The following is a 56,741-nucleotide window of genomic DNA, read 5'->3' on the forward strand; positions in this document are numbered from 1 at the left end:
CACAAGCCTCGCCAACGTTCGGGGCCGACGTGAGGTGGATTGCAAGATCGGGGTGAGAGGCGCAAAAAGGCGTCCGCCCTGTTGCACACAAGTCTAAAGAGGACTGTTCAACGCCTGACCTCTCTGCGAAACTATCAACACACAAGGAATGTGGGGAGAGTCCAATGCTAGAAATCAGTACCGGGAAAGTCGTCAGAGTGATCATGCTCGCGCGTGAATATGGCCCCGACAGCGTGAGCCTCTCCGATTTCATCTCTGGCCTCAACGACGATGAAAAGGCCAACCTCGTGGCGGTGATGTGGATCGGACGCGGCAGCTTCGAAGCCGAAGAGCTTGAGTACGCCAAGGAGGAAGCGCGCCGCGAGGCCTCTGCGCCAACAGAAAATTACCTGTCCGGCATACCCAGCCTGCCCGAGCATCTTGAAAGCGGACTGGAGGCGCTGGGGATTGATGTGACCGAAGCTGAGGATGACCTCTGAGCACACCGCTGCAACATTTCCAACACAGAGGTGAATTGCACCTTTGCGTGTTGCATGGTTCATGGGTCCACCTGAACTGACCCCGAAGGCCCGCCACATGTCCGACACCATCCGCGCCGCCGATGCCCTTGCCCGACGTTTGTACGCTGCCGGATGCCGCACCGCATTCGGGATGCCGGGAGGCGAAGTGCTGACGCTGATCGATGCGCTGGAGGCTGCGGGCATCCGCTTTATCCTCGCCAAACATGAAAACGCAGCCGGTTTTATGGCCGAAGGGGTGCATCATCGCGATGGCGCGCCGGGTATTCTGGTGGGCACCATCGGCCCCGGCACTCTGAACGGGGTGAACACGGTGGCCAACGCCCTACAGGATCAGGTCCCGCTTGTTGTGCTATCGGGGTGTATGGACGCGGATGAGGCGCAGACCTACACCCATCAGGTTGTCGATCAGGGCGCTGTTTTCCGTCCGATCACCAAGGCGACATTCACCCTCGATGCCAAAGCGGCGCATATCATTGCGGACAAGGCTGTGGCCATTGCCACCGAAGGCCGGATGGGTCCCGTACATATTGATGTCCCGATCACAGTGGCGAACACCCAGATCGCAGCGGCGGCCCCTGCCCCGCGCGCACCAGCATCTGCGGCGGCACCGTCAGGCGCGGATCTTGAGACCGCGCGAGGCTGGCTCGCTAAGGCGCGCAAACCGGTGATCATCGCCGGCGTCGATGCGCTGAACGAAGGCGCGGGGGATGCGCTCACCCGTTTTGCCGAACACCACCACATTCCGGTTATCACCAGCTACAAGGCCAAGGGCCTGCTGGCCGAGGACCATGCGCTGTCGCTGGGCGGTGCAGGGCTGTCCCCGCTGGCCGACACCCATCTTGTTCCTTTTGTGCAAGACGCCGATCTGATCCTCTGTGTGGGCTATGACCCGATTGAGATGCGCCCGGGCTGGCGCAATATCTGGGATCCGGCCCGCCAGAACGTCGTTGACATCTCCGCCGTGCCCAACCTGCACTACATGCACCAGGGTACGCTGAACTTTGTCACCTCCTGCACGGCGACCTTACAGGCGCTCAGCGACGGGCTGACGCCACAGGACACCTGGGAAGATGGTGAGATCTACCGCCTCAAATCCGCGCTGGCCAAATCCTTCCCCCGCGATGACGACTGGGGGCCGGCCGCCATCATCGACACCTGCCGCAACGTGCTGCCGCGCGAGACGCTGGCCAGCGCTGACAGCGGCGCGCACCGCATCCTGCTCAGCCAGATGTGGGAGTGTTATGCGCCGCGTGACCTGATGCAGTCCTCCGCGCTGTGCACCATGGGCTGTGCGGTGCCGATGGCGATTGGCGCCAAACTCGCGGCGCCCGAACGGCCGGTGGTGTCTTTCTCCGGCGATGCGGGGTTTCTGATGGTGGCGGGCGAATTGGCCACAGCGATTGAGCTGAACGTCGCACCGATCTTTGTGGTCTTTGTCGATGCCTCGCTGGCACTGATTGAAAAGAAACAGCGCGAGCGGCAACTTGCCAACGTCGGCGTAGATTTCGCCCAGCACAACTTTGCCGCCATGGGAGTCGCCTTTGGCGGCGCGGGCGTGACCGTTCGGGACCGTGCCGGGTTGGAAAACGCCCTGAAGGATGCCGTGGCGGCGGACACGTTCACCGTCATCGCTGCCGTGATCGACCGGGAGGCTTATGATGGCCGTATCTAAAGGCGCGCTCGACGGGCTGTTCGTTCTGGATCTGAGCCGTATCCTCGCCGGTCCCACCTGCACCCAACTGCTGGGCGATCTGGGTGCCACGGTCATCAAGGTCGAGAACCCGCAAACCAATGGCGACGACACGCGCGGTTGGGGCCCGCATTATGCGACAGATGCCAATGGCGAGAAAACCGATCTGTCCGCCTATTTCATGGCCGCGAACCGCAACAAACGCTCCATCGCGGTGGATATCGCAACCGAGGAAGGCCAGCGCACCCTGCGCCATCTGGCCGCCCGCGCCGATGTGGTGATCGAGAATTTCAAACCCGATGGATTGAAGAGATACGGTCTTGACCATGCTACCCTGCTGGGTGCGCATCCCGGCCTTGTCTATTGCTCCATCTCCGGTTTCGGGCAGACGGGGCCAAACCGGAGCCAGCCGGGGTATGACCTGATGGCACAGGGCTTTGGCGGGATCATGTCGATCACCGGCGACCCGGACGGCGCGCCGACCAAAGTGGGTGTCGGGATCGCGGATGTGATGTGCGGGATGTATGCCACCATCGGCATCCTTGCCGCCCTCAGACACCGCGACGCGACAGGCGAAGGCCAGCACATTGATCTGGCGCTGGTGGATGCCTCGATGGCGTGGCTGGTGAACGAAGGGGTGAACACGCTGATCTCAGGACAGGACCCGGTGCGGCGCGGGAATGCCCATCCCAACATCGTGCCCTACGATGCCTTTGCCGCCGCCGATGGGCATATCCTGCTGGCTGTGGGCAATGACGCGCAATTTGCACGTTTTTGCGACGCGCTTGAGATCCCCGGCGTTGCGCAAGACCCGCGCTTTGTCACCAACCTTGGCCGGATTGAAAACCGCGAAGCCCTGATGCCGCTGATCTCTCCTGCCATGGCCGCACTGCCGAAAGCAGCGCTGCTGGACAGGCTGCACAACGTGAACGTCCCCTGCGGCCCGATCCATACGATTGGGGAGGCACTTTCCTCCCCGCAGGCGCAGGCGCGCGGCGCGGTGGTTACCCTTGACCTGCCCGATCCGGACGCGCCGCCGGTTCAGCTCCTCGGCAATCCGCTCAAATTCTCTGCCACGCCGGTCAGGTATGACCGCGCCCCACCCCGATTTAGGCAGGACACCGATGAGGTGCTTGAAACATGGGGACCCAAATCAGACGCCCCGCGCTGAAAATTCCCCGCCAAACCCTTCGAATTGCGCGGCAAACCGCCTCCCTTCGTCATAAACGCTCACGAAAGATGCGGTGCGCTTCACGTTGACGTGTGAGCAGACCCTCCGCCGTTCGAAACACAGGCCTTTGCGGCTATCTTCCCTCCACACACCGCGATGACCTTGAAAGGCCGATCCATGACAACAGACGTTTGCGCATCACCCGTCAGCTTCTCCTCCGCTGACAGTCTTGCCCATTGGAACAACATGATCCGCGCCTTTCTGGCCCACGGTCCCAGCACCCCGCAGCACCTTGGCGCCCTGCTGGAGGCCGAACCGGATTTCGCCATGGGCCATGCCGCACGGGGTCTGTTTTCGCTGATGATGGGCCGGGCAGAGATGTGGCAGGTGGCCGAAGATGCCCGGACCGCGGCACACCACGCCCGCAGTGCAGGTCCTGTCAGTGCCCGTGAACAAGGCTGGATCAATGCTTTGGACGCCTGGCTTGCCGACAGCCCGACCGGCGCGATTGCCGCCTTGGAAACGGCCCTGATCAAACACCCCTCCGACACGCTTTCAGCAAAGGCCAGTCAGGCCATCCGGTTTATCCTTGGCGATGCGCCGGGGATGCGCCGATCAGTTGAGCGGGTGCTGCACGCCCACGGCCCCGACCACCCGCTGCGTGGCTACCTGATGGGATGCCACGCCTTTTCCCTCGAAGAAACAGGTGACTACGCAGGTGCGGAACGCGCGGGTCTCGAAGGGTTGATCCATGCCCCCGACGACGCCTGGGGTCTGCACGCGGTGGCCCACGTGCATGACATGCGCGCCGAACCGGACGCAGGCATCGCCCTGATCGAAGGCAACACCGCCGCCTGGGAAGGCTCCAACAACTTTCGCTACCACGTCTGGTGGCACAAGGCGCTGCTGCACATGGACCGGGGCGAACGCGACATCGCCCTCGCCCTTTATGACAGCCAAATCCGCGCGGACAAAACCGACGATTACCGCGACATCGCCAATGCCACATCCCTGCTGATGCGGCTGGAGCTGGAGGGGATGGAGGTCGGCAACCGCTGGGATGAGCTGGGCGCACTTGCGGAAAATCGCATTGACGACGGCTGCGTAGTCTTTGCCGATTTGCACTATCAACTCGCCCTTGCCGGTGCCGCCAAGGGGGACGCCGCGCGCGCCATGTCCGCGCGGTTCGCCCGTGATGCCCGTCAGACCGGCGACATGGCCGAACGTGTGGCCGACCCCGGCCTCAGCGCCCTTGCAGGGCTCAACGCCTTTGCCGAAGGCCGCTACGGTGACGCCTTTGTTCAGCTCAGCACCGCACGCCCCAAAATGCCAACCATCGGCGGCAGCCACGCCCAGCGCGACGTGTTTGAGCGGATGACCATTGACGCGGGCCTGCGTGCAGGTCATTTCGACGCAACGGAACAGATCCTCTTGGCCCGCCTGAAACTGCGCGCCGGTCACGAGGACCGCTTTGCCGCCACCCGGTTTGAGCAGCTGTCCCGCGCAAGGCGTATCCCCGCCCAGTAAGGCCTGAAAGACTGCACTGCCATGACCCTCGCCGATCCTGCTCAGGTTCCCTCCCGTCCCGTGACTGCCCTTGGTGCGCAGTCCACGGCGCGTGTGCGCGACATCCGGCTCGACTTCTTCCGGGGCATAGCGATGTTCATCATCCTGATCGCCCATACACCCGGCAATTTCCTGACCTCCTGGATTCCCGCGCGCTGGGGGTTTTCGGATGCGACAGAGATCTTCGTCTTTTGCTCCGGCATGGCCTCCGCCATCGCCTTCGGCGGCGCGTTTCAGCGCGCGGGCTGGGTGCTGGGCACGGCGCGGGTCCTGTTCCGCGTCTGGCAAGTGTACTGGGCGCATGTGGGGCTGTTCTTTGCCACGCTGGCGCTGACCGTCTACCTGACGGAACTCGATATCACGGGCCGCAACTACTGGGGCCAGCTGAACCTGTGGATGATGTTTGTCGAGAGCGACAAATGGGACAATTCCAACATCCTGCTCAGCTTCATGACCCTGCGCTATGTGCCGAACTATTTCGACATTCTGCCGATGTATATGATCGTCCTGCTGATCATGCCCATCATCATGCTCTTGGCCCGCGTGAACCTGTGGCTGGTCGCAGCCTTCGTGGGCTTCGTGTGGATCATGGGCCAAACCGCGTTGCTTCAATCCGTGGGCCTTGGCGCCTACCACTTCGAATTCCCGGCTGAGCCCTGGACGGATCGCACATGGTTCTTCAACCCCTTCGGCTGGCAGCTGATCTTCTTCACCGGCTTCGCCTTCATGCGCGGCTGGCTGCCCAAACCGCCCGTCACCTCCCTGCTGATCGGCATCGCGGCGTTCATCGTGATCGCCAACATCCCGCTGTCCAACATCGGCGTGCGAGAGTTCGGCTTTGACTGGGCCCGCGACTGGCGCGTGGCCTACAAACCGCTGATCGACAAATCCGATTTCGGCATCCTGCGCTATGTGCATTTCTTGGCCCTCGCCTACCTCGCATGGGTCTTTGCGGGTGACAAAGGCAGCCGCCTGATGGCCACGGGCACAGGTCTGCTCTCGCGCATCTGGACCCGCATCCTTGCCATCATCCTCAAGGTCGGCCAGCAAAGCCTCGCGGTTTTCGTGGTCTCCATGTTCACCGCCCGGCTGATGGGGTTTGGCATGGACGTGATGGGCCGCGACACAGGCACCACCCTTCTGATCAATGCCATGGGCGGCTCAGTGCTGATCGCCGTGGCCTATGCTGCCGGCTGGTTCAAATCCCAGCCCTGGCGCGCTAAGGCCCCCGCATGATCCGCCGCGATGTCCTCAAAACGCTGGCCGCCCTGGCGGCTGTGCCAACGGCCGCCTTGGCCGAAGAACCGGGGCTGCGCCTCGGCGATGAGGGCACGGCCTTTGACGCCACCACCGTGCGCACCCGCGCCCGCGCCATGGCAGCAGAGCCTTATAGACCGCGCCCCGAAATCCCAGAAAGCTGGCGCAATCTGACCTACGACCAGTATCGCAAAATCTGGTTCGATGCCCGAAATGCGCTGTGGGAAAACACCGACCGCCCCCAGCGCGTCGATGTCTTCCCGCCGGGTCTCTACTTTCCGCAGGCGGTCGAAGTGAACGTGGTCGAGGCCAACACCGCCCGTCCGCTGCGCTTTGACATGGGCGTGTTTGATACCACCGATAAATTCCCCGACGTCGAGATTGACGAGACCTTGGGGTATTCCGGCCTGCGCCTGCGCGCGGAGCTGGAAAAACCCGGCATCTTTCAGGAATATGCCGTCTTCCAAGGGGCAAGCTATTTCCGGGGCATCGGCACCGGCGAAATCTACGGGCTGTCCGCGCGCGGCCTCGCGCTCAAAACCGGCGATCCCTCGGGGGAGGAATTCCCCGACTTCACCGCCTTCTGGTTGGAGGCCCCCGCCCCCGGCGCGCGCACCCAAATCCTGCACGCGCTTCTCGACAGCCCCTCCTGCACCGGTGCCTTCCGGTTTGAGATCACCCACGGCACCGTGCTGCGCATGGCCGTTGAGGCCGAGATTTTCGCGCGTGAGGACATCACCCATCTGGGCATCGCGCCGCTGACGTCAATGTTTCTGTTCGACGACACCATGCGCCAACGCTTCTCCGACTTCCGCCCGGCGGTGCATGACAGCGACGGATTGCTGATCCACAACGGGGCGGGCGAAGTCATCTGGCGGCCCCTGTCCAACCCGCTGACCCTGCAGGTCAGCGCGTTTTCGGACAACAATCCACGCGGCTTCGGCCTGTGCCAGCGCAAGCGCGCCTTCTCCGACTTCAACGACCTCGAAGCGCTCTACCACAACCGCCCCGCCGTCTGGATCACACCGGGCGAAGGCTGGGGCGCGGGGTCGGTGACCCTCGTGGAAATCCCCGCCGATCTGGAAATCTACGACAACATCGTCTGCTATTGGCGGCCCTCCCAGCGTCTCAAGGCAGGCGAGGCGCATAAGCTGACCTACACCCTCGACTGGGGCGCAGACCCGGTGGCCCCGTCTGCCAGTGTCCCCGTCAAAGTGCTCAACACCGCGATGGGCGGCCGCCCCGAAGGCGGGCAGATCATCGCGATAGATTTTGCTGACAGCCCGGATGTGCCCGAAGACCTGTCCGAGATCGAGATCATTCTGCGCAGCAGCACCGGAGAGACCACCCCCGGCATCGTGCAAAGAAATCCCGAAACCAATGGCCCCCGCCTTGCTTTCACCTTTCAGCCGGGTGAGGCCACGCTGGCCGAATTCCGCGCGCAATTGCGCCTGAACGGGGAGCCGCTGAGCGAAGTCTGGCTCTACCGGTGGACCAGGGCATGAGCCATCTGCCCGCCTCCATGCCGCCCAAGGCCCCGCTGGAGATGCAGGCGCAGAACCTTGCCGTCTGCCCCCGCACGCCGCGCGCCCGTCAGACCACCCGCCGCAGCCCCTGGCGTTGGGCGGTGTTCCTGCCCGCGCTGATGATCACCGCATGGCTGGTCTGGGGCCTCTATGGCTGGCTGATGAGCGCGGGCATGACCGGGCTTGAATGGGCGTTGCTGGCCATGATCGGCGCGACCTTCGTCTGGGTCACGCTGTCGGTCTCCACCGTTGGTGTTGCCATCGCGGGCCTCTCCGCGCGGCAAACGGCTGACGACCGCGCCCCGCGCGACGTGGCGCCCATGAATGTTGCCCTGCTGGTCCCGATCTACAACGAGGTCCCCGCCGACGTTTTTGGCAACGCCACCGCCATGCTGCGTGATCTGGCACGCCGCCCGGTGCCGCACCGCTACACGCTGTTTATCCTGTCGGACACGCGGGATGAGGCCATCGCCACACAGGAGTGGCAGGCCTTCGAGCGCCTCCGCGCCGAGGCCCCCACAGGCATCGACGTCCACTACCGCCGCCGCGCGATGAACACCGACAAGAAGGTCGGCAACATCGTGGACTGGATCACCGGCTGGGGGGCGGCGCATGAGGCGATGCTGGTGCTGGATGCCGACAGCATCATGTCCGGCCGCGCCATCGAACGCCTGACGTCAGAACTCTCCGCTGACCCCGATGCGGGCCTGATCCAGACCTTCCCGGTCCTGATCGGGGCCGACACGCTCTTTGCCCGGTTGCAACAATTCTCCAACATCGCCTACGGCTGGCTGCTGGCCGAAGGCCTCGCCCTCTGGGCCCGCACCGAAGGCAACTATTGGGGCCACAACGCCATCATCCGCACCCGCGCCTTCGCCGACAGCGCGGGCCTGCCCCGCCTGAAACGGCTGGGGGGCAAGGACGACCTGATCCTCAGCCACGATTTTGTAGAGGCCGGATTGCTCCGCCGCGCAGGCTGGCGCGTGCGCTTCCTGCCCCGCGTCACTGGCAGCTTTGAGCAAACCCCCTGCACGTTGATCGACTACGCCCTGCGCGACCGCCGCTGGTGCCGGGGCAACCTGCAACACCTGCGCCTTCTGGGCACCGCCGGGCTGCACCCGGTCTCCCGCTTTCACCTGCTGCACGGCGCTGTCGCCTACCTTTTGTCGCCCGCATGGTTCGTCCTGCTGGTGATCTGGTCCCTGCTCGGCATCGACAGTGAGACCAACGTCATCCGCTACTTTAACGAGGCCAATCCACTTTTCCCCGATTGGCCCCCCGCCATGAGCCACATCGACAGCGCAGTCTTCCTTGTCATCATGTACGCGATGCTGCTGACCCCCAAGGTCACCGCCGCCGCCCTTATCGCCGCCCGCCCCCGCGCCACCCGCGCCTTTGGCGGCTATGCCACGTTCTTCACCGCCTTCATGGTCGAGGTTGCACTCTCCATCGCCTATGCGCCCGTCATGATGATCCAGCAGACCAAAGCGGTGCTGCGCGCGATCTTCACCCGGTCCGAGCCCTGGACCCCGCAACAGCGCAGCGCGCGGGGCTATCCGCTCTGGACGCTAGCAAAGTTCCACTGGGTTGAAACGCTGTTCGGCCTGCTGCTGCTTGCGGGGCTGATGGCGGGCCTTGTCTCCCTCTGGCTGCTGCCCATCATGGCGAGCCTTGTCCTGGCGGTACCGCTCTCTGCCCTTTCTGGTGTCGCGGTGGGCACACACCTTCCCGACGGCCTGCAAATGGCCAGCCCGCACACCCTGCGCGAGCCCGCGATCGTGGCACACGCACGGCAGGCGCGCCGCCAGATCAAGACACAACTGGACGCGCAGGAAGTTGCTGCGGAATAGCCCCGCTTGCCCCATGCACGCGGAGGTTCTATTGCCGCCACAGTGAAACAGGCAAAGATACCTTACCCAGATGTACGACCCCAAAGGAAACGCCAAGGACCGCGCCGTTGATGCCGTCGCGTTCTCAGAAGCCGAACCGCCCGCGTCGCTGCGCGGCGTGGTGCACCGGTTTCTTGAATTGAAAACCATCCATCCCCTGGCGGAGGACTACCGGTTTCATGCCCTGCCGGATGCCTGCACCTATATCGTGTTCGATCAAAGCGCGGTACAGGTAACCGGGGTGGCCAAGCTGCGCGCCTCCTCCGAAGAGCTTAACCTGGGTCGGGTGTTTCACTATGCCAACATCCGGCTGTTGCCCGGCGTCTGGCAAGGCGATCCGGGACAGGTTACGCAAGGAATGATTGATCGTCCGTATGAGGGTGATTTGCCGCTGGTGGGCATCAATCAACAATTGGGGCAGTTGGACTTCACGGCCCAGCAACCCGTGCTTGTTGCATGTGTCGAACATCTGATCGAACGCGGCCTTGTCGTCCCCAACCCGGTGACCGAGAAGATATTTGCGCAGATCGACACCATCCATTCGGTCGCCGACATGGCAGAGGCGGCCGCCCTCTCCCCACGGCAGTTGCAAAGGACGCTGAAACGCACCACCGGGTTCGCGCCGCATGATTTCCTGAAAGTCCTGCGCCTTCAGCAATCCTTGCTTGGTGAGCCGTCCCTGTCCTATGCGGACCAGTCGCACTTCATCCATTCGTTCCGCAAGGCAACCGGATACACGCCCGGCCAATATGCAAAAAAGTTTGATGTCTGAAATCTACAATACCGGGGGAACAGGGCTTGATACCTGATGTGTCATACACACCAAACAGGAGTTGGATATGACACAGATGAACGCAATCGGATGGTTTGACATCTACGTAGATGACCTTGATCGGGCGACTGCCTTTTACGAAAGCGTATTGGGACAAAAGCTCGAACCGATGGGAGACCCCACCGGCGAAAGCCAGATGATGAGCTTTCCTGCTGACATGGGCAGATATGGCGCTGCGGGGGCTTTGACCAAATCGGCGCACGCAGGTCCTGGCGTGGGCGGCACCATCGTGTACTTCGCATCGCAGGACTGCGCGGTAGAGGCAGGACGTGTCGCTGATGCAGGCGGGCAGATCGTGCGACCGAAGTTCTCCATCGGGGAATTCGGCTGGGTCGCGCTTTGTAAGGACACCGAAGGGAACATGTTCGGCCTGAACTCAATGACCTGAACACCACCTGCGGGCCGCGCAAACCGTGGCCCGCAGGTGCTTTGCATCATCACCGCGCAGCCGCGTTCAACAGTTGCGCTTCGCTTTCCTTCCAGAAACACACAGCCTGCGGCAGGCTGGGGCTTTGTTTTTCCAGTCCAAGCGCCTCAAAAGCCAGATCATTGTGCACCAGACCTTTTGAAGAAATCGCGGCCCCCTTCGAATACCCGGTGGCACAGAGGACCCCGTCCATGGTCAGAAATTCAAAAGACAGGTAGTTCCAATGGTCATCCCCCCCCACCCAGCGGTAGCGCAGACGGTATTTCTGGCCGAACTTCAGCTCCTTGCGAAACGTGATGATCGTCCCGCCGACCACGGGCTTCCATTTACGCTTGAGCAGCACATTCAGGAACCCTGTGCGCGCAAAGAACTCAATGATCATCAGGTCCGCAATGGTGGAATAGCGGCCATTGTTCATATGAAGATTGATGTCGATGTCATTGGGCAGCACACGAAATTCGCGTTCAATCGTCTCTTCAATACCAATCTTTGGCAGGCGCCACGCCCGGAACAACGTCCAGATCAATCTAAGATAGAGGTTCATGGTTCTCACCCTTTAAGTTCATTATTGAACTATATAGATCAAAATTGAACTTAAGCAAGCCTTCATGTAATAGGCCCACATGACTGATCAGAAACACCTGTCCGAACACAGTACCGCTGTCGCGACCGAAACATGGCTTGCCGTCGTCCGGTCCTATAACCAATGCACCATGACCTTGGCCCAGCGGCTGGACCCTTTGGGCATTACGCTACTCCAGCATGAAATCCTGATGAACCTGCTGCGCACCCCCGGCCTGACACAGCAACACCTGTCAGAGCGATGTTTCTCCGCAAAAAGCGGGGTGAGCATGCTGGTGGCGCGGTTCATGAAAGACGGGATGATCGAGCGCAAACGCGCGCCCAAGGATCATCGGGCATGGAACCTGTTTCTGACGTCACAGGGGCTGGAGCTCGCCCGGCAAGCTGAGATACGACAGCGTGACGTCGTGATGGAAATGGCCCGGAACACCTCCGAAGAGGAGTTGGGAATGGTCAAAAGGTTGATGGATCAATCATCAGAGCGCCTGAAAGAGATGCGCGAAAGGGATTAGGCGCATTTGCTGTGCCAGTCCAACGCGTCTTCAAGGCGATCATTCCCCCAAAACAACTCCCCGTCCGCGGTGCGCCACGTCGGTGCCCCAAAAACCCCATGCGCCTGCGCCCGTGCAGTGTTTTCTTTCAACGCATCTTTGTTGGATGGCGAAACGGCCTGTGCCATCATGCGACCAGCATCCTGCCCGCTGGAATGCAGTAGCGCCTCAAGAAGTGCGGGATCAGAGATGTCATGTCCCTGCGCAAACTGGCTGGTGTAGACAGCGCGGGTGAAAGCGCCGCGGGCCCTTTCATCGGGAAGCGCAAGGGCGATGCGCGCGGCCATCAGTCCGTTCTGCGGAAACACCGCCGGTCTGACGAAACCCAACCCCAATTGCGCGCAGGTCCGTTCAAGGTCCCGCCACATATAGGCACCCTTGGCCGGTTGCAGATTGAAGGGCGAGGTGGTCCACCCCAGCGACTGAAAGATCGGCCCCAACAGGAACGGCTTCCATCTGATGTCGATGCCACGGCCCTTTGCAATCGCTTCGACCCGCATCGCGGCTGGATAGGAATAGGTGCTCGCGAATTCGTACCAAACCTCAAGTGGCGCGTTCATCCGTTTGCCTCTGCTCTGCTCGTGCGCAGCGCCCTACCCGCGCAGCACCGGGAACCAGTCTTCACGCAGACGCTGACCGGCGACCATGTCATGCCCCGGAAACGGCGGCGAGGTTGGTCCCGGACGCTCCGCATACCGGGCATCATCCCCCACCAAACGCAGCGAGAACGCCCGGCGGCGTGCCGACGCCGTGTTCCCGCGCGCGCCATGTAAGGTGAGGTAGTTGAACGCCACCGCGTCACCGGGTGCCATCTCCCATTCGCGAATGTCCATCCCCTCGGCATCGGGGTCCGGCACCGGCATGTAGGGGGCCGGATCAAAGAAAGCGTCCCCTTTGGCCCAACGCGTGGGCAGCACGGGTTTCTCCCAAAGGTGCGATCCTGCAACACAGCGCAGGGTGGCATCTGTCACCGGATCAAGCGGCGACCAGAAGCTGACGGTCTGCTGGCCTTCGACGAAATAATAGGGGCCGTCCTGATGCCACGGCGTCGCCATGGACGTCCCCGGCTCTTTCACAAGCACATGATCATGGAACAGCTGTACACGGGTGCTTTGCATAAGGTCGGCAGCGACCTCAGCGGCAGGGGACGCCCTGATCACATCACCGAACTCGGGAATGTCCTGCCAGTTGCAATAATCATCGAAGAATCGCCCCGTCTCCCCCGCTTTGTCGTTGTTGGAGGCATAGGGACCGGGATGTTCCATGTTGCGCGCAATCCCTGCGCGCAGTGTATCAACATGATCGGCAAAAAGGCCTTTGATCAGCACAACGCCATCACGTTGATAGGCTTCAACGTCGGTCTGCGTTACCAGAGGGTGCATCTTGGATCAGCTCTTGCTGCGCAGGCGGATGACAACATCCACCGAAGCGATTTCCGCCCCTTCGGGCGCATCCGGCAAGCTGGAGATCACCAGATCATCAGAGGGCGCGTCCGTCAGGCGACCATCGTCTTCCCAGAAGAAATGCGGGTGATCATGTGTGTTGGTGTCAAAGTAGCTTTTTGAGCCATCGACGGTCACTTCCTGCAACAGTCCTGCGTCGCAAAAGGCGCGCAGCGTGTTGTAGACAGTGGCAAGCGATACGGCATCGCCCTGCCCCTTGGCCGCGTCAAAAAGGCTTTCGGCGGTGACGTGGCGGTTCTGGCCATCCCCCACCAGCAGGCTGGCCAGGGTCACACGCTGCCGCGTGGCGCGCACGCCACCGGTTTCCAGCCATGCTGTACCGCGTTCCTGGGCTTCGTTCAGGGCCTGGGTCTCGCTCATCGGACGCTCCGTCATCATTCTTCTTCTATATATGGCAGTTTGCGACTGATTTTCAATTGCTTTCGCGCAGAGCGGCCTGTGCTGTGATGCCGCGCCACAGACGGTTCTGCGCCCCACCCTTGCGGCCTGCCCAAAGCGGGTGCTAGACCCCTGCGACACGATCCCGACCAAGCAGGAGCACGACATGGCCGATTATCCCACATTTTTCGACAAGGACGCCCTGCTGGAATGCGCCGAAGGCAAGCTCTTTGGTCCCGGCAATGCCCAGTTGCCGGCCCCACCGATGCTGATGATGGACCGGATCACCGATGTCTCCGGCGATGGCGGCGCCCATGGCAAGGGGCACATCACGGCGGAGTTCGACATCACGCCGGATCTTTGGTTCTTCGACTGCCACTTTCCCGGCAACCCGATCATGCCCGGCTGTCTGGGTCTGGACGGTCTGTGGCAGTTGACCGGTTTCAACCTTGGCTGGCGCGGCTGGCAGGGGCGCGGGTATGCGCTGGGTGTGGGCGAAGTGAAGCTCAAGGGCATGGTGCGCCCGGACCGCAAGATGCTGACCTACAAGATTGATTTCACCAAAGCGATCCAGACACGGCGGCTGACCATGGGCGTGGCTGACGGGATCGTGGAGGCGGACGGTGAGGTGATCTACGAGGTGACTGGCATGAAGGTCGCTTTGTCGGGAAGTTGACGCCTCACCGTTGATGTTGCGGCCGAAGCGGCTGTTGCGCATGGATATTTTTGGCCAAAAAGAGCCAGCAGCGCGGTGGTTTTGCAGGCACGCTTGCATGTGATTTGACGTGGCAGGCATAGGTTGAGAAGGTGTGAGCACCACCCGGACCTTCGCAACATGATGAGATCCGGGCGTCGACGCAGATGCGATTTCCGCAGCACCCAAAGGACGAACCATGCAGTTGATCACCGCCAACGGCCGCCAGATCGCCTATTCCGACACAGGCGGGGACGGTGATACCATCGTTTTCTCCCACGGCTATCTGATGAACAGCCGGATGTTCGATCACCAGATTGCCGCCCTCAAAGACCGCTACCGCGTCATCGCCTTTGATCACCGCGGCCATGGGCAGAGCGCGCCCTGCCCTGATCCGTTTGGCATGTACGATCTGGTCGATGATGCCGAAGCACTGGTGCGCGCGCTGACGGACGGACCGGTGCATTTTGCTGGCATGTCCACGGGTGGCTTTGTGGGGTTGCGGATTGCCCTGCGCAGCCCCGACGTGATCCGGAGCCTGACGTTGATTGACACGGCTGCCGGTGCGGAAGATCCCGCCGCGCTGAAACAGTACAACCAACTCCTTTTTGCAGTGCGCTGGTTGGGTGTGCGCCCGCTGCTGGGAAAAGTGCTGCCCATCCTGATGGGGTCGGCTTTCCTGAAAGATCCGGACAGGCAGCAGGATGTCGCCTTTTGGCGGTCGGAAATGAAGACGCTCGACAAACGCTCCATCCACCGGTTCGGCAAGGCGATCTTTGGACGGGACGATGTGTTGGGGGATATGGCGGCACTGGACAGCCCGCCCCCCACACAGATCATCGTTGGTGCAGATGATGTGGCAACGCCCGTGGCAAAGTCGCAAGCCATGCACAAGGCGATCAAAGGGGCGACCCTGACCGTGGTGCCGGACGCCGGACACACCAGCCCGATTGAGCAGCCGCAGGCCCTGACCGACGCCATGACGCAATTTCTGGCTGGCCTGCGGGCGGGATGAGATCAGGCGCGCGGCAGCCTTGGCGCGTATCGCCGACAGTTGTTGCCCACATATTGGCTCGCTACGACGCGGGCCGATGACAGGCGCGCGGTGTAGGTACATTCATTCTCAATCACCCGCCGCCGATGCCCCGCAACCCGCGCCTGGCCGGTGCTGGTGTAGATGTAAATCGGCTCAAAAATGACGTCTCGCTCACGGTATTGCCAGACGGCCGTGGTTGAATTCTGAAGATCGGGCTGCCCAATCGCCGCAATGACCTGGGCCAGGGGTTTGCCGTTGAACTGCGTCTCGCGCGCGGCCCGTTCTTCCGGCGTTTCGCACGCCGCCAGCACAATGCAGGGCAAAAGGACGCAAAGACCGCGGAAAAATGAAATCATCACAAAAGGTCCTTCATGAAGATCTTATCAGCATTCCACGTCAGCATATAGCAATTCAAGCACTAAAAACAGCCATGTGCGGTGCGCTGATCCACGGCGACCCTGTTCTCCCACCGCGCCCGCGCTAACGGGTTGCGCCGTTGCATTGCACTGGCCTAAATAGACGTTGGTACATCAAAGGAGTGCGCCCATGCGCCGTGTCAAACCAAAGGTTTGCAGATTAGAAGGGTCACTGGAGGTTTGCAGATGAGAAGAGTGGTCGTCACAGGGTTGGGGATTGTCTCATCCATCGGGAACAACGCAGAAGAGGTCCTGGCCTCTCTCAAGGCCGGGGCCAGCGGGATTGAGGCAAGCGACGTCATGGCAGAGCATGGCTTTCGCAGCCAGATCGCGGGCACGCTGAAAATTGATCTGGCCGCGCATATCGACAAGCGCACCCTGCGGTTCATGGGACCCGGTGCAGGCTATGCCTATTTGGCGATGGGTCAGGCGATTGAAGATGCAGGTCTGGGTGAAGACCTTGTGTCCAACCCGCGTACCGGGCTGATTGCAGGATCCGGCGGGCCCTCCACGTCGGCTATGAAAGCAGCGCACGACACGGTCGACAAAACGGGGGCGACCAAGCGGATCGGCCCCTTTGCCGTGCCCAAGTGCATGTCTTCGACCGTCAGCGCGAACCTGTCGACCGCCTACAAGATCAAGGGCATCAACTATTCGATCACCTCAGCCTGTTCGACCTCGCTGCATTGCATCGGCTCTGCGGCGGAACAGATCATGCTGGGCAAACAGGATGTGATGTTCGCGGGCGGCGGCGAAGAGCTGGACTGGACGCTGTCGTGTCTGTTTGACGCCATGGGCGCGATGAGCAGCAAGTACAACGATGCGCCGACCACGGCGTCACGCGCCTTTGATGCCAACCGCGACGGATTTGTGATCACCGGCGGTGGTGGCATGGTTGTGCTGGAGGATCTGGAGCATGCGCTGGCACGCGGCGCGAAGATCTATGCCGAAGTGACCGGGTTTGCCGCCACATCCGACGGGCATGACATGGTGGCCCCCTCTGGCGAGGGCGGACAACGCGCGATGGAACTGGCGCTGGCCACCCTGCCCGAAGGCCGCAAGGTCAGCTATATCAACGCGCATGGCACATCGACCCCGGTCGGCGACGTGGGAGAGATCGAAGCCGTGCGCCGGGTGTTCGGCCAGGGCGCGACCCCCCTGGTGAGTTCGACCAAATCCATGACGGGCCATGGTCAGGGCGCGGCAGGCGCCATGGAAGCGATCTTCTGTCTGCTGATGCTGGACAATGACTTCATCACGCCGTCGATCAACGTGGAAACGCTGGACCCTGATCTGGACCCTTCCGAAATTGCCACCGAACTGGTGGAGAACGCCGGACTGGATTCCGTGATGACCAACTCGTTTGGATTTGGCGGCACGAACGGATCGATGATCCTGTCGAAATATCAAGGATAAGGACAGGACATGTCAGAACTACTCAAAGGAAAACGCGGGCTTGTCATGGGCGTTGCGAACGAACGCTCCATCGCGTGGGGCATTGCGCGGGCCATGGCGGGTGCGGGTGCGGAACTTGCCTTCACCTATCAGGGAGAGGCGTTCGGGTCGCGTTTGAAACCGCTGGCAGAGAGTGTCGGCAGTGATTTCATGGTCGATGTCGACGTCACCGATGATGCGTCACTGGACACCGCGTTTGAACAATTGGGCGCACGCTGGCCGACGATTGACTTTGTGGTCCATGCGATTGCGTTTTCGGACAAGTCCGAACTGACGGGGCGGTTCCTGAACACCTCCCGCGCGAACTTCAAACATTCGATGGACATCTCTGCCTACAGCTTCATTGAAGTCGCCCGTCGCGCCCATCCCTTGATGGTGGAGAACGGCGGTACGCTGATGACACTCACCTATCAGGGGTCCAACAAGGTTGTGCCCAACTACAACGTGATGGGTGTGGCCAAGGCGGCGCTGGAGAGTGCGACGCGCTATCTGGCGAACGATCTGGGGCCGGAGGGCATTCGGGTGAACGCAATTTCCCCCGGCCCGATGAAGACGCTTGCGGGGGCTGCGATTGGCGGCGCGCGCAAGACCTACAAGCATACCGATCAGAACGCGCCTTTGCGCAGCAATGCGACGCTGGATGCGGTTGGTGGGACGGCCGTGTATCTGGCGTCAGATGCGGGGGCCTGCACGACGGGGGAGATCATCCACGTCGATGGCGGGTATCATGTGCTGGGGATGCCTCAGGCAGAGCATTTGTAGGGTTCGGGGCGTTTGCAGCGAAGGGTGCGCATTCATTGCGCACCGATGCGGTTGAGGTGATGTGGTGCGGTGGGCAGTGAATGCGCACCCTACGGTCACCAACATGCGCCGGGCAGCCTTGATTCAGGGCTGGTTCGTCATCCTCACCGTAACACATCCGTCCGCCACAGCCACACCTTCATCCCGCCATGCGCAACAGGTGCGTCCTTGGGCAGCCACGGCAGGCCTGTCGCCTTCGCCAACCCCGGCTCTGACGTCACCATCCCCACACGCCAGCCTTTGAAGTGCGTCCGCATCACCGCGCCAAACTCGGCATAGATCGCATAAAGCAGTTTCTTGTTGCCGATCCGCGCACCGTAGGGCGGATTGACCATGACCAATCCCGGCGGGCCGTCGGGCGGGCGGGCGTCGGCGGCGGAGAGGTTGGTGAAACCTGTCACCTCCCCCACCCCGGCGCGCGCGGCATTCTCATTTGCCATGCGCACGGCACCTGCGTCGCGGTCGGAACCGAAGAACCGGACGGGGCCTGCGGCCTCCCCGGCCTCGCGTCGCAAAGCGCCATAGGCCTCCGCATCAAAACTGGCCAAATCCTCAAATGCAAAGGACCGGGAGCGGCCCGGTTGCAAACCGGCGGCGATCTCTGCCGCTTCGATCACGAAAGTGCCGGAGCCGCACATCGGATCCACCACCACCTGCGTGCCGTCAAAACCGCATTCGGCAAGAAACATCGCCGCCATGTTCTCCCGCAAAGGCGCTTTGCCAACGGCCTGTTTGTGACCGCGCTTGTGCAGCGGCTCTCCGGTGGCATCCAGACTGATCACCACCTGATTGTCGTCAATCCGCACCTTCACCACCAAAGCAGCATCGGCAGAGACCGTGATCCCGTGGCTCTCTCTCAAGGCGGTCTCGATGCGCTGGGTTGCGGCACCTGCGTGATAGATCTTCGATGCCTTGCAGGTCACCTGCACCTTCACAGGAACATCCGGGCGCAACACATCACCCCAAGGGAACTTGCGGGACCGCTTGTCCAGCTGCGCCAGATGGAATGCCATGAAGCCCCCGACCCGCACCAGCACGCGCACCGCCCCGCGCAGGTCCAGATGGGAGCGCCAGACCTCGGCCCAATTGCCGGTCACGGTCACCCCACCTGCGGCTGTGCCCGCAACGGCAAAGCCCTTGGCCAATGCCTCCGCCTTCAGCGGTGCTTCAAGGCCCGGTGGGCACACGAGGAATATCTCAAAGGGGCCTTCAGATGTCATGGCCCCTCCATACGCGCGCCTGCACGCCTGCGCGAGGGGTCATGCAATAAATGCACCAGATCTGCCATGATTTCGCCGCGATCCACCCCTAACCCATTCCCATGACACTTGCTGACACATACCGCGAACAGGTTGTTCAATCGCGGCAGGACCGCGCCCGGAAGGCGATCTTCATGTCGCGCATCGTGGGTCTGATGCTGATGTTGCTCATCGCCTTTGTGATGCGGGTCGAACCGAACCTGCGCAGTGCCTTTGCCGAAGCAGGCATGGAGCTGATGACCAACATGACGGGCCGTGACGCACCAACGCAGACGGCAAGTGCGGCGCCTGCACAATCCACCCTGCCCCGCGACCGGGTGAAGGTGAACCGCGGCACGGCGGCAAACGCCCAGTCGGCAAGCGCCAGTCGCGAGGACGCTCAAGCGCAGGCCGAGGCACTGGGCGCGCGCCTGAAAGCAGTCAAAGTCGGCGAATAGCGCCGCAGGCGCTACCCGATCGAAACAAGCTCGATATCGAACTGCAGATCTTTCCCCGCGAGCGGGTGATTGGCATCAAGGGTGACCGTCGCTTCATCCACTTCCACCACCATGACCGGCAAAGGCTGGCCATCGGGTGTTTGCATCTGCAATTGCGTGCCGATCTCCAGCGGAATATCTGCGGGGATGCCCTCACGCGGGATGCTCTGGCGCATTTCCGGGCGGATGGGGCCATAGGCCTCCGCGCAGGCGATCTTGACCACCTTCTTCTCACCCACTTCCATACCGGCCATGGCCACATCAAGGCCGGGGATGATCATCCCGGACCCCACTTCAAACTCCAGCGGATCGCGCCCTTCGGAGCTGTCAAAAGTGGTGCCGTCCAGCAGCGTACCGGTATAGTGAATGGCTACTTTATCGCCTGCCTTGACCTGCGTCATCGTCTCTCCAATCGGGGTATATCTGGGAAAATGGGCTGAGGCCGCGTATCTGCGCGGGTGCTCTAGAGTCTTGCGCACCCTTTCAAAGGCCGGGTGTGAAGTAAACCCCGGCAGCAAAAGTGGTACAATTCTGCTCTTTTCCCCTCTGGCGGCGCATGACACTCTGCCAGAAAAAGGAGCGCGCCCATGCCCATCACCACCTGCGTCTTTGACGCTTATGGCACTCTCTTCGACGTTGCCGCTGCTGCCCGGCAGGCGGCGGGTGAGCCGGATTGCAAAGCCATCAAGGACGACTGGCCACTGCTGGCCGAACATTGGCGGCTCAAGCAGCTGCAATACTCATGGCTGCGCGCCGTGGCCGATGCCCATACGGATTTCTGGGAAGTCACCCAGAACGGCCTGGACTGGGCGTTGGAGAAAACCGGCCATGACGGTGACCCGGTTCTGCGCGCGCGTTTGCTGGCGCTTTACTGGGAATTGCAGGCTTACGCAGAAGTGCCCGAAATGCTGGCAACCCTGAAGGCCGGTGGCTTGAACACGGCGATCCTGTCCAACGGGTCGCCTGACATGTTGTCGGGAGCCGTGAAATCGGCTGACATTGAGGACGTGCTGGATGTGTCACTGTCGGTGCAAAGCGTGGGTATCTTCAAGCCGGATGCGCGGGTCTATGATCTGGTCGGCGCGCATTTTGGCTGCACAAAGGATGAGGTCCTGTTCGTCTCTTCCAACGGCTGGGACGCGGCAGCAGCGACGGGATACGGCTTCACAACCGCCTGGGTCAACCGGGGCGGAGAGCCGATGGACAGACTGCCATGGGAACCTGCCCATGTGCTGCAGGATTTGACAGGCATTCCACAACTGGCGGGGCTTTGAGATGGCGACCTTTACCACTTCTGACGGTCTGGACCTCTACTACGAGGACGAAGGCGACGGGCTGCCGATCCTCTGTTTGCCGGGGCTGACCCGCACGACGGCGGATTTCGACTATGTCAGCCCTCATCTGGCAGGCAACCGGGTGATCAAGATGGACTATCGCGGGCGCGGCCAGTCGGCATTTGATCCGTCATGGGCCAACTACACCGTGCAGGTCGAAGGCCGCGATGTGATGGAACTGCTGGCGCATCTGGGGCTGCGACAGACGGCAATTCTTGGCACCTCACGCGGCGGGATGATCGCACTGGGACTGGCCGCAGTGGTCAAGAACGCCCTCCTGGGTGTGGCGCTCAATGACATCGGGCCGGCACTTGATCCAAAGGGCATTGATTTCATTATGGTCTATCTGGGCCGCAACCCGGCGGCAAAGACCCACGCCGAAGCCGCCGCGGCTTTGCAGCATGTGTTTTCCGATTTCAAGGATGTGCCGCCCGAACGCTGGCTGCGCGAAGCGGAAAAGAACTATACCCAGACGGCGGATGGTTTGCAGATTACCTATGATCCCAAGCTCCGCGACGCGGTGGAACTGGGCAAGGATCAGCCGCTGCCCGACCTGTGGCCCTTCTTCGATGCGATGGCCGACCTGCCGCTTGCCTGTATCCGGGGCGCCAATTCAGGCCTGTTCACCAAGGAGACATTGTCCGAGATGCAGAAACGCCGCCCCGACATGATCACCGCCGTGGTCCCCGACCGGGGCCATGTGCCGTTTCTGGATGAGCCGGAGGCCGTTGCCGCCTTGCACAAATGGGTGGAGGCCATGACATGAACATCGATATGATCCGCGCCGCGGCGTCCCGTCTGGACGGCCACGCCCGCCGCACGCCCTTGCTGAATTCCCCGTTTCTGGATGAGATGGCGGGACGCAGGCTCTGGATCAAGCCGGAGTGTTTGCAGCACACCGGCAGTTTCAAGTTTCGCGGTGGGTGGTCAGCGGTGTCGGCTTTGGAGCCCGAGACCCGCGCGCGCGGCGTGATCGCGTTTTCCTCGGGCAACCACGCGCAGGGCGTGGCTTTGGCCGCGCAGGCACATGGGGTGCCTGCGGTTATTGTGATGCCGTCGGACTGCCCGGCAATGAAGATTGACAATACGCGCGCGTATGGCGCTGAGGTGGTTTTGTATGATCGCGTCAGGGAATCGCGCGAAGAGATCGGCGCAACCCTGAGCGAGGAACGTGGGCTGACCTTGATCCGCCCTTACGACGAACCGCAGGTGATTGCGGGCCAGGGCACTTGCGGGTTGGAGATTGCCGAGGACGCCAACCGTCTGGGGATCAAGGACGCGGATGTCATCGTCTGTTGCGGCGGGGGCGGGCTAACCTCCGGCATCGCCCTGGCGTTTGAGGCGGACGCCCCTACCCTGCGCGTACGCCCTGCCGAACCTGAAGGGTTTGACGATGTGGCGCGCTCGCTCCGCTCCGGCGGGATTGAACGAAACAACCATCTCAGTGGGTCGATCTGCGATGCGATTGTGAGCCCGCAGCCGGGTGATATCACCTGGCCGATCCTGCACCGTCTTGCAGGCCCCGGTCTGGTCATCAGCGATGATGAAGCCTTGCAGGCCATGGGCCATGCGTTCAGCCGCTTGAAGGTGGTCGCAGAACCGGGCGGGGCCGCAGCATTGGCAGCGGCGCTGTTTCGGGCGGATGAGATCAACGGCGAGGATGTGATCGTCACCATCTCCGGCGGCAACGTCGACCCGGCCATGTTCGCCCGCGCCCTGGAGACGCTTGCATGACCCGTTTCACCATCGCCAGTTTCAACGTCAAGAACCTCATTGGCCCCGACAAGGAATACTACAGGTTCCAGTCTTACACGCCGGAGGAATACGCGTGGAAAGAAGACTGGCTGGCAGATCAGCTGTGCACGATGAACGCCGACATCGTCGGGTTTCAGGAGATTTTTGAGGAAGACGCCCTGCGCGCGACCATTGCCCGCGCCGATACGCTTGGGCAGGCCAACAATGATGCCAGTCTGCCGGGAGAAGACAAACGATACCGCCACCGGGCGATCTTTGATCGGCTGGCCTACCGCAATTACGGGGATGCCGCGCTGGCCTTTGCCGCAAATGTACATGACGGCGCCCCCGGCAGCCGCCGACCCGGCGTGGCGGTGCTGTCACGTCTGGGATTTGCCGCACCGCCGGAGGTGATCCAGGCGCTGGACACACCATTGGTGATCCCCTTCCAGACCTTTGGCGCAGGCGACGGCGGCACATACACCCTGAACCAGCTCAGCCGCCCGATCCTCAAGGTGCGGGTGCCTGTCGCCGGTGAGGTCATCACCGTCTTTAACTGTCACCTGAAATCAAAACTGGGGGAGTTCATCCGCCCCGACGGCGCTGCCCATGCGCCCGAAGCGGACCTCACGCAGTATGACCCGCTGGGCCGCGCCATGGGTGCCGCCCGTGCCGCGATGCGCCGCATGGCAGAAGCCTGGGTGCTGCGCCGCGCGATTGTCGAGGAATTGAAACAGGACCGCCCCGTCATTGTACTGGGAGATTTCAACGACACGGAAACCTCCGTTTCCTCCGAGATCATCCACGGCGAAGCCCCGTTCAAGAATTACGCCTGGATGTTACGCCATGATGCAACGCACCGCGGAGACAGATACTCTGACGCGGAGAATGAACAGATCAGCGAAGACATCGACGCTGTGCGTCTGCACGCCGCGGAAAAACTGTTTGTGCGCAAATCCCTGCGTGACATGGTCTATACCGCAGCTTTCGGCGGAGTTTATGAGAGCATCGACCAGATCCTGCTTTCGCGGCACTTCCTGTCCGACAGCCCCAGGTCGCGGGGGGAGATGATCTATTTCTCCGTCCTCAATGATCACTTGACGGATGGCAGCCATCCCGAAGCACCGTATAACAAGCTGGCCTCGGACCACGGGCAGATCATGGCGACGATTGAGATGAAGGAGCCGCAGGGATGAAGATGTTTGATACCGGTGATGTGCAGCTTCACTACCGCGTAGACGGCCCTGATGACGGCGCGCCGATCGTGTTTGCCAATTCGCTGGGCACGGACATGCGGTTGTGGGATCCCATCCTGCCGCTGCTGTCCGACGGGCTGCGGATCATTCGGTATGACAAGCGCGGCCATGGGCTCTCCTCCTGCCCCCCGGCCCCCTACACGATGGGTGCGCTGGTGACAGACGTCGAACGGCTGCTGGATCATCTGGAGGTCAAAGGCGCGCTGTTCGTGGGTCTGTCGATTGGCGGGATGATTGCGCAGGGGCTGGCGGTCAAACGGCTGGATCTTGTCCGGGCGCTGGTCTTGTCCAACACCGGCGCCAAGATCGGCACACCTGAGATCTGGGCAGACCGGATCGCAGACGTGGAACGCGGCGGGATCGAATGCCTGACAGATGCGGTGATGGCGCGCTGGTTCTCCGCCGACTACCGCGCAACGCCCGAATTGATGCTCTGGCGCAACATGCTGACGCGGCAACCAGATGCTGGATATGCCGGCTGCTCTGCCGCAATCTCCGGCACGGATTTCTTTACCACCACGGCCAGCCTCCGCCTGCCCACACTGGGCATCGCGGGCTCTGAGGATGGCTCCACCCCGCCCGATCTGGTTCGCGAAACAATTGACCTGATCCCCGGTGCGACCTTCCATCTGATCCGCAAGGCGGGTCACCTTCCCTGTGTGGAGCGGCCTGAACAATACGCATCAATATTGAGTGAGTTCATCAAGGCGACCGGCCACATCTGACCCGACAGCGAAAGACACGACCCATGGCCGCAAGCCTCTTTGACAGCCCCCTTCACGCACAGCTTTTCCCGACCGGAGAAACCGGGCGATTGTTCAGTGACACCGCATCCATCCGCGCGATGCTTTTGGTGGAAGGTGCGTTGGCGCAGGTGCAGGGGGCACAGGGCGTGATCCCGGAATTGAGCGCTGCCGCCATCCACCGCGCCACGATGGAGGTGCAGGTGGACCCCGGTGCCTTGGCACAGGCCACCGGGCAAAATGGTGTCAGCGTACCGGGACTGATCGCGGCATTCAGGGCCGAAATGAAGGCCCCGGAACATGCGCAATATGTTCATTGGGGCGCCACGTCACAGGATATCATCGACACCGGTCTGATGTTGCGCCTGCGTCAGGCTTTGGCACTGGCGGAAACGGATCTGCGCGCGCTGCTGACGACGCTGGGCCAGCAAGCCGCCGAACATGCCGCCACACCGATGCCCGCCCGCACCTACAGCCAGCACGCCACACCAACAACTTGGGGAGCGGTATTGGCGGGCTTCGGCGCGCCGCTGCTGGATGCGCTTGCTGAGCTAAACGAGCTGCGCGACAGCAGCCTTTGGGTATCGCTGTCCGGCGCTGCGGGCACGGCAGAGGCGTTGGGCCCGCACAGCGCGCAGACGCGAAAGGATCTTGCAAAAGCGCTTGGTCTCAGGGACCCGGAACGCAGTTGGCACACCGATCGCACGCCGCTTCTGCGCATTGCCGATTGGCAGGGTCGCGTGATCACGGCTCTGGCGCATATGGGGCAGACGGTGATCGGCCTCACTGCAACGGATGTGGCTGAAGTGGGGCTCGCCACCGCAGGGGCGTCTTCGACCATGCCGCAGAAACAGAACCCGGTTGCAGCCTCTGTCCTTGTTGCGCTGAGCCATCACGCCATGGGGTTGCAAGCCACGCTGCGCATGGCGGGCGCACACCAACACCAGCGCGATGGGGTGGCGTGGTTTGCCGAATGGTTGAGCCTGCCACAGCTCAGCCTGACCCTTGCCTCCGCGCTGATCCACGCGCGCGCACTGAGCGAAGGCATCGTCCCGCACCCCGTCCAGATGCACACCCAATTGGAAGCACATCTGGGACTGATCCATGCCGAAGCACTGAGCTTTGCGCTCACGGCCACGCTGCCGCGCCCCGATGCGCAGCGGGTCACCAAGACCCTGTGCCACGAAGCCATGAAACAGAATGTCACCTTGGAGACGCTCGCCCGTCAGGCCCATCCCGATCTCCCTGCCGATCTGTTTGATCCGGGCCAGAGGCTTGGCCGTGCCCCGGCGGAGGCGCATGCTTTCGCTGCAAAGGTTGCTGCCCTTTGAAAAACAACCGCGCCGCCATTGTCTTCATCATGCTCACCGTGATGATCGATGCCATGGGCATCGGCCTGATGATTCCCGTGATGCCCGACCTTATCCGGGAGGTGAATGGCGGCGATCTTGGCCAGGCGGCCCTCTGGGGCGGCGTGCTGGCGACCACCTTTGCCGTTATGCAGTTTCTGTTCGGACCCGTCATGGGCGGGTTGTCAGACCGCTTTGGCCGGCGCCCGGTGCTTCTGGTCTCTCTCGGGGTGATGGCGGCGGATTATGTCGTGATGGCGCTGGCGGGCAGCATCTGGCTGTTGCTGCTGGGCCGGGTTGTGGGCGGGGTCACCGCAGCCACACAATCCACCGCAACGGCCTATATGGCCGACATCTCTACGCCGACAGAGCGGACAAGGAACTTCGGTCTGGTGGGGGCCGCCTTTGGGTTCGGTTTCGTACTGGGGCCGGTGATGGGCGGGCTGCTGGCGGAATACGGCACGCGCGCACCGTTTTGGGCAGCCGCATTGCTGGGGACGGGCAACCTGATGTTGGGCTACGTGGTGTTGCGCGAGACCGTCAAACCCGCTGACCGGCGTCCTTTCAACTGGCGACGGGCCAATCCACTGGGCGCGGTGCGGCAATTGGGCAAGCTGCCGGGGGTGCGCAATCTGCTGCTGGTGTATTTTCTCTATCAAGTCGCCTTTTCGGTCTATCCATCGATCTGGTCATATTTCGGACAGGAGCGTTTCGGCTGGACCCCGGCGATCATCGGCCTGTCCCTCGCCTTCTTTGGTGGCACGATGGCCCTTGTGCAGGGCGGGCTGATCAGCCCGCTGCTGCGGTGGTTGGGAGAACGTGGCACGGTGCTGACCGGCTATGCTTTTGCAGCCGCCGCCTATGGCGGTCTGGCGGTGCTGAGCTCTGGTCCAATCGCGCTGATTCTCACACCATTGGCAGCCCTGGCTGGCGTGATCCCGCCCGCGTTGCAGGGCATCATGTCCCGCCGGGTGGCCCCCAATGCACAAGGTGAACTGCAAGGCGCGCTGACCTCCGCCTCCGCCCTTGCGATGATCCTGTCACCGCTGGTGATGACAGCAACCTTTGCGCGGTTCACCGGCGCGGACGCGCCGATCTACCTGCCCGGCGCGCCTTTTGTGCTGGCGTTGCTGCTGACCTTGTTGGGTGCTGCGATCTTTTTGGGGCGTCTGGGCGCGGTCCGGGACACCGACCTGACGTAAAGGGACAAGTTTTTGTCCCTTTCGCTGCTTGTCAGCCCTGCCCCACTGCGCCACGCTGGGGGAAATTCCCTTGGTCCGCAGGAGCCTTCCCGTGCAGAAAATCAAAGCCGCCGTCGCCCATGCCTTTGGGGCGCCCCTTGTGATCGAAGAGGTGCAGCTGCGCGCGCCCGAGGGCACCGAAGTGGAGGTGACGCTGGACGCGGTAGCGATCTGCCATTCGGATATCTCCTTTGCCGATGGCGGCTGGGGCGGCAGCCTGCCTGCGGTCTACGGTCACGAGGCCGCAGGCCGGGTGTCAGCAGTGGGCGCCGGTGTGCGCGGTCTTGAAACGGGCGACAGCGTCGTGGTCACACTGATCCGGTCCTGCGGATCCTGCCCCAGTTGTGCAGGCGGGAAACCCACGATTTGCGAAACGCCCTATGATGGCGATGTCGGACCGCTGAAGACTGCGGATGGCGGCAAGCTGCATCAGGCGATGGCATCAGGGGCCTTTGCGGAGAAAGTCGTCGTTGAGGCGTCCCAGGTGGCAAAGATCAGCCACGACATTCCCAAGGAAGCCGCCTGTCTGATTGCCTGCGGGGTGATCACGGGCGTGGGCGCGGTGGTCAATGCCGCAGGCATTCGCGCGGGGCAGGATGTCGTTGTGATCGGCACCGGCGGCGTAGGTCTGAACGCCATCCAAGGCGCACGGATCGCCGGGGCGCGGCGGATCGTGGCTGTGGATATGACCGAAGAGAAGCTGGAGATCGCGCGGGAGTTTGGGGCCACGGACGGGGTGCTGGCGACGGAAGCGAAGCCTTGGCGGGCGGCGCTGAAAGCCATGGGGCGCGGGGCGGATGCGGTGATTGTCACGGTGGGCGCCATCCCGGCCTATGATGCAGCCCCCCGTTATCTGGCGGGCGGCGGCAAGGTGATCATGGTCGGCATGCCGCACTCGGGCGCGATGTCATCCTATGAGCCGGTGACCATGGCCTTCATGGGGCAAGGCATGGTCGGCTCAAAAATGGGCGATGTGGTGGTGCAGCGCGACATTCCCTGGATGGTGGACCTGTACCTCCAGGGACGGTTGAAGCTGGATGAGCTGATTTCGGGGCGGTGGTCGCTGGATCAGATCAACGAGGCGATTGCGGATACCCGCACGGGGGCTGCGCGGCGGAATGTGATCCTGTTTGATCGGTGAGGTCCCCCTTGGTGCGGATGTTGGACTGGGGCCAGCCCCAGACCCCGGGATATTTTTAGAGAAAAGATGTGAGCCGGGGCACTAAATGGACCGGGTTGCGAAAGGAAAACAATGAAGCTTCATGATCTGGATGTGATTGTCCCAGCACCGCCTGCACCCGGTTGGGGCGGGCGGTACTGGATACTGGTGAAGGTCACCACCGATACCGGCATTGTCGGTTGGGGGGAGTGTTATGCGGCCTCTGTCGGGCCGGAGGCCATGGTCGCGGTGATCGAGGATGTGTTCGCGCGGCACATGGCGGGGCAGAACCCCGAAGACATCGAGTTGATGTTTCGGCGGGTCTATTCCTCGGGCTTTACGCAACGGCCTGATCTGACCGTGATGGGCGCGTTTTCGGGGCTGGAAATTGCGTGCTGGGACATTCTGGGCAAGGACCGGGACCGGCCAGTCTATGCGCTGCTGGGCGGGCGGATGAACGAACGGGTGCGCGCCTATACGTATTTGTATCCCCTGCCCCATCATGATGTGAGCGCCTTCTGGTCCTCGCCCGAGATGGCTGCCGAGAGTGCGGCGGACTGCGTGGCGCGGGGCTATACGGCGGTGAAGTTTGACCCTGCGGGCCCCTATACTATGCGCGGCGGGCACATGCCTGCGATGGGAGATATTGCGCTGTCGGTGGCGTTTTGTAAGGCCATTCGCGAAGCTGTGGGGGATCGGGCAGACTTGCTCTTCGGCACCCATGGGCAGTTTTCGACTGCCGGTGCGATCCGGTTGGGGCAGGCTTTGGAGCCCTATTCCCCGCTTTGGTATGAAGAGCCCATTCCGCCGGACAATGTGGCGGAGATGGCGAAAGTTGCAGGGGCGGTGCGCATTCCGATCGCAACAGGCGAGCGGCTGACAACGAAGGCGGAATTTGCGCCCGTGTTGCGCGCGGGGGCGGCGACGATCATGCAGCCTGCGCTGGGGCGCGCGGGCGGCATCTGGGAGATGAAGAAGGTTGCCGCCATGGCGGAGGTCTATAACGCGCAGATGGCACCGCATCTTTACGCCGGCCCTGTCGAATGGGCGGCCAACATTCACTTTGCCGTGTCGATCCCCAACCTGTTGATGGCCGAGACGATTGAGACGCCGTTTCATGATCAGCTCATCAAGGGGAGCATTCGGGTCGAAGATGGGTTTGTCACGGCCCCCACTGCCCCCGGTTTGGGGATTGAAGTTGATGAGGCGCTGGCACGGGCGCATCCCTACACCGATGCAGGGCTGCATCTGGAGATGCGGGATGCGCCGTGTGATTATGTGGACGGGAATGCGTTTGAACGGGGGGCGCCTGCGTCCAGCCAATAAGCGGCATGTCAGGATCTGCTGGCGCGCAGGGATATTTATGGCCAAAAAGAAGGGCCGGTTGGGTGCAAAACCTCTGGCCTTAGGTGCGTGACGCCTCGAACGCGGCCCAGACGTCTTCGAATTCCGCGAAGGTGATGCGCGTGCCCGTGGTGGCGTCGAGCACGACTTTTTCGGATGTGAAGAGCTGGGCGATGGCCGTTTCAAGCCGGGGGATGACGTCATTCGGGATCACCACCGCGCCGTGGCGGTCGGCGTGGATGAGAGCGCCAGGGGTGACCTGCATACCGTGGACGCTCACTGGTTGGTCGAAGTCGACCACATGCACAAAGCCGTGACTGGGGCCGATGGAGCCTGCGACAACCGGAAAGCCGTCGGGCAGATCACCCAGATCGCGCATCACGCCGTCGGTCAACGCACCTGAGAGGCCAAAGGATTTGTGCACATTGGTGTTGATCTCTCCCCAATAGGCACCAATCGCATGGGGCACGTCGAGGTCCTGCACCACAGCGACGCCGGGGCGCGGGCCTTCGGACATGTATTTGTAATACGCCATGCGGCGGGCCTTTATTGTGGCGGGGTCCTCAGTCGGCGGGTTCACAGCCTGAATGCGCGCGGTGCGGGCGTAGCCGACCATGGCTTCGCCGGGGGCAGAGCACTGCATGGTGCCACGCGTGAAGTCGTTGAAGCCGCGTTTGCCTTGGGCCACTTCGATGGCGTTGCAGACGGTGGGGGTGTCGACCCGTTTCAGGAGAGTATGCAGGCTGTCGTTCATGTTAGCTCCGATCAAGGGGTTTTCAGGGCGTGCCAGATGGCAGCGGCATGGGTGTGGGGGTCTTGGGTGCCATCGATTTGCCGCACGGCGGTAGGCCAGTCTTCCCAGACGTGGGGATATGCGGGAAAGCCGCGATGGGCGATGCGCGACTGGCGCACATCTTCGGGGACGCGGACCCAGATCACCTGATCCGCCCTGGGCCAGATCGCGCGGCCCTGCGCATCGGCGTTCACAGCGTCACAGACCACATCATGGCCAAGTGCGGCCTGTTCCACCGCTTGTGCTGCGGCCACACGGTAGCCCGCGTCTATGGCGCTGTCAGGGGCCAGCAGACTTTCGCAGATCGCACGTTCGATGGTATCGACCCGCAGATGTACCGCCCTTCCCTGCGCGCAAAGCGCTTGCGCGAGCGTTGTCTTGCCACTGCCCGGCAACCCAGACAGCAGCAGGATGCGCCCTGTCACCGCGCGCGCGCCAATGCCGCCCCGTCCCGCATGGCTTCAAGCTTGGCATAGGCGATTTCGGGATCTACCGCGCCGAAGCCTGCGAAAGTGCCAAAGCCGCAATCGCTGCCTGCGACCACGCGGTCTGCGCCGACGATACCCGTGAAGCGTTCGATGCGTTGGGCGACAACCTCAGGGTGTTCAACGAAGTTGGTCGTGGTGTCCACGACCCCCGGCACCAGCACTTTGTCGTCGGGAATGTCAGCGCGGCGGTCGCGGAAGACGGTCCATTCGTGGGCGTGACGGGGGTTGGAGGTTTCGAACAATACGTAGCGGGATTTGGTGGACATGAGCATATCGAAGACCTTGTCCATACCGATGTCGCAGACATGCGGGCCTTCGTAATTGCCCCAGCAGATGTGCAGGCGCACCTTGTCCTGCGGCACATCGCGCAGAGCGTGGTTGAGCGCCTCCACATGTCCGTTTGCGATCCTGAGGAATTCGGCGTCGCTCAGATCATTGAACAGCATATGCCGCGACAGGGCCAGATCGGGGCAATCGAGTTGTAGGTCAAGCCCTGCGGCGATGATCGTCTCGTATTCTTCCTTCATCGCGTCCGCGAGTGCAGCAAGATAGGCCTCGCGGGTTTTGTAGTGGTCGTTCTGCAGGAAGAGAGAGATCACGCCGGGCGACGCGGCGTTCATGAAGCCCCGCTCGGCCCCGTGTTCGGCCATGGCAGCCTTGAGGTTGGCAATGTCCTTCGTCAACTCCCCCTGCCCTTTGGATTTCACCTCCCCCGTGCACATGGGGCGCGCGTATTGCGGGGTGCCGCCGTCATCGGCGAGGCGTTTGAGGAAGCTGGGGAACTGCTTGAGGTCGGCAGGCGCATTGCGCGGGCTGTCGCCGGAGAAGCCGGTGTAGCGGTCCTTGACGTAGGTGGCGTAGCTGATCTTGGAGGTTTCGCCATCGCTGACCACACCGACACCTGCCGCGACCTGACGGGCGACGGTCGCGGAAACGGCGGCGGTCATGGTCGCGTCGAATGCCGCCTGCTCATAGGGTTTGCCGTGTTCGCGGGCGAAGATGAAATCGACAACTTCCTGCGTGCGGGGAAGCGAGCCTGCATGGGTGGTGAGAACGGTCATTTTTGGTCTTTCCTGGTTCACGGGTTTGGGCGCTTGGCCCCCTCAGTTGGCGCGGTCGAGTTGCCTGCCGTTCCAGATCCACGGGCGGGCGCAGTTTTCGTTGTTCTGGCCGCACATGGAAAAGGAGCCGGAGATCATCAGGCCCATCCGGCCATCGGGTTGGGCGACAAGGGCGGGCACAGCGCCCAGCATCTGTTCGGGGTCCACATAGCCTTTGGAGGACATGAACACATCAACAGAGCAATTGGCCGCGCCGCAAAAGGCGCGGGCCAGAGGCGGCGGACACATGACGTGGTTCCAATCCAGCACCACGTCAGGGGCGCCGTCGCCGTCAATGTCGCCTGCCTGAAGCGCATCAGGCCGGATCGTGGCCACACCTTCGCACAGACGGTTGGCGTAGGTGGTGATTTGGTTCGGAATGGTGAAGGCACCCGGCGTTGGCGCAGGTGCAGGCGCTGCGGCGGGGGCGGCTCCTGCGGTACCGAACCACGCAGGCGCGGGGTAGCCTGTGGCCACAAGGGTCGCCGCGCAATGCTGCTGGGCTTCTGCCACCGCCAGGCCGAGGCCCGCCACCGGGAGCTCCCAAACCGCGTCTTGCCCAACCGCCAGCACCAGACGCGACGCGGTGGCGAAAGCACGATAGACCGGATCGCCCATCGACAACTCTGCCGACCAGTAGCCGTAGAATTCGTCCCGCACCACGGGGGGCAATTGATATCCGGTATCATCCACCCACAGCACCATATCGGCGCGGGTTTCAACGCCTGTCTCAGGGATCGTCTTGCCCCAGAACTCAACCCGCATGTTGTAGGGGGCCGTCGGTTGTTCCTCATGCGCGCCGACCTCAATCAAAGGGCGGTTCTGCACCGAACGGGCGTTGCAGACAAAGGCCATCGGCAGCCCTTCGGCGCGGGCCGTGCCGTAGGCATAGCCGCCATCGTCGTTCAAGGCCGACTGCCACGTTTGCGCAGATGCCGAAGAAGCCACGAGCATCACAAAAAGAGCAACGACATACCGGATCATCCAACGCACCCTCCCTGATGTGGATGCGCTGATCTTGCCTGTCTGTCGCGGCCTTGCCAAGTCAGCCTCTCCACGTCTGGCCAGCCGGATCATCGGTTGCGACCACGTGATAAAGTGCCGCCTCTCCGGTCATGGAAGGCACCGCGTTGTGCATGAGGTTTTCCGGCACAGACATTGTATCACCCGGTGCAAGCGTCGCGCTGCCGCCGTCCCAAGTAACGCGCCAATGGCCGGTGACGGGCATCAGGACGGAGGGCCGGTCGTGGCTGTGCATCGCCTCCGACGCGGAGTTGCGGGTCACAAGCGCCACTTCGAACCCGGGTTTGTCGCGGATGATGGCCTTTTCCCCGATAACCGCACAAGGCGTGCCCGATTGCGCCAGCGCCACCATATCATTGTAGCGCCGCACATAGCCGCCCACGACCTGCATCACATTTGGTGTGTCGACCCGTGCCAGTTCATCAGCAGTCAGCAACGGCATCGGCTTGATGCCTTCCGGCAGGCTCTCGCCCTTCTTGCTGTCATAAAGTTTGCCATTTTCGCCCAGCACCAGCCCGTGCGCACGGGCGTCCTCGATCACATGCGGGGCCCAGATCACGCCGCCGCCGGCATCATCACCGCCGAGGATGGCCATGATCATTCCATAGTCGGTGCCGATGTTCTCAAACCCGCGGAAGATGTTGGTGGGGATGTTAAAGATATCCCCTTCCTCCAGCACCACCTCGCCCGCGTCGCCATGTTCGCCCCAGAAAAACCGCCAGCGGCCTTTGAGCACAAAGAACACCTCCGCCGTGCGGTGGTTGTGCAGGGAGTTGCGGCATTTGGGCGGCTGGCCCGCAGCGCCAATGTTGAACCCATGCGGGATCGCGATGTGCACATGCTGGTCGGGGCTTTCCGATACGCCGCCGCCGATGATCGTAAAGTTTTCCTTCTGATCGCTGCCCGGCGTATGGGCGTCGATGAAGGCGGTCTTGCAGGGCATCAGATCGCCATAGCGAACGATCCGGGCTTCCATGTCTTGGGGTGTCATTGCGGGTTATTCCTGACTGTAGGTGTTGGAGAAAGAAGCGGTGGTCAAAACAGGCTCTCCCCCGGCGGACGCAGGTTCAGACGCCGTGCCCGCCTGCTTGCAAGATAGCCATGGCGCGGTGCCAGCTTGCGCGCGAGACAAGTCATTGCCCCGCCTCCAGCTGCGCCCGCAACTGCGCGTTTTCCGTCTCCAGCCGCTCCAGCTCGGGACCGACCAATGCAGCCATCTCAGCCGTGTCAAAGCGCGGGGTGATGAACTGTGAACAGTTCCAGTCAAAGGCAGCGACGCGGATGGTCATGACACGCTCAACGCGGCCTTCCCCTTCGGTGCGCAGCCTCTCGGCTGTCTCTGGCGCGTCCTCAGCAGCCTGCAAGGTAGCATGTCCTTGCAGTTTCAGCCGCGCCTTGCGGGCATAATCCATCGCAAAGACCGACACGCGGGTGTTGCCCGCAAGATTGCCCTTGGTGATCAATTGCCTGTTGCCACGGTAATCCGCAAAGCCGAAAGTCCGCTCATCCAGCACCTTGATGAACCCGGCAGGTCCGCCCCGGTGCTGGATGTACGGCCAGCCGTCCGCGTTCACCGTCGCCAGATACAGGGATGTCCGCGACGCCAGAAACGCTGTTTCTTCCGGGCCAAGCGGCTCATCGGCTTTCTCGGCATACCGCCGATCATAAACACCCTTTGCGCCAATGGCCTCCTGTTCGGCCTCAACCGCCGCGGTGAACATCAGATCGGCATAGCTGGGCATGGGTTATCCTGTCTGCAAGAGGATCTGTTTCCAGACCATGGCTTCATCATAGATCACATATTCACGCCGCAGCCCCCACGGCCCGAATTCAGCATGGCAGATCCCCAGAACGTAAACCTCTGCCCCCGTTGGTGTGCCAAAGCTGCCCCAGCCATCATGCTTGCCATGCAGTGACCAGCGCACGGCGGCACGGGGGGGCATCATCGGATCTTCGCGGCCAATGACGTGGTCAATCTTAAAAACGGCCGAAGGAAAGGAGGCCCGCAGCCCCATCCAGAACTGATCCACCGGCCCATGACTGTGCCCCCGCAGACCACCGGGATACTCCACCTGCACGGCGCGGTCATATTCCGCCGGGATCGCCGCCATGTCTGCCCCCATGATCCGGGTCAGAATATCGGCGTATTTCGCACCCCAGTCATTGTCATTGCCACGCCCCTTGTAGGGACCGGGCAGATCAATCGCCGACGTCATTGGTTTCACACAGGCCTCCGGCCCGCCTTCGCGTTCGATCAGATCAGCAGCATAGGCCTTGGGCTCCCACCCCATCTGGCGCACAATGGCGCCCTGATCGCGGATCAGCCATTCATCGTTGATCTGGTTGTTGATCGCATGACAATCCGCCATGATCCGGTACACCAGCTTCCTGCCGGTCGCGGCCCCGTACATCCCGTCGCCCGTATGCGTCGCAGTAGACAGCAACCGGTGAGAGGACAACATCCCTTCCTCCGGCGTCCCGGACCAGATCACATCTTCGCCCAACAACGTCCGATCCGGGAATTCAGCCAGCGTCGCCATGGTAGCACCGATGACATTCCGGTTCCCGACCACCACCGATCCGGGGCTGCGCACAACGATATCGTCGCTGTAATACTGATGCAGCGTTGCAATCCCGCGGTCTTCCCAGATCTCTTTGGTGATGCCGATGATGTAATCGGGAAAGTCTTTGAATTTTGGGTCAAAACCCTTCATCTGTCTTGTCCTTTATGGGATGCGGGCAGAGCCGCGAATGATAAGCGGGCCATCCAGCGCCACATGTTTGGGAAGGGTTTCACCGTCTTCAATCCGGTCAAGAAGCATCTTCACGGTATGCGCCACCATCTGGTTGGCGGGCTGGCGGACAGTGGTCAAATCATAGCTGGGCCAGGCGGCAATGGCCACGTCATCATACCCGACAACGGAGACATCCTCGGGGATCCGCAGCCCCAGTTCAAACCTCAAGACATCCATCACCCCGAACGCCATATGATCATTTGCCACAAACACCGCATCGGGCGGCGCATCCACCGCGAACATCTCCCGCGCTGCAGCTTTCGCTCCGTCCAGTGAGAAATTCCCGCATTTGCGCGCGCTCAGCGCCATGCCATGCGCCTCAAGTCCCGCGACAAAGCCCGCCTCCCGCTCAATCTGGGTGGAGGCCCCCTCCCACCCGGCAATATGGCCTATTCTTTTGTGACCGCCTGCCGCCAGAAACTCCGCCAATTTGCGCCCGCCCTCAAAGTTGGCCGAGGTCACGCTGGAGAGCGCCATATCAGGCTGCGAACGGTTGAACAGCACCACCGGAATGCCGGTTGCCGCACAGCGCTGGGTCAGATCATTCGACAGGCCGACCGAGGCGGCGATGATCCCGTCGACCTGATAGTCCAGCAATTCCTGAATGACACCGTCCACTTCCTCGGCGGTGTTCGACGCCATGAAGACCAGCAGGTGATACCCCTGCTCCTGGAGGGACTTCGACAGCCTTTCAATGGCTTCGGGATAGAACTGGTTTTCCAGATAGGCCACGACAAGGCCAATGATCCGGCTGCGCCCGGTGATCAGACTGCGGGCAATCACATTGGGCCGGTAGCCCAGCGCATCGGCGGCTTTGCGCACCTTCTGTGCGGTGGATTTGCTCACGGACGCACCGGGCGTGAAGACGCGGCTGACCGCAGACCGGCTGACGCCGGCCTTTGCTGCCACTTCCAGTGCTGTGATCCGTCCGCCCATTATTCCGCCGTCCACCCGCCATCGACTCTCAAAGCGGTGCCTGTGACCATCGCCGAGGCACCCGAGGCCAGAAACAACACTGCCCCCATCATGTCCTCTACTTCCGCCACCCGTGGCAGCTTGATCTTGTCCAACACCCAGGCCAGCCGCTCAGGATCATCGAACGTTGGTTGGGTCAGCGCGGTGCGCACAAAGGTCGGACAGATCGAGTTGATCCTGATCCCCGCTTTGCCCCACTCAATCGCCATGGCTTTGATCATCCCCTCCAACCCGTGTTTGGACGCACAATAAAGCGCGCGGTCAATGCCCCCCACATGCCCCATTTGCGAGGAAATATGGATGATCGACCCCGGCTTGCCCGCTTCTTGCAACATGCGCGCCGCGGTGGCCGACAGGAAATAAGCCCCCCGCAGATTCACCGCCATCACGGCATCGTAATCCTCCGGCGTGGTCTCAATTGCCGCCGAATGCCGCGCCAACCCGGCGGAGTTCACAACCACATCAAAGGGCGCATCAAACACCGCCTCGATCGACGCTAGATCCGCCTGATCCAATGTCCTTGCTTCCGCCGTTCCGCCCTGCGCGCGCAACGCAGCGACAGCGTCCTCCAACACATCCACCCTCCGGGCCGCACAGACCACATGCGCGCCCGCTTCCGCCAACGCGGCGGCACAGGCCAATCCAATACCCGAAGACGCACCCGTGACCAAAGCGCGCTTCTCATACAAATCAAACGACGGTGTCTGCGGCAGGTCCATCACTGCGCCCTGCCAGTCTCAGGATCAAATCCCGCACGCGCCTTGTTGAATTCGCGCAAGCGCGCCAGCACATCCACGCCAATCTGATCATACATGTGCAACAGATCCACCAAGACCCAATTCTCCCGAATGCGCCCGGCTTCCATACGCCAGAAATCCAGGCTCCGCATCTCGATCTTCTTGCCCGTTGGCGCAATGCCCAGCCATCCCCCGTGGGTGATGGATTGATACATGTCCGGCCACCCGGTCACAGCCGCATAAGGCCCATCACCAAAGAAATGATACTCGATCTCATCCACATATTGCCCCCGGTCGGGCATGCCGTTGAGGAACGGGATCTGGTGCCAGTTGCGAAAGCCCGCGATCCCGCGCCCGGTGCCGATACCCGCAGGCCCGTACCAGGTCATGCGCGGGTGCCAGAAGCGTTCCATTTCCATCACCTCCGGCCCGCCTTGGGACGGGTGACGCTTGAGGTGTTCGAGCATGTCGATGATGTGCTGACAGGAGGTTGCCCCGGCCGCCGCATCATAGGGCCCCGGCACGTGACCATCACAATGTGACGGCCCCGGCACATGCCACTCGCGCCCCAGCGACGGGGCCATCGGCCAGGCGCCTGCCTGCATCATCACTTCGGGAATATCCCACAACGCCTGCATCTCGGTGATCTTGCCGTCTTCAAAACGGTAAAATTCGTGAAAGCGCATATGCGCCAGATGCCCGGTCGCCGGAATGTCCAGCCAGGGCGCCGCAAAGGTCCCTACATAGGTCCCGCCACAGCCAACCCAATCCGCCCCTTCCGGGGTCGGCCCCGCCATGACAATCCAGTCCCGCCGTTCCAGATCGGGCCAGCCCGCATTCAGCGGCGCATAAACCGCATCCACATAGGCATCCACGCCCTGAATGCTCTCAAACGGATAGGCCAGACGAAACACCACATCCGGCGCACAGATCGCGTGAAACGCCGCGCGTACCGCCTCAAGATCGAAATCATACATCGCCGCCCGCAGTGGCGCGATCAGCTCTTTATGATGCGATTGCCTGTCCATGTTCCCATCTTTTCTCAAAAAATATCCCGGGAGGTCTGGAGGGCAGCGCCCTCCGGAGATCGCTTGCGATCTACTCCGCCGCGTCCCGCGCAGGGGCCCCCTCACCGTAAGGCACATTCACCCCGCCATAACGCCGGACCCGCACATTGCACTGCTCCGCATGACCAACAAACCCCTCCAGCATACACAACCGCGACCCATAGGCGCCCATCTCGGCCGCCGCTTCATCACTGGTGATCTTCTGATAGGAATGCGTCTTGAGGTATTTGCCGACCCAAAGCCCGCCCGTATACCGCCCCGCCTTCTTGGTGGGCAGCGTGTGGTTGGTGCCGATGACCTTGTCGCCATTGGCCACATTCGTCCGGGGCCCCAGAAACAACGCGCCATAGCAGGTCATGTTGTCCAGAAACCAATCATCCCGGTCGGTCATCACCTGCACATGCTCTGACGCGATGTCATCGGCCACCGCCAGCATCTCATCATAGGTGTCACAAACGATCACTTCGCCGTATTCTTCCCAACTCACACGCGCCGTCCCCGCCGTCGGCAGGATCTCCAAAAGACGGTCAATCTCCGCCAATGTCGCCTCGGCCAGCTTGCGCGAAGTGGTCAGCAGGACGCAGGGAGAGTTATAGCCATGCTCCGCCTGCCCGAGCAGGTCCGTCGCGCAGATCTCCGCATCCACCGTGTCATCCGCAATCACCATGGTTTCCGTCGGACCGGCAAACAGATCAATCCCGACCCGACCAAAAAGCTGCCGCTTGGCTTCGGCGACAAAGGCGTTGCCGGGACCAACGAGAAGGTGCACAGGGTCAATCGTTTCGGTCCCGATGGCCATGGCCCCCACCGCTTGTATGCCGCCCATGACATAGATCTCATGTGCACCGCCGAGGTGCATGGCCGCGATCACCGCCGGGTTCGGCTCCCCATTGAAAGGCGGTGTGCAGGCGATGATGCGCGGCACCCCCGCCACGGATGCGGTTGCCACGGACATATGCGCGGATGCCACCATGGGGAATTTGCCGCCGGGCACGTAGCACCCGACCGACTGTACGGGGATGTTCTTGTGGCCAAGGATCACACCGGGCTGCATTTCAACCTCGATATCCAGCATCGAATCCCGTTGCGCCTGCGCGAACTTGCGCACATTGTCCTGCGCGAATTTCAGATCCGCCATCTCGCGCGGGCTGACCTTGGCGATCAACGCGTCGATCTCTTCCTGCGACAGTTTGAAAGATGCGGGCGAATAGCTGTCGAACGTCTCCGACAGCGCCCGCACGGCGGCGTCGCCGCGTGCTTCGATGTCTTTCAGCGTGGCCTCGACCACGCTGCGCGTCTTTGCATCCTCTTCGCTGCGCTCATCGTCTGATTTGCCGCGTTTGAGATATTCAATTGTCATTCCGTCACCTCATGTACCATCCGGGCGGGGCGGCGTTTTCTCGCCCCGGTCGAAGGCTTCCCAGCCTTCCCCGCCAAACACATCAACTCCCAGCTGTGCCAGCACATGCGGAAAGTCGACCATCACCCAATTGTCTTCGATCTTGCCCTCGGAGACTTTCCAGAAGTCCATATACCGGATCTCAATCCGTTTGCCCGTGGGGGCCACCCCCATAAACACGCCCGAATGCGTGGCCTCCTGACGGCCAAAGGCCGCGGCCCATTCCCCCATGTAAAGCCGCGCCTCATCCACACAGACCTTGTCGGAAAATGCTGCCTGAAACGGGCGCTGCCAGTTGTCCTGAAATGACTTCAGACCCGTCTTGGTGCCGCAGCCCTGATTGCCAAGCCAGCGGAAGTTGTCATGAAAAAAAGCGCCAATGCCATCGATGGTATGGTCGTTCAAACCGTCAACCATGCCTTCGATCACGGCACGGGTTTCATCGGTCTTGCTCATGTCAGTGTCGCGCGTCAGCACGGCTTGTTCGGGTCGTGAGCCTTTCATGGCGTTCCTTGTGTTTGTAAGTGTCGGACCGGGGCCAGCCCCGGACCCCGGAGGTTAAAGGCCAAATGAAGCCGGGACCGTCATCCTTTTACGGCTCCCGCAGTGAGCCCCGAGACGATCTGGCGCTGGAAGACCATCACCAGCAGGAACAAGGGCGCGGTGATGGAGACGGCCGCAGCCACCGCTTCGACCTGATCGGTGGTGGTGGTTTCACGGTTAAAATAGCCCGCAATCGCCGGCACCATCGTCTGGTTCTGCGCGTCCAAGAGCAGCGAGGTCACCAGAAAGTCGTTGTAGGCCAGCAGGAAGGCAAAGAGCCCCGTGGTGATGACACCCGGCCACATCACCGGCATGATCACCCGGCGGAAGGCCTGGAAATGCGAGCAGCCATCGACGCGGGCTGCTTCGTCCAGCTCGCTCGGGATGTTCTGAAAGAACGACCGCAGCATCCAGATCGTGAAGGGCTGGTTGATCGACACCATCACCGCGATCACCGCCCAGGGTTGACCGTACAACGTGGGCGACAGATCGCCAAAGATCGGGCGCAGGATTTCGGCAGAATTGATGAACCACGGCAGATATCCCGCCACCAGCACCGAATGGGGCAAGGCGCGAAACACCAGCGCCGCAATCAGCAGCCAGAAGGCAAGGTCCGAGCCGGAGCGTGCCAAACCGTAGCCTGCCAAGGTTCCCACCGTCAGCGACACCGTGACAACCCCCGCCGTTACGAACAGGGAATTGAGGAAATTGCGGTAAAACTCGTTTTCGCCCCAGACCGCCACGTAATGTTGCGTGGTCAGACCCAGTACAGGCTCTCCCAGCGGGCCAAGCACGCTGTTCAGCGCGCCAAGGATCAGCGGCAGCAGACCAAAGAACACCAGCAGGAAGACCAGTGCATAGACCGCCGCACCGACCAGCCATCCCAGCACGATGAGGGAGGGGGGTGAATACTGCATGACCAATCCGGGCAGACGGGTAAACGCCCAGCGGATCGCAAAGTAGAGCACCACCAGCCCAAGCACGATATCAAGGATCGACAGCCCCTCCCCCCGCGCCAGCGTGGCGGGGCCGACGATTACATCCCACGGGCTGGACGCAAAGGCGTCGCGCGGGGATTTGATGCTCATCACGGCAATCCAGACGATTGGAAAGGCCGCCAGCAGGCACCAGAAAGCGAGAAAGGCACCGGAGGCAAAGCGCAGACCAAATGGCTGGCGCAGGGCTCTTGAAACGGATGACATTAGTGCGCTCCTCCTTTGTGGTCTTTCCAAGTGCGGCGCAGCGGCCAGATCAGCAGGAATACAATCCCGATCATGGTCAGCATCGCACTGGCCGCGGCGCGGCTGATCGCGCGGTTGCCCGCATCATCCGGCGTCAGGAAATCCACCGTGAGCCACTGCAGGGAAATCACATGCGCCTGAGAACGGAAGCCGATGATCTCGTCGAAGACACGGTAGCAATCCATCAGATGGATCAGCGCGATGAAAACAATCAACGGCATCAGGTGCGGAATGATCACATGGCGCAGCCGCTCCCATCGGTTTGCCCCGTCGATGATCGCGCTTTCCAGCGTGTCCATATTCACCGTTTGCAGCCCCGCATAGAAGATCACAAAGGCAAAGGGCGCCACGTGCCAGACGCGGTAGAAATACATCAACAGCTCAATCGTCCAGGCCTGAGCGAACATGGAAATGTTGGTGCCCGACCAGCTTTCCATCATTGCCGTCAGGATGCCGTCCCCCACAAACAACCAATAAATCGACAACGACCCGATCACCGGTGTGATGATGAACGGCAAGAGCGAGACGAAGATCACCGGACCGCGCAAGGCCTTGGCCGCGTTGTTCACCGTCAGGGCGATCAACAGACCCACACCGATCACCAGCGGCAAGGTCACAAGCGTGAACATCAGCGTAAACCGCAGCGCTTTCCAGAAGTCGATTTGCAGGATATCCCCCAGCCGCCCGGCGGAGACAGCTTCCCACACCTTGTCCATCTGCAAGACGTTGCGGTAGCTTTGCAGCCCGGTCCATTCGGTGGTGGTCACGGTCTTGCCATCTTCACCAATCACCGGGACAGTCTTGAGCTCCGTCACGCAGGTCTGGGTCAGAAAACCCGGTGTGCAGGTCTCAACCTCAAGGTTTTGCATCACCGGCTGGGTGATCTGAAAGCTCTGGATAAAGACAGAAATCAGCGGCAGCGCGATGAACAGGATCATCATGAAGACCGAAGGGCCGACAAAGGCCGCAAAGGTTTTGAATTTCATGTCGTGTCCTCCATGGCGGTGCCCCCTGCCCCGCGTGGTCCGGTATCTGGACTTGGCAAGCGGCTGTGGTGCCGCTGACAAAACCCAGAAGGCTTGGCTGAAAAGCGGTTGGCCGGATCTGGTCCGGCCAACCGTATGTTCCGGTTACTCCAGCACGCCTGCTTCTTTGGCGGCTGTGATGTACGCCTCTTCAATGGCCACCAGCGTCGCGGCCGCGTCGCGGTCACCCGTCAGGAAGGCAGGCAGTTCGTTGCCCAATGCAGTGTGCATCAGGCCCATCCGTGTGGTGGAGGGGTACGCAGGTGCAGGTGGGTTGGCGGTTGCTGTCGCAATGGCACCTTCCGCCAATGGGCCGGGCACGTAGCCTTTGACCAGCCAGATGGCCGCGTCGTTGTTGGCTTTGACCATCTCTTCGTCCAAGCCCTCCATCGCGACGCGGAAGGCCGCATCGGCTTCTTCATCGGTGATGTTCTTGGCAATCACGATGCCGTCCCACCACAGTGTCGTGGCAGGTGCACCACCAGCAACAGCCATGGGGGCCGCGGCCATTTTGACCTTGCCGACAACCTGGCTTTCGGCCTCATCATTCATCGCACCCGCGCGCGAGGCCCAGAGGTTCGCCATGGCGATCTTGCCCTGCTGGAACTGCTGCTGCACATAGGTAGAATCGCTGACCAACACTTCCGGGTCGGTGAACTCAAGCGCAGCTTTCAACGTCGCGAGGGCGGCCATGCCTTCATCCGAGTTTACAGCAGGTGTGTTGTCATCGTTGAAGAACTTGCCGCCGTGACCGGGCAGCATGTTGACCATTTCCTGCGCAAGGTTCCAGCCCGACTTCATCGTCGCGCCCAGCGGCACTTCGGCCACACCTGCTTCCTTGATCTTGGCGGCAGCGGCATAGACCTCGTCCCAGGTCGTGGGTGTCGCGATGCCCAGATCAGACAAGATGTCTTCGCGGTACATCAGGTGCTGCGTGTTCACCATCATGGCCACGGCCATGATCTTGCCGTCGATCTTGATCAGCTGGTTGGGCTGAAGGTGACCGCCGTACTTCGCAACCAGATCGTCCAGTGGACGGATGGTGCCCGCGTTCAGCAGCGGTGTGACGGTACCGTTGGACACGCCACCGATGTGGTAAAGCGACGGGTTGGCTTCAAACGCCGCAGGTTGCTTGGTGCGGAATTCCTGATCCAGCTCCGCCTGGACATTGCCGCATTCCGACATCGCATCCGTCACCGCTTTCCAGGCTTCAAACCCGGCGCTGAGCGATTTGATCTCTACGGTGTTCTCAAAGGCGCAAGCGGCATATGCACCGGTGCCCATTAAGCTGACAGCACCCGCAAGTGCCAATTTCTTCAACATCATTTTGCAAACTCCCTGTTGCAGTTTTTGGGGTGCATCTTGCAAGACTGCACCCGTCGTTGCCCCCTTTCGGGGATGGGGTGATCAGGCCGCGCGGATGCGCTCCCCTGATGCTCTGTCAAAGACATGACAGATCTCTGCGGGCACATTGAACGACACGCTGTCGCCGATGTTGGCCCGGAATTCCTTGTGCGCCTTCACAGACACCAACTGCCCGCCAGCGCGCACCGCCAGCATGACCGCATCGCCCAACAGCTCAATCGTGTAGATCGGCGCGGTGATCTGGCCATTGCCGTCTGTCGCAACCGTTGCGTCTTCTGCGCGGAAGCCCAGCGTGACCTCCCCGTCCACCGCTGTCAGACCGCTGATCTGCGCATTGGTGCCGGTAAATGCCCCACCTGCGATGGTGCCATCCATCAGGTTCATTGCAGGTGACCCGATAAACGAAGCCACAAAGGTGTTGGCCGGATTGTCGTAAATCTCCGTGGGTGTGCCGACCTGCTGGATCTTGCCCTGCTTCATCACCACCACACGGTCCGCCAGCGTCATCGCTTCGATCTGGTCGTGGGTCACGTAAACGGTGGTGACTTTCAACTCATGGCTGAGGTTCTTGATCTGCGCACGGGTCGAGACCCGCAGCTTGGCATCAAGGTTCGACAAGGGCTCGTCCATCAGGAACACGTTGGGTTCACGCACAATCGCCCGCGCCAAGGCAACCCGCTGACGCTGACCACCGGAGAGCTCAGCCGGCTTGCGGTGCAGGAATTCGTCCAGCTCCACCATGGCTGACGCACGCCGCACCCGCGCGTCATGCTCGCTGTCGGCGACCTTGCGTACCTTCAGTGGAAAACGAATGTTCTCATAAACGTTCATATGCGGATAGAGACCGTAAGACTGGAACACCATCGCCACATCGCGGTCCTTGGGGTCCAGGTCATTGACGACTTTGCCGTCGATCACAATCTCGCCCTCGGTGATGTCCTCCAGCCCTGCAATCATCCGCATCGTGGTGGTCTTGCCGCAGCCCGAAGGGCCCAGAAGCACCAGAAATTCCTCATCCGCGATCGTCAGGTTGAAGTTGTCGACGCCAACAAAGCTTCCCCACCGTTTGTTGATGTTACGCAGCTGGATTTCGGCCATGCGGAGCCCCCTTCGTGACGTCGCAGAAATATTGCAACGTCACGGTGTGGCAGTTGGTCGCGCATTTCAAGTCTTTTTTGCACACGTGTGCAAATTCGACGGTGACGCAGGGTTAACCCGCCGTTTTTGTGGGTTTGTCCGGCGCTTGCTGTCTGGCTTTGCCCCAGTGTCCCGACGCAATTGCGCGCATCGATTGCGAAAATCTGATTCGTCCGGCGCGCAGATTCACCCCAGCAACGCGACCGCACCCGCGACGATGCTCTCCCGTGACGGCAATGTCGCGCCATAGGCTTTGCCAGTGGCGATAAAGCTGTCCTCTGCCGTCACCCGTGCCATCTGCCTCACCCCGGCTTCATGCAGCAGCGCCATCAGCCCTTCGGCCTGCCCGCCGGTGTGGCGACACTCATCCACCACCAACACAGGCCGGTCTCCGATCCCGCACAACAGCGCCTCCTGTGGCAAAGGGGCCAGCCAGCGCAGATCAATCACCCGCGCATCAATGCCCTGCCCTGCCAGATCATGCTGAGCCTGCCGCGACAGGTAATGCCCGTTGCCATAGGTCACGATGGCCAGATCCGCACCATCGCCGTAGAGGCCGACATCGCCCAGCGCGATGCGTTGATCGGGTGCGGGATAGGGGCGCATCCAGCCACCATCCCCGGCCTCCAACAGGTCGCGCATGGGGTACAGCGCGATGGGTTCCAGAAACACCACCACCCGCTGCTCTTCGCGCGCAAGGCGGTGCGCCTCGCGCAGCATCATCGCGGCTTCGGCAGGATCAGAGGGGCAGGCAATGATCACACCGGGGATGTCGCGGATCACGGCGATGGAGTTGTCGTTGTGGAAATGTCCGCCAAAGCCCTTCTGGTATCCCAACGCAGAGATGCGGATGACCATCGGGTTGGTCCATTGCCCCCGGCTGAAGAACGGCAGCGTCGCTGCCTCGCCGCGCAACTGGTCCTCGGCGTTGTGCAAATAGGCGAGGAACTGGATTTCCGGCATCGGGATGAAGCCGTTATGGGCCAACCCGATGGCAAGGCCCAGAATGCTCTGCTCATCCAGCAGGGTATCAATCACCCGTGCAGGCCCGAACCGCCCGTGCAGCTTCTGCGTGACACCGTAGTTGCCGCCCTTGCGGCCCACGTCCTCGCCCATCAGCAGGGTCTCGGGATGCCCCAGCATCAGATCATGCAGCGCCCAGTTGATCAGACGCGACATCGGCTGGGGCTGGCCCATCTGGGCGGCATCGCTGCCAAATATCTTGGCGCGCGCCTCGTCGGATGGCCCGTTTGTGGGCGCACAAAGGCGGGTTGGCGGGATCAGACTGGCCATGACATCTGATGCCGATTGCAGGCGCGGCGTCTCCGCCACCTCTTCCGCCGCCGCAACCACCTCTTCCAACGTTGAGGTATAGATCCCCAACACGTCTTGCGCGCTGGCAACCCCCGCCGCGATCAGGCCACCAGCGGAATAGAGCAAGGGATCATTGGCCTCATCGGCCTCGACCTCGGCCCGTGGCAGATAGGAGGTCACCACATCCGGCCCCGCATGGCCGTAAAGCCGCACTGTCCGCAGATGCAGGAACGCAGGTTTACGGTGCGTCCGCACCCACGCCGCCGCCGCTTGCGCGGCGTTGACGGCAGCAAACATATCCAATCCATCTGCTTGGAAGTACTTCAGACCCGGACGCGCAGACATCGACGCCTTTACCCACCCTGTCGGCGTCTTTGTGGAAATGCCGATCCCATTGTCCTCACATACGAACAGCAACGGCAGCGGCACCCCCTGCACCGCCGTCCACCCGGCAGCATTGAACGCCCCCTGCGCGGTGGAATGGTTGACCGAAGCATCCCCGAAGGAACACATCACGATGCCATCGCGGGGCAGGATTGCGTGCTCTGGCCGGTTCCGGCGCGCCAGCGTGATCGCATGCGCGGCCCCCACGGCCTTTGGCAAATGGCTGGCGATGGTTGACGTCTGCGGCGGGATCATCAGCGGGCGCGATCCCAGCACCTTGTGCCGCCCGCCGCTGATGGGATCCTCTGCCGAACAGGCAAAAGACAAAAGCATGTCCCGCATCATCCCCGGCTGTCCGGCCTTCTGCGCCCGCGCAATCTGAAACGCAGCATCGCGGTAATGCAGAAATGCAATGTCATCGACACGCAGCACATGGCCCAGCGCGGCCATCCCCTCGTGCCCGGACGACCCGATGGTATAGAACCCCTGCCCCGCCTTCTGCATAACCCGGCTTTGCAGGTCGAGCGCGCGGGACAGCACCTGCGCGCGGTACAGATCGAGCGCGATCTGCGGGTCCAGCGTCGCCGCCGCAGCCTTCGGCAAATCCCCTGCCGCAACACGCCGCAGGAAATTCTCATGTACAATCTGAACCCGGTCCAAGCGCTTTCTCCTCATGCAAAAGGGTCCCGCTCATGCGGAACCCCCAGCTTCATTTGGCCTATAAACTCATGGGCGCGCTTGCGCGTTCAACCGCCCTTAGAAAAACGCCTGGAGGCCCGTTTGCGCGCGCCCAAGGATCAGAGCATGCACATCATGCGTGCCTTCATAGGTGTTCACCGTCTCAAGGTTCATCATGTGACGGATCACCTGAAATTCACCCGAAATGCCGTTGCCGCCGTGCATGTCACGCGCATTGCGCGCAACGTCCAGCGCCTTGCCGCAGTTGTTGCGCTTGACGATGGAGATCATCTCGGGCGCGGCATTGGCCTGATCCATCAGGCGCCCCACCTGCAACGACCCCTGCAAACCCAGCGAAATCTCGGTCATCATATCGGCCAGCTTCTTCTGAAACAGCTGCGTCTGCGCCAATGGCTTGCCGAACTGCTTGCGGTCCAGACCATACTGACGCGCTGCGTGCCAGCAGAACTCTGCCGCGCCCATCGCGCCCCAGCTGATGCCATAGCGCGCGCGGTTCAGACAGCCGAACGGCCCTTTCAGCCCCTGCACATGCGGCAGCAGCGCTTCATCGCTGACTTCCACGTTGTCCATCACGATCTCACCGGTGATCGAGGCACGCAGCGACAGCTTGTTGCCGACCTTCGGCGCGCTGAGGCCTTTCATGCCCTTCTCCAGCACAAAACCACGGATCTTGCCGCCATGCTCTTCCGACTTGGCCCAAACCACGAAAACATCCGCAATCGGCGCGTTGGAGATCCACATCTTCGAGCCGGTCAGCTTGTAGCCTGTCGCCGTCTTCACCGCGCGGGTTTTCATCCCCGCAGGATCGGATCCCGCGTCAGGCTCTGTCAGGCCAAAACAGCCAATCCACTCTCCCGACGCCAGCTTGGGCAGATACTTCTTGCGCTGCGCCTCTGAGCCGTAAGCATAAATCGGATACATCACCAGCGAGGCCTGCACCGACATCATCGAGCGATAGCCACTGTCCACCCGCTCAACCTCACGCGCGACGAGGCCGTAGGAGACATAGCTGCCGCCCAACCCTCCGTATTCTTCCGGCACCGTGACACCCAGCAACCCCATATCGCCCATCTCACGGAAGATACTGGGGTCGGTCGTCTCATTGGCAAAGGCGTCGATCACACGCGGTTGCAGTTTTTCCTGCGCATAGGCGCGGGCGCTGTCCTGAATCATGCGTTCATCTTCTGTCAGCTGATCCGCCAGACGGAAGGGGTCGGACCAGTCAAAGCTGCCAAGGTCAGGGGCGTCTTTGGCGCGCAGGATGGGGGCTTCGGCGTTCATGGCGTATCCTCTCATATGCTGATGGGTTGTCGTCTTATTGCAAATCACGCGCCAAAACACTATCGCTGCTTTGGACTGAACACATGAGAAAAACTCATAGATGATTGCCCCGCGCCGTTTCCTGCCTTCCATCTCCGCCCTGCTTGCCTTCGAGGCCGTCGCCCGTCTGGGCAGCGCGACCCGTGCCGCGCAGGAATTGTCCCTGACCCAAAGCGCCATCAGCAGGCAACTCAAGACGCTGGAAGATCAACTTGGCATCGCACTGCTCACCCGGCAGGGGCGACAGTTGCAGCTGACCTCCGCCGGGCAAGTCTATGTCGCACAGGTACGCGACATCCTGAACGCGCTGGCACAGGCTTCGGTCGGGGCGCAGAGCAACACCAGTGGCGGCACCCTTAATCTGGCCATTCTGCCTGCGTTCGGGATGCACTGGCTGGCCCCGCGCCTGCGCGATTTTGCGCATCACGAACCGGAGGTAACGGTCAACCTCTCTACCCGTCTGCGGCCCTTTGATATCGCGCAAAGCACCTTTGACGCGGCCATTCACTTTGGCCATCAGGACTGGCCCGGTGTCCGCTACCTGCCGTTGATGCCCGAGGCCGTTGTGCCAGTCTGCGCCCCCGAGCTGATGGCGCAGCCAGTCGCCAACCCCGAAGAGATGTTGATCCACCCGCTGCTGCATCTGGAAACCCGCCCACGGGGTTGGGCGCGATGGCTCACGGCAAACGGGGTTGAAACCGAACCACCCGCTGGCATGATGTTTGACCAATTTTCCACCATGGCGCAGGCCGCGATCCATGGTCTGGGCGTCGCCTTGCTCCCTGCGTTCTTTGCCGAACCCTATCTGCGCGATGGCCAATTGACCCGCGCCTCTGCTCAGGATGCGGAAAGCAACGGGCACTACTATCTGGTCTGGCCCGAAGACCGTGCCGAAAGCCCCGCCCTGCGCGCCTTTCGGGATTGGTTGCACGGTCAGACCACATCAACAGACGCATGAGCCACAAACACACCCTTTTTTGCACAATCTGCCAAATTTTCGCCGCATTCTTTGATTAACGATAGCACCAAGTAACCGGGTGGGGCCGTTACAAGGAGCATTGTCATGCTTATTTCTTTCCGCAAAGGCGCACTTGCCTTTGCTGTTGCTGCCACGTTTGCCGGATCTGCCGCGCAGGCTGAAACCCATTCTGTCATGATCGTGGATGGCGGGTTCTTCCCGCCGGTTGTCTATGTGCAGCCCGGCGACCAGATCGAATTCGTCAACAGCAGCGATGCGGTGCAAATCATCACCGGCGACGCGGAAAGCTGGACGTCAGGTGAACTTGACCTTGATGCGACCTATCTGCTGGCCGTGAATGACGAGATGCCAAAGAGCTTTGTCTCGGTTGTTGTTCAGGGTGAAGAGGACGCAGGCCTAGGCGACGGCGACGATGACATCAGCAACGAAGAGGCGTTTGAGTTGCACGGTGAGTTCACCTTCGAGCCTGCACCGATCTAAAGCAGACCAGACTTTCAATGCTGAACGGCGTCGTGCTTTGGAGGGTACGGCGCCGTTTAGTCTGTGCTGGTGGTGAGCCAATATCACGACCTGCCACGCAAACCTTCTCGGCTCAGATCTTGTAGACTTCGATGTGCGCATCGCGCCCACGCACTGGGATGGCCCCATGGTAGGTCAATGCCGACCGCACCGCATCAAGATGCGCCTGTTCAGCCGCTGCCGCATCGACCAGCGCCGCACTTGCCAGACAATGGCACCCCAGCGCCCGCGTCGCGCCTTCCAGCCGACTGGCGACGTTGACCGTATCCCCCAGCACTGCAAACTCCAGCCGGGTCTTGCTGCCGATGTTCCCGATCACCACCGGGCCGTAATGCACCCCGATGGCCAGACTGAGGGTCGCACCCTGCCCCGGCGCACGTGACACGCGCCACTCCTCAAAAGCCTGATGCATCTCAACCATCGCAGCCAGCGCATTTGACGCATCAGTCTGCGTGGGTTCAGGCGTGCCGAAGGTCGCCATCAGCCCATCGCCGATAAACTTGTCCAAAGTCCCGTTGTGGCGAAACACGACCTCCGCAAGCAACCCGTGCACAGACCGCAAAAGGGCGATTGTCTCCTGCGAGTTGTGTTTCTCCGACCATGAGGTGAAGGCCACCAGATCGGCAAAGAGTACCGCGCAATGGTGCTCGCTGGGCTGTGAAAACGGCTCGGCCCGCTCGGCGAGCATCTTGGCCGTCGACCTGGAAAAATAGCGCCCGAGGTTCTCACGCTCCCGCCCCAGTCTGGCCTGTCGCAGCGCCACCGTTCTTGACCGTTTCACCGCCAACGCAAGAAGCCCCGCAACAATCAGCAGCACAACCATTTCCTGAATGCGGGCGGAGACGTCAACGAACGTGGGTTGCGCGAGATCATCCAGAATGCTGTCCACCCCATCGGGCGATTGCGGCATCCAGATCGTATCCGGCAACATCAAGATCCAGATCAGGCCCAGGCTCCAGCTGAGCGCAGCCGAAAATCCGCCCCACAATACCAGACTGGGTTTGTAGACATAGGTCAGCCCCGCAAGTAGGACGAAAAAGAACGGGAACACGCCGAACCGGAAGATCAGTTGCGGCGGTGAATCGAACGGCAACAGGGGATTGGGGTACAGGATCGTGAAGGTCAGCAAGATCGCATCGAGGGACACAAAGGCATATTGATGCCACGGTCTGCCCCAGTCAGATTTCGCAACGAACCAGGCCCCCCACCCCAGCACCGCAAAGACGACCAACAGCACATAGGTGAACAACGGTCCCGGCCAGGGCACCATATAGGTTGAGAGAGGGGCAATCAGGCAAAGCGCAATCGTCCGCCCGATCATCGCGGTCTTTTGCGCGGCAAGCTCTTCTGATCTCAGGGAATGCTGGCTGTCTGCGACATCCGTGTCACCGTTGCTGTTGTGCACGTCTTACATCCTTGGGCTGAACAGAATTGCCGGGTTTGGCTTACAGATGGAACGTAAGCACGCAGCCCTTCCGTCGGAATATGTCTTCGTCACAAAGGTTCAATCAGTTCCGGCCCGGACGCCCGGTTGGAGTTCACCGCCCGGTCAACCCGGTGCCAGTGCAACTGATCCTCTGAGCCTGCCTTCATCAGCAGTGCAGCGCCCTTGCCCGCCTCGCCCAGCCACAGCGGCCAGTCATCCTGCTCAAGTATCACGGGCTGGCGGTGGTGGATGGCCTGCATGGCGGCATTGGCGCCTGTGGTGACGATGGCGCAGGTGCGAATGGCAGTGCCGTCGGGATCCGTCCAGTCTTGCCAGACGGACGCAAAGGCGATGGGCGCGCCATCACTGCGGGTGATGTACCACGGGTCCCGCCCACCTTCCGCGTCCTTGGTCCATTCATAGAACCCGGTCGCAACGATCAATCCCCGTCGCGCACGGGCGGCCGCCCGGAACGCAGGTTTTTCCGCAATCGTTTCGGAGCGCGCATTGATCAGCAGCGGCCCGCCATTTGGCTTCTTGTACCAAGTCGGAATAAACCCCCAGCGCATCGCCTGAAGGCGCCGCGCCCCTCCGTCACTGGTGACAACATGCACAGAATTGGTGGGGCAAACGTTGTAGTTCTCCCCCGTGGGCAGGTCATTGTCCGGAGACGCCGCAAAGAGCTGCACCATCGCGTCTGGTGGCAGGGTAACGGCCATACGTCCACACATATCAGCGCTCCCCTCGCGGCACATGGTGCAGCCTGATCCACCGACCCGCAGTCAGAACGCCATGAATGCAGCGACGTTCCTGCGCGTAGGGGGCGGGCAATCTTTGCAAACCATTCGGCAACGGTCGGGTCATGTGGGGTCTCTCGGCGATGTTCAGGCCCCTACTGTGTCGCAGAAAACCACAACTGAAAACCCGGCGCGCCCAAATGGCCTCTGCCCGTGGAACGGACAGAGGCCAGGGTCAACCGGTCTAGTTTGCCAAGCCAGCCTCCCCGCCACCAAAGCTTGCAAGGACTTCCCGCAGGATCATGGCCTGATGCGCTTCACGTGCCGCCCCGCCTTGCTGGCAAATGATCTCATCGCCGGGTTCCTCTTCGGCAAGGATCGCCTCTGCTCCCGGATTACAAACCCCGAGAAAATCAAAATGCGACAGGGTTTCTGATTCGAGATAGCGGGTGGTCTGCGCAGGCAGATGCCGCACGAGGGTGCGCGATTCAAGGTCCAGATCAAGACCGGAGGTCGCAAGCGGCGCGCCGAAGACCAGCATCGGGGTGTCGATGGCCGCAAGGCTGCTTTCGGAGAAACTCTGGGTGCCGCCCAGATCAAAGACCGCAAAGCCCCGGATGCGCGGATCGGACAGGTCCTGCTCCATCTGTGCGACGTCCTGCGGTGTCTGGGCCACGTTCCAGCGCTCGAAGACGCCGCAAACCAGTTCCCCGACAGCGCTGCTGCACTTGGCGCGGTAGCCCGCTGCGTCAAACCGCCCGCCAGCCAGCGCCACAGCGGTGAAACCGCCCAGCGAATGCCCGGCCATATAGATGCGGTCGGCATCCACCTGCGCGGACAGGTCGGGATCGGACAACATGTGATCAATCAGCCGGGAGATGTCGCGGGGCCGATCCCACAACATCCGCGCCTGATCCGCATCGCGCATCCACGTGGATGTGCCCGGATGGTGGATGGCGGCCACGATGAACCCCGCATCCACCAGCCCATCGGCCAGCCAGCTTTGGTTCATCGCGTTGCCGTACATGCCATGCGACAGCACGACCAGCGGGCGCTGGCCGGGCATCGGCGGCGCATCCGCAATGGCGCTGATCCCCTTCCAGACCGCGTTGCCGTGATGGATCTCCGCCCCTTCGGTCTGCGCGGTGGGATACCACACGAACCCGTCCAGCGGCCTGTCGGTGCGCGCATCCGTGACGCTCAATGGCGCAAGCCCGGTTTCAACGTTTTCCGCCGCGGCCAGTGTAGAGGCGGCCATGCTCAGGCTCAAAGCGGCGATGTGCAGATAATGTCTCATGTCCCATTCCTTTCTTGGGGTGGCGATGACATTGATCTCGGCTATGATCTCAATCCAAACAATGACTTGAGCCGTCCAAACCTGTCCTGCATCACGTTCGAGGACATCCCATGCGCAAAGGAGGACAGATTGGGACAGCAAATGACCAGTATTCCGCTGCCAATGCTGTCCGCACTGCTGTGTCTGGCGGTTGCGGTATTGATGCTGCGGCTGGATCTGGGGCGGCCAGCGGCAGGACGATTCTTTGCCGCCCTCTTCGCGGTCTTCGCGGTCGAGGCGGTGCTGGTGGGTTTGCGGTTCGGCTATGGCTTTGACAGGCTAATCGGGCTTCAGGGGATGCTGCCGCTTTTTGTCGGGCCGCTGATGTATCTAGGATTTCTCAGCCTTGCATTGGAAGGGCCCGCTCTGCGCCGGGCGATGTTGGGGCATCTGGGGGCTGCGGTCGCCGTGAACGTGGTGGTGGTTCTGCCCCTTGTCAGCCTGACCGCCAAGGATGGCGCGATCATGGGCAGCTATCTGGTTTATCTTGTCCTGATGATCCTGCTGTGGCGCCGGGGGCCGGATCACCTGATCCATGCCCGGCTCGACATCGCGCCCCATGTGACGCGGTGGATGGTGTCGGCGGCGGGGCTTCTGGCGGTGATCATGCTGATGGACACCGCCATCGCGCTCAGCTTTGCAGTGGGGCAAGGCACGCAGGCGGCAGTGATGATCTCCTATGGATCGGTGGTGCTGATCGGGGTGCTGTTGATCACACTGGTGAGCCTGCCCGGCCTGATGGCCGCCCGTCCCGTGGCCACCGCCCGCCCACCGGAACCTGCACCGGAAGACGACAGCGCAGCGGTGGTCCAGGACGCCCGCGTGCTGCTGACCCGCACGCAACTCTACCTCGATCCCGACCTGTCGGTACAGCGCCTCGCCCGGCGGATGCAACTGCCCGAACGCAAGCTATCGGTGGCGATCAATCAGGTGGAAGGCATCAACGTCTCGCAATTCGTGAACGGTTTCCGTCTGGCGCATGCCGCGGATCTGTTGCGCGGCACCGATGACAGCGTGGCCCGGATCATGGCGCAGTCCGGGTTCCTGACCCGCTCCAACTTCTATCGTGAATTCACGCGGGTTTATGGCATGTCCCCTGCGCAATACCGCACGTCGGACACAGATTGGGACTGACATGAAAAGGGCGCTGCCCGGCGGCAGCGCCCTCTGAACCCTGATAACGAAAGGGATTACTTGACGGTGATACGACCATCCGTAAACGGTTTGTAGGGCGCATTGTCTGCCAGATACTCCGCCGTCACATCCGCCAGATCAGGACCGAAGTCGTACGCGTTCTGCGCGGTCTTGAACATGGCATACCCGTCGCCGCCGTTGCGCACGTAATTGTTGCTCACCACGCCATAGACCTTGTCCATCTCAATGGGCGCACCACCCACCATCACATCACTGACCCGGCTGCCCGCGTCGGCGGAAGCGTCAAAGGCAAATGTCATGCCCGCAACCTGCGGGAAGCGGCCCGCACCTTCTTCCACCTGGCTCACACCATTCTCAAGCGCCGCGACCAGCACCTCACCTGTCACCTGAAAGGTCGACAGCGTGTTCTGAAACGGCAGCACCGTCAGGACTTCACCCATGGTCACTTCGCCCGCATCAATGGAGGCACGGATGCCGCCCCCGTTCTGGATCGCGACCTGAATGCCCTGATCGGCCACCCGTGCCAGCATCGCGTCGGCAATCAGCGTGCCCATGGAACACTCCTGCGCCCGGCAAACCGCGCGGTCACCGCCCAGCGGCTCTTCGATGGAGGTGACAACCTTGGAGCGGATTTCCTCCAGCGGTTTCGCCGCTTCGGCAATCCGCGCCACGGTGCCTGCGTCTTCGGTCACTGCCGCATCCAGCACCATCGGCTCCCCGGTGGCGGCGGTGATGTTGCCCGCGTCGTCAAATGTAACATCCAGCGCGCCCAGGAACTTGCCGTAGGCATAAGCCTGCACAATGGCTGTATTCCCGACCATGGTCGGATAGGGCCCTGACGCGCGGTCATTGGTGTTGCTCAACAGCGTGTTGGAGTGGCCCCCGACGATCACATCAACGCCCGTCGTCTCAGCCGCAACCCGCTGGTCCACGCCGTAGCCAGAGTGGCTGAGGACGATGATCTTGTTCACGCCCTCTGCGGTCAGCTTGTCGACCTCCCCCTGCACAGCAGCAACCGGATCGGAGAACGTGAT

The 56,741-nt window shown here is 61.7% G+C and carries 56 protein-coding genes (1 of these 56 running past the window's edge); 27 read left to right on the plus strand and 29 right to left on the minus strand.

Annotated elements, in window-relative coordinates; all coding sequences use genetic code 11:
* The first annotated feature begins 164 nt into the window (after positions 1-164).
* From Q1A91_RS00285 to Q1A91_RS00325, 9 genes are all read left to right on the plus strand, one after another.
* On the plus strand, positions 165-479 hold the full coding sequence (locus tag Q1A91_RS00285) for a DUF3775 domain-containing protein (protein ID WP_299871141.1): 315 nt from the start codon (positions 165-167) through the stop codon (positions 477-479).
* Between the two features lie 97 nt (positions 480-576).
* The gene (locus Q1A91_RS00290) at positions 577-2,193 is read left to right on the plus strand and encodes a thiamine pyrophosphate-binding protein (RefSeq protein WP_299873624.1); all 1,617 of its coding nucleotides are present in this window, start codon (positions 577-579) and stop codon (positions 2,191-2,193) included.
* A complete protein-coding gene (locus Q1A91_RS00295) occupies positions 2,180-3,382 on the plus strand; it encodes a CaiB/BaiF CoA-transferase family protein (RefSeq protein ID WP_299871143.1) in 1,203 nt (400 codons plus the stop codon). Before Q1A91_RS00290 ends, Q1A91_RS00295 begins: the two co-directional genes overlap by 14 nt.
* A gap of 177 nt (positions 3,383-3,559) precedes the next feature.
* Entirely contained in the window at positions 3,560-4,909 is a 1,350-nt protein-coding gene (locus tag Q1A91_RS00300) for a tetratricopeptide repeat protein (RefSeq protein ID WP_299871146.1), read from the plus strand.
* 21 nt (positions 4,910-4,930) lie between these two features.
* Positions 4,931-6,184, plus strand: coding sequence for an OpgC family protein (locus Q1A91_RS00305; RefSeq protein ID WP_299871149.1), 1,254 nt, complete (start codon positions 4,931-4,933; stop codon positions 6,182-6,184).
* The gene (locus Q1A91_RS00310; RefSeq protein WP_299871151.1) at positions 6,181-7,710 is read left to right on the plus strand and encodes a glucan biosynthesis protein; all 1,530 of its coding nucleotides are present in this window, start codon (positions 6,181-6,183) and stop codon (positions 7,708-7,710) included. The genes Q1A91_RS00305 and Q1A91_RS00310 overlap by 4 nt, the downstream gene beginning before the upstream one ends.
* Complete coding sequence (mdoH, locus tag Q1A91_RS00315) at positions 7,707-9,581, plus strand: glucans biosynthesis glucosyltransferase MdoH (RefSeq protein WP_299871154.1); 1,875 nt, start codon at positions 7,707-7,709, stop codon at positions 9,579-9,581. The genes Q1A91_RS00310 and mdoH overlap by 4 nt, the downstream gene beginning before the upstream one ends.
* Before the next feature lie 70 nt (positions 9,582-9,651).
* Positions 9,652-10,392 (plus strand): AraC family transcriptional regulator, encoded by a 741-nt coding sequence (locus tag Q1A91_RS00320; protein WP_299871157.1) that lies wholly within the window; start codon positions 9,652-9,654, stop codon positions 10,390-10,392.
* A 67-nt stretch (positions 10,393-10,459) separates the two neighbouring features.
* The gene (locus Q1A91_RS00325) at positions 10,460-10,840 is read left to right on the plus strand and encodes a VOC family protein (RefSeq protein ID WP_299871160.1); all 381 of its coding nucleotides are present in this window, start codon (positions 10,460-10,462) and stop codon (positions 10,838-10,840) included.
* A gap of 49 nt (positions 10,841-10,889) precedes the next feature.
* On the opposite strand, the gene Q1A91_RS00330 is transcribed toward Q1A91_RS00325, so the two are convergent.
* On the minus strand, positions 10,890-11,423 hold the full coding sequence (locus tag Q1A91_RS00330) for a thioesterase family protein (RefSeq protein WP_299871162.1): 534 nt from the start codon (positions 11,421-11,423) through the stop codon (positions 10,890-10,892).
* 79 nt (positions 11,424-11,502) lie between these two features.
* Between Q1A91_RS00330 and Q1A91_RS00335 the strand changes: the two genes are divergently transcribed.
* Positions 11,503-11,973 (plus strand): MarR family transcriptional regulator, encoded by a 471-nt coding sequence (locus tag Q1A91_RS00335; protein WP_299871165.1) that lies wholly within the window; start codon positions 11,503-11,505, stop codon positions 11,971-11,973.
* On the opposite strand, the gene Q1A91_RS00340 is transcribed toward Q1A91_RS00335, so the two are convergent.
* The 3 genes from Q1A91_RS00340 to irrA are packed head-to-tail and all read right to left on the minus strand — an operon-like array spanning position 11,970 to position 13,835.
* Positions 11,970-12,572: a 2-hydroxychromene-2-carboxylate isomerase gene (locus tag Q1A91_RS00340; protein ID WP_299871168.1), complete on the minus strand. Its 603-nt coding sequence runs from the start codon at positions 12,570-12,572 to the stop codon at positions 11,970-11,972. The two genes, Q1A91_RS00335 and Q1A91_RS00340, sit on opposite strands and share 4 nt — an antisense overlap.
* 33 nt (positions 12,573-12,605) lie before the next feature.
* The gene (locus tag Q1A91_RS00345) at positions 12,606-13,394 is read right to left on the minus strand and encodes a phytanoyl-CoA dioxygenase family protein (RefSeq protein WP_299871171.1); all 789 of its coding nucleotides are present in this window, start codon (positions 13,392-13,394) and stop codon (positions 12,606-12,608) included.
* A gap of 6 nt (positions 13,395-13,400) precedes the next feature.
* Positions 13,401-13,835 (minus strand): iron response transcriptional regulator IrrA, encoded by a 435-nt coding sequence (gene irrA, locus Q1A91_RS00350; protein ID WP_299871174.1) that lies wholly within the window; start codon positions 13,833-13,835, stop codon positions 13,401-13,403.
* A 184-nt stretch (positions 13,836-14,019) separates the two neighbouring features.
* Here irrA and fabA point away from each other — a divergent pair, with 184 nt between their 5' ends.
* Positions 14,020-14,529, plus strand: coding sequence for a bifunctional 3-hydroxydecanoyl-ACP dehydratase/trans-2-decenoyl-ACP isomerase (gene fabA / locus Q1A91_RS00355; RefSeq protein WP_299871176.1), 510 nt, complete (start codon positions 14,020-14,022; stop codon positions 14,527-14,529).
* Between the two features lie 217 nt (positions 14,530-14,746).
* A complete protein-coding gene (locus tag Q1A91_RS00360) occupies positions 14,747-15,562 on the plus strand; it encodes an alpha/beta hydrolase (RefSeq protein ID WP_299871178.1) in 816 nt (271 codons plus the stop codon).
* A 2-nt stretch (positions 15,563-15,564) separates the two neighbouring features.
* Here Q1A91_RS00360 and Q1A91_RS00365 read toward each other — a convergent pair whose 3' ends face one another.
* Entirely contained in the window at positions 15,565-15,939 is a 375-nt protein-coding gene (locus Q1A91_RS00365; RefSeq protein WP_299871180.1) for a hypothetical protein, read from the minus strand.
* A gap of 246 nt (positions 15,940-16,185) precedes the next feature.
* Between Q1A91_RS00365 and Q1A91_RS00370 the strand changes: the two genes are divergently transcribed.
* Both Q1A91_RS00370 and Q1A91_RS00375 read left to right on the plus strand, forming a co-directional pair.
* Positions 16,186-17,415 carry a beta-ketoacyl-ACP synthase II gene (locus Q1A91_RS00370; RefSeq protein ID WP_299871181.1) on the plus strand — a complete coding sequence of 410 codons (1,230 nt, stop codon included), beginning with the start codon at positions 16,186-16,188 and terminating at the stop codon, positions 17,413-17,415.
* A gap of 9 nt (positions 17,416-17,424) precedes the next feature.
* Entirely contained in the window at positions 17,425-18,216 is a 792-nt protein-coding gene (locus Q1A91_RS00375; protein ID WP_299871184.1) for an enoyl-ACP reductase, read from the plus strand.
* Between the two features lie 143 nt (positions 18,217-18,359).
* On the opposite strand, the gene Q1A91_RS00380 is transcribed toward Q1A91_RS00375, so the two are convergent.
* Positions 18,360-19,475, minus strand: coding sequence for a class I SAM-dependent RNA methyltransferase (locus tag Q1A91_RS00380; RefSeq protein ID WP_299871187.1), 1,116 nt, complete (start codon positions 19,473-19,475; stop codon positions 18,360-18,362).
* Between the two features lie 101 nt (positions 19,476-19,576).
* Between Q1A91_RS00380 and Q1A91_RS00385 the strand changes: the two genes are divergently transcribed.
* Positions 19,577-19,951 carry a hypothetical protein gene (locus tag Q1A91_RS00385; protein WP_299871190.1) on the plus strand — a complete coding sequence of 125 codons (375 nt, stop codon included), beginning with the start codon at positions 19,577-19,579 and terminating at the stop codon, positions 19,949-19,951.
* Positions 19,952-19,962: 11 nt separating this feature from the next.
* Here the strand turns inward: Q1A91_RS00385 and Q1A91_RS00390 are convergent, their stop codons facing one another.
* Positions 19,963-20,391, minus strand: coding sequence for a peptidylprolyl isomerase (locus Q1A91_RS00390; protein WP_299871193.1), 429 nt, complete (start codon positions 20,389-20,391; stop codon positions 19,963-19,965).
* Positions 20,392-20,577: 186 nt separating this feature from the next.
* On the opposite strand from Q1A91_RS00390, the gene Q1A91_RS00395 reads away from it, so the two are divergent.
* The 9 genes from Q1A91_RS00395 to Q1A91_RS00435 all read left to right on the plus strand — a co-directional run bounded on the left by Q1A91_RS00395 (position 20,578) and on the right by Q1A91_RS00435 (position 30,132).
* The gene (locus Q1A91_RS00395) at positions 20,578-21,264 is read left to right on the plus strand and encodes a haloacid dehalogenase type II (protein WP_299871196.1); all 687 of its coding nucleotides are present in this window, start codon (positions 20,578-20,580) and stop codon (positions 21,262-21,264) included.
* A 1-nt stretch (position 21,265) separates the two neighbouring features.
* Positions 21,266-22,090: an alpha/beta hydrolase gene (locus Q1A91_RS00400; RefSeq protein WP_299871199.1), complete on the plus strand. Its 825-nt coding sequence runs from the start codon at positions 21,266-21,268 to the stop codon at positions 22,088-22,090.
* Positions 22,087-23,058: a threonine/serine dehydratase gene (locus tag Q1A91_RS00405; protein ID WP_299871202.1), complete on the plus strand. Its 972-nt coding sequence runs from the start codon at positions 22,087-22,089 to the stop codon at positions 23,056-23,058. Before Q1A91_RS00400 ends, Q1A91_RS00405 begins: the two co-directional genes overlap by 4 nt.
* The gene (locus Q1A91_RS00410) at positions 23,055-24,254 is read left to right on the plus strand and encodes an endonuclease/exonuclease/phosphatase family protein (protein ID WP_299871205.1); all 1,200 of its coding nucleotides are present in this window, start codon (positions 23,055-23,057) and stop codon (positions 24,252-24,254) included. The genes Q1A91_RS00405 and Q1A91_RS00410 overlap by 4 nt, the downstream gene beginning before the upstream one ends.
* Positions 24,251-25,039 carry a 3-oxoadipate enol-lactonase gene (gene pcaD, locus Q1A91_RS00415; protein WP_299871208.1) on the plus strand — a complete coding sequence of 263 codons (789 nt, stop codon included), beginning with the start codon at positions 24,251-24,253 and terminating at the stop codon, positions 25,037-25,039. Before Q1A91_RS00410 ends, pcaD begins: the two co-directional genes overlap by 4 nt.
* A gap of 23 nt (positions 25,040-25,062) precedes the next feature.
* Positions 25,063-26,388 (plus strand): lyase family protein, encoded by a 1,326-nt coding sequence (locus Q1A91_RS00420; protein WP_299871211.1) that lies wholly within the window; start codon positions 25,063-25,065, stop codon positions 26,386-26,388.
* The gene (locus Q1A91_RS00425) at positions 26,385-27,608 is read left to right on the plus strand and encodes a TCR/Tet family MFS transporter (RefSeq protein WP_299871214.1); all 1,224 of its coding nucleotides are present in this window, start codon (positions 26,385-26,387) and stop codon (positions 27,606-27,608) included. Before Q1A91_RS00420 ends, Q1A91_RS00425 begins: the two co-directional genes overlap by 4 nt.
* A gap of 91 nt (positions 27,609-27,699) precedes the next feature.
* Entirely contained in the window at positions 27,700-28,788 is a 1,089-nt protein-coding gene (locus Q1A91_RS00430) for a zinc-binding dehydrogenase (protein WP_299871217.1), read from the plus strand.
* A gap of 111 nt (positions 28,789-28,899) precedes the next feature.
* Entirely contained in the window at positions 28,900-30,132 is a 1,233-nt protein-coding gene (locus tag Q1A91_RS00435; protein ID WP_299871220.1) for a mandelate racemase/muconate lactonizing enzyme family protein, read from the plus strand.
* 79 nt (positions 30,133-30,211) lie between these two features.
* On the opposite strand, the gene Q1A91_RS00440 is transcribed toward Q1A91_RS00435, so the two are convergent.
* From Q1A91_RS00440 to Q1A91_RS00525, 18 genes are all read right to left on the minus strand, one after another.
* Positions 30,212-30,904, minus strand: a complete 693-nt coding sequence (locus tag Q1A91_RS00440) for an RraA family protein (protein ID WP_299871223.1) — start codon at positions 30,902-30,904, stop codon at positions 30,212-30,214.
* An 11-nt stretch (positions 30,905-30,915) separates the two neighbouring features.
* Positions 30,916-31,368: an AAA family ATPase gene (locus tag Q1A91_RS00445; protein ID WP_299871226.1), complete on the minus strand. Its 453-nt coding sequence runs from the start codon at positions 31,366-31,368 to the stop codon at positions 30,916-30,918.
* Positions 31,365-32,492: a cobalamin-independent methionine synthase II family protein gene (locus tag Q1A91_RS00450; RefSeq protein WP_299871229.1), complete on the minus strand. Its 1,128-nt coding sequence runs from the start codon at positions 32,490-32,492 to the stop codon at positions 31,365-31,367. Before Q1A91_RS00450 ends, Q1A91_RS00445 begins: the two co-directional genes overlap by 4 nt.
* Positions 32,493-32,534: 42 nt before the next feature.
* Complete coding sequence (locus tag Q1A91_RS00455; protein WP_299871232.1) at positions 32,535-33,515, minus strand: hypothetical protein; 981 nt, start codon at positions 33,513-33,515, stop codon at positions 32,535-32,537.
* 61 nt (positions 33,516-33,576) lie between these two features.
* Positions 33,577-34,545, minus strand: a complete 969-nt coding sequence (locus tag Q1A91_RS00460) for a cupin domain-containing protein (protein ID WP_299871235.1) — start codon at positions 34,543-34,545, stop codon at positions 33,577-33,579.
* 142 nt (positions 34,546-34,687) lie between these two features.
* A complete protein-coding gene (locus Q1A91_RS00465) occupies positions 34,688-35,296 on the minus strand; it encodes a pyridoxamine 5'-phosphate oxidase family protein (protein ID WP_299871239.1) in 609 nt (202 codons plus the stop codon).
* A gap of 3 nt (positions 35,297-35,299) precedes the next feature.
* A complete protein-coding gene (locus Q1A91_RS00470; protein WP_299871242.1) occupies positions 35,300-36,268 on the minus strand; it encodes an ester cyclase in 969 nt (322 codons plus the stop codon).
* A gap of 12 nt (positions 36,269-36,280) precedes the next feature.
* The gene (locus tag Q1A91_RS00475; protein WP_299873626.1) at positions 36,281-37,288 is read right to left on the minus strand and encodes a LacI family DNA-binding transcriptional regulator; all 1,008 of its coding nucleotides are present in this window, start codon (positions 37,286-37,288) and stop codon (positions 36,281-36,283) included.
* Positions 37,285-38,043, minus strand: coding sequence for an SDR family oxidoreductase (locus Q1A91_RS00480; RefSeq protein ID WP_299871245.1), 759 nt, complete (start codon positions 38,041-38,043; stop codon positions 37,285-37,287). Before Q1A91_RS00480 ends, Q1A91_RS00475 begins: the two co-directional genes overlap by 4 nt.
* Positions 38,043-39,089 carry an ester cyclase gene (locus tag Q1A91_RS00485; RefSeq protein WP_299871248.1) on the minus strand — a complete coding sequence of 349 codons (1,047 nt, stop codon included), beginning with the start codon at positions 39,087-39,089 and terminating at the stop codon, positions 38,043-38,045. The genes Q1A91_RS00480 and Q1A91_RS00485 overlap by 1 nt, the downstream gene beginning before the upstream one ends.
* Positions 39,090-39,159: 70 nt before the next feature.
* Positions 39,160-40,488 carry a histidinol dehydrogenase gene (gene hisD / locus Q1A91_RS00490; RefSeq protein ID WP_299871251.1) on the minus strand — a complete coding sequence of 443 codons (1,329 nt, stop codon included), beginning with the start codon at positions 40,486-40,488 and terminating at the stop codon, positions 39,160-39,162.
* 9 nt (positions 40,489-40,497) lie between these two features.
* Positions 40,498-41,031, minus strand: coding sequence for an ester cyclase (locus Q1A91_RS00495; RefSeq protein ID WP_299871254.1), 534 nt, complete (start codon positions 41,029-41,031; stop codon positions 40,498-40,500).
* An 80-nt stretch (positions 41,032-41,111) separates the two neighbouring features.
* Entirely contained in the window at positions 41,112-42,272 is a 1,161-nt protein-coding gene (locus Q1A91_RS00500) for a carbohydrate ABC transporter permease (protein ID WP_299871257.1), read from the minus strand.
* Positions 42,272-43,297, minus strand: coding sequence for a carbohydrate ABC transporter permease (locus tag Q1A91_RS00505; RefSeq protein ID WP_299871260.1), 1,026 nt, complete (start codon positions 43,295-43,297; stop codon positions 42,272-42,274). The genes Q1A91_RS00500 and Q1A91_RS00505 overlap by 1 nt, the downstream gene beginning before the upstream one ends.
* Before the next feature lie 144 nt (positions 43,298-43,441).
* The gene (locus tag Q1A91_RS00510; RefSeq protein WP_299871263.1) at positions 43,442-44,662 is read right to left on the minus strand and encodes an ABC transporter substrate-binding protein; all 1,221 of its coding nucleotides are present in this window, start codon (positions 44,660-44,662) and stop codon (positions 43,442-43,444) included.
* An 81-nt stretch (positions 44,663-44,743) separates the two neighbouring features.
* Positions 44,744-45,799: an ABC transporter ATP-binding protein gene (locus Q1A91_RS00515; protein WP_299871266.1), complete on the minus strand. Its 1,056-nt coding sequence runs from the start codon at positions 45,797-45,799 to the stop codon at positions 44,744-44,746.
* Between the two features lie 225 nt (positions 45,800-46,024).
* A complete protein-coding gene (locus tag Q1A91_RS00520; protein WP_299871269.1) occupies positions 46,025-48,196 on the minus strand; it encodes a thiamine pyrophosphate-dependent enzyme in 2,172 nt (723 codons plus the stop codon).
* A 96-nt stretch (positions 48,197-48,292) separates the two neighbouring features.
* Positions 48,293-49,516 (minus strand): acyl-CoA dehydrogenase, encoded by a 1,224-nt coding sequence (locus Q1A91_RS00525; RefSeq protein ID WP_299871272.1) that lies wholly within the window; start codon positions 49,514-49,516, stop codon positions 48,293-48,295.
* Between the two features lie 100 nt (positions 49,517-49,616).
* Here Q1A91_RS00525 and Q1A91_RS00530 point away from each other — a divergent pair, with 100 nt between their 5' ends.
* Complete coding sequence (locus Q1A91_RS00530) at positions 49,617-50,513, plus strand: LysR substrate-binding domain-containing protein (RefSeq protein ID WP_299871275.1); 897 nt, start codon at positions 49,617-49,619, stop codon at positions 50,511-50,513.
* A 105-nt stretch (positions 50,514-50,618) separates the two neighbouring features.
* Complete coding sequence (locus Q1A91_RS00535) at positions 50,619-51,014, plus strand: hypothetical protein (RefSeq protein ID WP_299871277.1); 396 nt, start codon at positions 50,619-50,621, stop codon at positions 51,012-51,014.
* Between the two features lie 112 nt (positions 51,015-51,126).
* Here the strand turns inward: Q1A91_RS00535 and Q1A91_RS00540 are convergent, their stop codons facing one another.
* From Q1A91_RS00540 to Q1A91_RS00550, 3 genes are all read right to left on the minus strand, one after another.
* Entirely contained in the window at positions 51,127-52,458 is a 1,332-nt protein-coding gene (locus tag Q1A91_RS00540; RefSeq protein WP_299871280.1) for an adenylate/guanylate cyclase domain-containing protein, read from the minus strand.
* An 89-nt stretch (positions 52,459-52,547) separates the two neighbouring features.
* Positions 52,548-53,210: an SOS response-associated peptidase gene (locus Q1A91_RS00545; protein WP_299871283.1), complete on the minus strand. Its 663-nt coding sequence runs from the start codon at positions 53,208-53,210 to the stop codon at positions 52,548-52,550.
* Positions 53,211-53,460: 250 nt separating this feature from the next.
* Positions 53,461-54,513: a hypothetical protein gene (locus tag Q1A91_RS00550; RefSeq protein WP_299871286.1), complete on the minus strand. Its 1,053-nt coding sequence runs from the start codon at positions 54,511-54,513 to the stop codon at positions 53,461-53,463.
* A 141-nt stretch (positions 54,514-54,654) separates the two neighbouring features.
* On the opposite strand from Q1A91_RS00550, the gene Q1A91_RS00555 reads away from it, so the two are divergent.
* Positions 54,655-55,686 carry an AraC family transcriptional regulator gene (locus Q1A91_RS00555; protein WP_299871288.1) on the plus strand — a complete coding sequence of 344 codons (1,032 nt, stop codon included), beginning with the start codon at positions 54,655-54,657 and terminating at the stop codon, positions 55,684-55,686.
* Positions 55,687-55,742: 56 nt separating this feature from the next.
* Here Q1A91_RS00555 and Q1A91_RS00560 read toward each other — a convergent pair whose 3' ends face one another.
* Positions 55,743-56,741, minus strand: the 3' portion of a protein-coding gene (locus Q1A91_RS00560; RefSeq protein WP_299871290.1) for a bifunctional UDP-sugar hydrolase/5'-nucleotidase. Its footprint extends 558 nt past the window's final position; the window shows 999 of its 1,557 coding nt (coding positions 559-1,557); its start codon lies beyond the right edge, outside the window — the gene reads right to left on this strand; its stop codon occupies positions 55,743-55,745.

This window comes from uncultured Sulfitobacter sp., from assembly GCF_947500075.1.
GTDB lineage: Bacteria > Pseudomonadota > Alphaproteobacteria > Rhodobacterales > Rhodobacteraceae > Sulfitobacter.

Bases quoted from the DNA above. Each gene is read 5' to 3' on its own strand.
- Q1A91_RS00285 (WP_299871141.1), top strand. From the start codon at position 165: ATGCTAGAAATCAGTACCGGGAAAGTCGTCAGAGTGATCATGCTCGCG.
- Q1A91_RS00290 (WP_299873624.1), top strand. From the start codon at position 577: ATGTCCGACACCATCCGCGCCGCCGATGCCCTTGCCCGACGTTTGTAC.
- Q1A91_RS00295 (WP_299871143.1), top strand. From the start codon at position 2,180: ATGGCCGTATCTAAAGGCGCGCTCGACGGGCTGTTCGTTCTGGATCTG.
- Q1A91_RS00300 (WP_299871146.1), top strand. From the start codon at position 3,560: ATGACAACAGACGTTTGCGCATCACCCGTCAGCTTCTCCTCCGCTGAC.
- Q1A91_RS00305 (WP_299871149.1), top strand. From the start codon at position 4,931: ATGACCCTCGCCGATCCTGCTCAGGTTCCCTCCCGTCCCGTGACTGCC.
- Q1A91_RS00310 (WP_299871151.1), top strand. From the start codon at position 6,181: ATGATCCGCCGCGATGTCCTCAAAACGCTGGCCGCCCTGGCGGCTGTG.
- mdoH (WP_299871154.1), top strand. From the start codon at position 7,707: ATGAGCCATCTGCCCGCCTCCATGCCGCCCAAGGCCCCGCTGGAGATG.
- Q1A91_RS00320 (WP_299871157.1), top strand. From the start codon at position 9,652: ATGTACGACCCCAAAGGAAACGCCAAGGACCGCGCCGTTGATGCCGTC.
- Q1A91_RS00325 (WP_299871160.1), top strand. From the start codon at position 10,460: ATGACACAGATGAACGCAATCGGATGGTTTGACATCTACGTAGATGAC.
- Q1A91_RS00330 (WP_299871162.1), bottom strand. From the start codon at position 11,423: ATGAACCTCTATCTTAGATTGATCTGGACGTTGTTCCGGGCGTGGCGC.
- Q1A91_RS00335 (WP_299871165.1), top strand. From the start codon at position 11,503: ATGACTGATCAGAAACACCTGTCCGAACACAGTACCGCTGTCGCGACC.
- Q1A91_RS00340 (WP_299871168.1), bottom strand. From the start codon at position 12,572: ATGAACGCGCCACTTGAGGTTTGGTACGAATTCGCGAGCACCTATTCC.
- Q1A91_RS00345 (WP_299871171.1), bottom strand. From the start codon at position 13,394: ATGCACCCTCTGGTAACGCAGACCGACGTTGAAGCCTATCAACGTGAT.
- irrA (WP_299871174.1), bottom strand. From the start codon at position 13,835: ATGAGCGAGACCCAGGCCCTGAACGAAGCCCAGGAACGCGGTACAGCA.
- fabA (WP_299871176.1), top strand. From the start codon at position 14,020: ATGGCCGATTATCCCACATTTTTCGACAAGGACGCCCTGCTGGAATGC.
- Q1A91_RS00360 (WP_299871178.1), top strand. From the start codon at position 14,747: ATGCAGTTGATCACCGCCAACGGCCGCCAGATCGCCTATTCCGACACA.
- Q1A91_RS00365 (WP_299871180.1), bottom strand. From the start codon at position 15,939: ATGATTTCATTTTTCCGCGGTCTTTGCGTCCTTTTGCCCTGCATTGTG.
- Q1A91_RS00370 (WP_299871181.1), top strand. From the start codon at position 16,186: ATGAGAAGAGTGGTCGTCACAGGGTTGGGGATTGTCTCATCCATCGGG.
- Q1A91_RS00375 (WP_299871184.1), top strand. From the start codon at position 17,425: ATGTCAGAACTACTCAAAGGAAAACGCGGGCTTGTCATGGGCGTTGCG.
- Q1A91_RS00380 (WP_299871187.1), bottom strand. From the start codon at position 19,475: ATGACATCTGAAGGCCCCTTTGAGATATTCCTCGTGTGCCCACCGGGC.
- Q1A91_RS00385 (WP_299871190.1), top strand. From the start codon at position 19,577: ATGACACTTGCTGACACATACCGCGAACAGGTTGTTCAATCGCGGCAG.
- Q1A91_RS00390 (WP_299871193.1), bottom strand. From the start codon at position 20,391: ATGACGCAGGTCAAGGCAGGCGATAAAGTAGCCATTCACTATACCGGT.
- Q1A91_RS00395 (WP_299871196.1), top strand. From the start codon at position 20,578: ATGCCCATCACCACCTGCGTCTTTGACGCTTATGGCACTCTCTTCGAC.
- Q1A91_RS00400 (WP_299871199.1), top strand. From the start codon at position 21,266: ATGGCGACCTTTACCACTTCTGACGGTCTGGACCTCTACTACGAGGAC.
- Q1A91_RS00405 (WP_299871202.1), top strand. From the start codon at position 22,087: ATGAACATCGATATGATCCGCGCCGCGGCGTCCCGTCTGGACGGCCAC.
- Q1A91_RS00410 (WP_299871205.1), top strand. From the start codon at position 23,055: ATGACCCGTTTCACCATCGCCAGTTTCAACGTCAAGAACCTCATTGGC.
- pcaD (WP_299871208.1), top strand. From the start codon at position 24,251: ATGAAGATGTTTGATACCGGTGATGTGCAGCTTCACTACCGCGTAGAC.
- Q1A91_RS00420 (WP_299871211.1), top strand. From the start codon at position 25,063: ATGGCCGCAAGCCTCTTTGACAGCCCCCTTCACGCACAGCTTTTCCCG.
- Q1A91_RS00435 (WP_299871220.1), top strand. From the start codon at position 28,900: ATGAAGCTTCATGATCTGGATGTGATTGTCCCAGCACCGCCTGCACCC.
- Q1A91_RS00440 (WP_299871223.1), bottom strand. From the start codon at position 30,904: ATGAACGACAGCCTGCATACTCTCCTGAAACGGGTCGACACCCCCACC.
- Q1A91_RS00450 (WP_299871229.1), bottom strand. From the start codon at position 32,492: ATGACCGTTCTCACCACCCATGCAGGCTCGCTTCCCCGCACGCAGGAA.
- Q1A91_RS00455 (WP_299871232.1), bottom strand. From the start codon at position 33,515: ATGATCCGGTATGTCGTTGCTCTTTTTGTGATGCTCGTGGCTTCTTCG.
- Q1A91_RS00460 (WP_299871235.1), bottom strand. From the start codon at position 34,545: ATGACACCCCAAGACATGGAAGCCCGGATCGTTCGCTATGGCGATCTG.
- Q1A91_RS00465 (WP_299871239.1), bottom strand. From the start codon at position 35,296: ATGCCCAGCTATGCCGATCTGATGTTCACCGCGGCGGTTGAGGCCGAA.
- Q1A91_RS00470 (WP_299871242.1), bottom strand. From the start codon at position 36,268: ATGAAGGGTTTTGACCCAAAATTCAAAGACTTTCCCGATTACATCATC.
- Q1A91_RS00480 (WP_299871245.1), bottom strand. From the start codon at position 38,043: ATGGACCTGCCGCAGACACCGTCGTTTGATTTGTATGAGAAGCGCGCT.
- Q1A91_RS00485 (WP_299871248.1), bottom strand. From the start codon at position 39,089: ATGGACAGGCAATCGCATCATAAAGAGCTGATCGCGCCACTGCGGGCG.
- hisD (WP_299871251.1), bottom strand. From the start codon at position 40,488: ATGACAATTGAATATCTCAAACGCGGCAAATCAGACGATGAGCGCAGC.
- Q1A91_RS00495 (WP_299871254.1), bottom strand. From the start codon at position 41,031: ATGAAAGGCTCACGACCCGAACAAGCCGTGCTGACGCGCGACACTGAC.
- Q1A91_RS00500 (WP_299871257.1), bottom strand. From the start codon at position 42,272: ATGTCATCCGTTTCAAGAGCCCTGCGCCAGCCATTTGGTCTGCGCTTT.
- Q1A91_RS00505 (WP_299871260.1), bottom strand. From the start codon at position 43,297: ATGAAATTCAAAACCTTTGCGGCCTTTGTCGGCCCTTCGGTCTTCATG.
- Q1A91_RS00510 (WP_299871263.1), bottom strand. From the start codon at position 44,662: ATGATGTTGAAGAAATTGGCACTTGCGGGTGCTGTCAGCTTAATGGGC.
- Q1A91_RS00515 (WP_299871266.1), bottom strand. From the start codon at position 45,799: ATGGCCGAAATCCAGCTGCGTAACATCAACAAACGGTGGGGAAGCTTT.
- Q1A91_RS00525 (WP_299871272.1), bottom strand. From the start codon at position 49,516: ATGAACGCCGAAGCCCCCATCCTGCGCGCCAAAGACGCCCCTGACCTT.
- Q1A91_RS00530 (WP_299871275.1), top strand. From the start codon at position 49,617: ATGATTGCCCCGCGCCGTTTCCTGCCTTCCATCTCCGCCCTGCTTGCC.
- Q1A91_RS00535 (WP_299871277.1), top strand. From the start codon at position 50,619: ATGCTTATTTCTTTCCGCAAAGGCGCACTTGCCTTTGCTGTTGCTGCC.
- Q1A91_RS00545 (WP_299871283.1), bottom strand. From the start codon at position 53,210: ATGTGTGGACGTATGGCCGTTACCCTGCCACCAGACGCGATGGTGCAG.
- Q1A91_RS00550 (WP_299871286.1), bottom strand. From the start codon at position 54,513: ATGAGACATTATCTGCACATCGCCGCTTTGAGCCTGAGCATGGCCGCC.
- Q1A91_RS00555 (WP_299871288.1), top strand. From the start codon at position 54,655: ATGACCAGTATTCCGCTGCCAATGCTGTCCGCACTGCTGTGTCTGGCG.